Below are 57,209 nucleotides of genomic sequence, written 5' to 3'. Positions count from 1 at the left end.
GCTGTGCCGTGACGGGCTCGTGCTGCTCGCGTCGGCGACCACGGGTGCCGCGGCCTCAGCCTTGCGCGGTCCGCTCGCGGACCTGCGCGGGGCGCGCAGCGGGATCGTCCTCGCGCCGCGCGAACGCGGGAGCGCCGAGGTGTTCGGGCACGGGCTGGAGTGGCTCGCCGAACCCGGCCGGCCCCGACCGGGTCGCGGGGTGCTGGTCCAGGGCGCGCGGCTGGCGCCGCTCCAGGTCGCCCGACCGTGACGGCCGAGTCAGGACCCGGGAGTCAGGCGGCCGGGCGGACGTCGCGCGTGGTCGCCTCGACGACGGGACGCAGCATGAGGAGGACGAGCACCACGACGGCGAGCACGAGCGCCACGACGACCCACGGGGTCACGCCCACCTGGAGCGAGCTCACCGCGACGACCCCCTGGAGGATCTGCCAGGTCGCGACGGGCGACCGCGCCCAGCGCTGCCCGCGCAGCAGCCCGCGCACGCTCGCGGCGAGCACGGCCCCCACGCCCAGGGCGAAGACGACGAGGAAGACGCTCACCCCGAACGACTGCGAACCACCGCGGAGGAGCTCGACGAGGATCAGCACGGCGCCCACCGCGAGCGCGGCGATCTCGATGCCGACCCCGGCGACGAGCGCCGTCAGCGCGGGCGGCCGCGGCCCCCCGTCGGACGACGGTCCCGGGGGCGTCGGGCGGGGCTCGGGCGGGGTTCCGGAGGGCTCGCGGGAGGGCACGATCACCCAGCGTACGCGCCGACCTGCGGCTTCACACCCGTGTGACGAAGGCCTCACGATTCATGCGACGGAAACTTTCTCGTAACCCCTTGTGCTGTGCTTCACGAGGTGTGAACCTGGTTCAAGCATCAATCACCCCCCGCCTCGAGCCCTTGGCCCGGGCAGCCCCCTGCCGGGTCGCCCAGCGACGAGTCATCACCTCGCGACCAGGCTCCCCTCTGCCCGAAGGAGACGACGAACATGGACTGGCGCCACCGCGCAGCCTGCCTCGACGAAGACCCCGAGCTGTTCTTCCCCATCGGGAACACCGGCCCTGCTCTCCTCCAGATCGAGGAGGCGAAGGCCGTCTGCCGCCGCTGCGACGTCGTCGACACGTGCCTCAAGTGGGCCATCGAGTCCGGCCAGGACGCCGGCGTCTGGGGCGGTCTCTCCGAGGACGAGCGCCGCGCCCTCAAGCGCCGCACCGCGCGCGCACGCCGCGCCGGCTGAACACGACACGCTGCTCCGCCTCCGGGCGTCGAGCAGCACGACGGGCCGTCACCCTCCGGGGTGGCGGCCCGTCGTCGTGCGGTGCCTCCGCTCCACGACCCGTGCCGTGCGCGCCTCCGCGCGGCGGCCGCCGTCGTGCCGGCCGGTCAGCCCTGGCGGTTGCCGTCGCGCAGCACGAGCGCGAGCACGACCTGGGTGCCCCCGCCGGGCCGCGGCGACCACTCGATGGTGCCGCCGAGCTCGTTCGTCACGAGGGTCTGCACGATCTGCGACCCCAGGCCGCTCTTGGCGGCCTTGCCCGCCCGGGCGACGTCGCCGTCGGGCATGCCGACCCCGTCGTCCGCCACGACGATCCGCAGGGCCGAGCCCTCGCGCTCGACCGCGACCTCGACCGTGCCGGTCTCCTGCTTCGCGAGGCCGTGCTCGACGGCGTTCGTGACGAGCTCGGTGAGGATGAGCGCGAGGGGGGTCGCGTCCTCCGCGGGCACGAGCCCGAAGCTCCCCGTGCGGACGGTGCGCACGCTCGTGTCGGCGGAGGCGACGTCGGCCGCGAGGCGCAGCGCGCGACCGACCATGTCGTCGAACTCCACCTCCTCGTCGAGCGTCTGCGACAGGCTCTCGTGCACGAGCGCGATCGTCGCGACGCGGCGCATCGCCTCCTCCAGCGCGGCGCGCGCCTCGGGGACGTCCATGCGCCGGGCCTGGAGCCGCAGGAGCGCCGCGACGGTCTGGAGGTTGTTCTTCACGCGGTGGTGGATCTCGCGGATCGTCGCGTCCTTGGTGATGAGCTCGCGCTCCCGGCGGCGCAGCTCCGACACGTCGCGGCACAGCAGGACGGCGCCGATGCGCTGCCCGGACTCGGTGAGCGGGAGCGCGCGCAGCGACAGCGCGACGCGCTGCGCCTCGATCTCGGTGCGCCAGGGCGCGCGGCCCATGACGACGAGCGGGAGCGACTCGTCCACAGGGGTCTGGTGCTCGATGAGGTCGGCCGTCACCTCGGCGAGCGACCGCCCGACGAGCGGACCGATGACCCCCAGGCGGTGGAAGCAGCTCAGCGCGTTGGGGCTCGCGTAGAGGACCTCGCCCTCGGAGTTCAGCCGGATGAGGCCGTCGCCGACGCGCGGCGCGCCGCGACGCGGCCCGGTCGCGGCGTTCGGGAAGGGGAACTCCCCGCGCGAGATCATCGCGATGAGGTCGTCCGCGGCCTCGACGTAGTTGAGCTCGAGGCGGCTGGGCGTGCGCCCGCTCCCGAGGTTGGTCTGCCGCGCGACGACGGCGATCGCCTTCCCGGAGTGCAGCACCGGGATGGCCTCCTCGCGCACGGCGTACGCGCCGAACCAGCGCGGCTCGCGCGAGCGCTGCGACCGCACCTCGGTGAGCGCGCGCTCGAGCTGCGGGCGCTGGCCCTCCGGGGCGAACGACCCGACGATGTCGTCGTAGTGGACGGTCGCGCCCGTCGACGGCCGGCACTGGGAGACGGCGACGAAGTTGCCGTCGCTCGTGGGCAGCCACAGCACGAGGTCGGCGAACGCGAGGTCGGAGATCACCTGCCAGTCGCCCACGAGCAGGTGCAACCACTCGTTGTCCGCCGGGCTGAGGTCGGCGTGGCGGGAGATGAGGTCACTCATGGCAGACACGGACCCCAGCGTAGAGGGGCGCGACCGGTAGAGTCCCCTCAGCGCCCGCGTGCGCGGTCGCCCGAACCGTCAGCCGTCCCGTCGGCCGGCCCGTCACGGGCCGGCGCAGGGCCCGAGGAGGTCCCGTGCACCTGAGCGTCGAGCTCCGCTACCCCGCCCCCGTCCACGCCGTCGGGGCGATGCTCGCGGACGAGGAGTTCGTCCGCTGGCGCGCCGCCCGCTCGGGCGGCGAGGGCGCCCACGTCGAGCAGGTGGACGTCACCGGCGGGCCGGACGAGGGGTTCACCGTCACGGTGCGGCGGACGCTGCCCACGGACCAGATCCCGGCGCACGTCCGCTCGTTCGTCGGGGGTCGTCTCGAGATCCGGCAGGCGGAGGCCTGGGAGCCGGAGCGCGACGGCGAGCGGTCGGGCACGGTGTCGCTCGAGATCACGGGCGCACCGGTGCGCCTCACGGGCACCGTGACGCTCTCCCCGGAGGGGGACGGCACGGTCGAGCGCTACGACGGCGAGGTCAAGGCCAACGTGCCGCTCTTCGGCGGGGCGATCGAGCAGGCCGCGGCCGAGGCCGTGCGGACGGCGCTCGCCGCGGAGGAGTCCGCCGGTCTCGCGTGGCTGTCGCGCTGACCACCGACCGAGCGGCGCCCGGCCGGACCCGATCGGCGACCCGGCGACGCCGGCCCGGCGACCGGTCTCGAACCGGTAACGATTTCCACAGAACCCGACCAAGCGGTAGGTCGCCGTAACGCCCTGACCTGCGGCGATACCTCGGTGGGAGCGCGACCACACCCGTGCGGACCCGACCCAGGCTTGACACGGGTTCGGGCGGGAACGCACGATCAGGCCGTTGTGTGGAAGCGCTACCACATTGGAGGTGGGAGCGCTGCCACGACCCGCCCCACCGACAAGGGAGTCACCGTGCTGAGCAGCACCCGTACGACCCGCCGGCCCCGCAAGGCGATCGCCGCCGTCGCAGGCCTCGCGGCCATCACCCTCACCCTGACCGCGTGCTCGAGCGGCTCCGGCTCGGACGACGACGCGACGGGCTCCGGCGACGGAGACAAGATCACGCTCACCGTCGCGACGTTCAACGACTTCGGCTACACGGACGAGCTCCTCGCCGCGTACACCGAGGAGCACCCGAACGTCACCGTCAAGCAGACGAAGGCCGCCAAGTCCGAGGACGCGCGGACCAACCTCACCACGAAGCTCGCCGCCGGCGGCGAGGGCCTCGCGGACATCGAGGCCATCGAGGTCGACTGGCTCCCGGAGCTCATGCAGTACCCGGACCTCTTCACCGACCTCACCGACTCGTCGCTCGACGGCCGCTGGGTGGACTGGAAGGTCCAGCAGGCGACGACGACCGACGGCAAGCTCATCGGCTACGGCACCGACATCGGCCCGAGCGCGATCTGCTACCGCCAGGACCTCTTCGAGGCCGCGGGCCTCCCGAGCGACCCGGCCGGTGTGGCGGAGCTCCTCGGTGGCGAGGACGCCACGTGGGACGACTACTTCGCCGCGGGCAAGACCTTCGTCGCCGCGAGCGACTCGGCCTGGTACGACTCCGCGATGTCCATCTCGCAGGCGATGGTCAACCAGATCGACAACGCCTACGAGGAGTCCGACGGCACGCCCAAGGACCTCGCGTCCAACCAGCCGATCATCGACATCTACGACACGGTGCTCGAGCAGTCGACGACGAACGAGCTCTCCGCCGGCCTCGAGCAGTGGTCGGGCGACTGGGACGCCGCGTTCCAGAACGACGGCTTCGCGACGATGATCTGCCCCGCGTGGATGACCGGCCCGGTCGAGGAGCGCTCGGGCGGCGTCACCGGCTGGAACGTCGCGGACGTCTTCCCCGGCGGCGGCCTCAACTGGGGCGGCTCGTTCCTCACGGTGCCGGCCTCCGGCCCGAACGCCGAGGCGGCCAAGGAGCTCGCCGCGTGGCTGACCGACCCGGCGCAGCAGACGACGGCCTTCGAGAACGCGGGCACGTTCCCGTCGCAGCTCGAGGCGCAGGAGTCCGACGCCGTGCAGTCCTTCACGAACGACTTCTTCAACGACGCCCCGGTCGGCACGATCTTCGTCAACCGTGCGCTCGCGATCGACAGCGCGCCGTTCAAGGGCGCGAACTACTTCTCGATCCACACGACCGTCCAGGACGGCATCAAGCGCGTGGACGTCGAGAAGACGGACGACGCCGCCTCCTCGTGGCAGAAGACGCTCCAGTCCTTCCAGGACCTGGGCCTGTGACCTGACGGGGCCGGGGGCGGCACGACCTGCCGCCCCCGGCCCCGCGCGCGTCCGCCCGCGGACGACGCCCCGCACCCGCAGCCACCCAGCGCCACCGAGCAGCCCAGGAATCCCACATGGCCGTCCTCACGCCCACCCAGCCCTCGCCGGGGCTCAGCGGGCCGCCGCCGCGCACGCCGCGCCGCGTCGGCTTCTCCCAGCGCCTCAGCCGCTGGGACGTCAAGGTCTCGCCCTACCTCTACATCTCGCCCTTCTTCATCCTGTTCGCGATCACGGGACTCTTCCCGCTCGTGTACACCGCCGTGGTGTCGGTCTACGACTGGAACCTGCTCGGCGGCCAGGGCGACTTCGTCGGTCTCCAGAACTACACGGACGTCCTCGCGCAGCCGACGTTCTGGAAGTCCCTGCGCAACACCGTCTCGATCTTCGTGCTCTCGTCCGTGCCGCAGGTCATCGCCGCGATCGCGATCGCGGCCCTGCTCGACCAGAACCTGCGCGCCGCGACGTTCTGGCGCATGGGCGTCCTGCTGCCGTACGTCGTCGCGCCCGTCGCGGTCTCGATGATCTTCGGCCGCCTGTTCGCCGACCAGTACGGGCTCATCAACGAGCTGCTCGGCCTCGTCGGCGTCGACCCGATCCGCTGGCACGCCGACGCCCTCGCGAGCCACGTCGCCATCGCGTCGATGGTGAACTTCCGCTGGACCGGCTACAACGCGCTGATCTTCCTCGCCGCGATGCAGGCCGTGCCGCGCGAGCTCTACGAGGCCGCGATCATCGACGGCGCCGGGCGCGTGCGCCAGTTCTTCTCCGTGACCGTCCCCCAGATCCGCGCCACGATCATCTTCGTCGTCATCACGTCGACGATCGGCGGCCTGCAGATCTTCGACGAGCCGCGCATGTTCGACGCGCAGGGTCTCGGCGGCGCCGACCGGCAGTGGATGACGACCGTGCTCTACCTCTACGACGTCGCGTGGGGCAACCAGAAGAACTTCGGCCGTGCGGCCGCCGTCGCGTGGCTGCTGTTCCTGCTCATCATCCTCGTGGGCATCGTCAACTTCCTCGTCACCCGGCGGATCGCCACGTCGAACGCGCAGCCGCGCCCGCCACGCTGGGTGCGTCGCCGCCAGGAGGCGCGCAAGCGCCTGCGCGCCGAGGACGCCATGTCCGCGCAGCGTTCCGCCGCGGGGACCGAGGCGTCCGTCCCGACCGCAGCCAGCCCGACCGACCGGAGGAAGCGATGAGCTCCGTCCCCGTCATCGCCCAGACCGCCGGCCCGGGCGCGGCCCGCGCCGCGTCCCGCCGCCGGAGCGCCGGGAAGAACGTCGGCGGCACGCAGCGCCGCCCGCGCTGGGTCACGTACACCATCCTCGGGATCGTCCTGCTGATCTCGGTGTTCCCGCTGTACTTCACGCTGATCCTCGGCTCCTCGACGCCCGAGGAGATCTCGCGCAGCGCGCTGCCCCAGCTCCTGCCCGACGCGAGCCTGTTCGACCGGTTCGCCGACGTCATGAGCTCGGACGCGATCAACTTCTGGAAGGCCGCCTGGAACTCCGTGGTCGTCGCGGTGCTCACGTCCCTCTCGGTCGTGCTGTTCTCGACCCTCGCCGGCTTCTCGTTCGCGAAGCTCCGGTTCCGTGGCCGCGGCCCGCTGCTCGTGTTCGTCATCGCGACGATGGCGGTGCCCACGCAGCTCGGCGTCATCCCGATGTACATCCTCATGTCGGACCTCGGGTGGATCGGCAAGCTCCAGGCCGTCATCGTCCCCGCGCTCGTCACGGCGTTCGGCGTCTTCTGGATGACGCAGTACCTCGGCGAGGCGCTCCCGTACGAGCTCATCGAGGCGGCCCGGGTCGACGGCGCGTCCATGATCCGCACCTTCTGGTCCATCGCGCTGCCGGCGGCCCGCCCGGCCGCCGCCATGCTGGGCCTGTTCACGTTCGTGCAGCAGTGGACGAACTTCTTCTGGCCGTCCATCGTGCTCAACCAGAACAACCCGACGCTGCCGCTCGTGGTGCGGTCCCTGCAGTCGAACTTCTTCGTCGACTACTCGCTTGTCATGGCCGGGATCTTCCTCGTCACGCTGCCGCTCATCGTCATCTTCATCTTCACCGGCCGCCAGCTCGTGGCGGGCATCATGCAGGGCGCCGTCAAGGGCTGACGCCCGGCGCCCCGCGCCGCACGACCCGCCCACCACCCGGTGGGCGCGGTCCGTGCTGCGCGCCGACCGTCGCGCGGGCGGGCCCGACCGGCCCGCCCGCGTGCCATCCCGCGACTTCTCGAAGGACAATCGACCATGACCAGCTTCGTCCCGTCCGCGCCCCTCCCCCCGAACCCGGCGACCGCGACCGGACGCGTCGAGATGCCCCCGGGCTTCCTCTGGGGCGCCGCGACGGCCGCGTTCCAGATCGAGGGCGCGGGGCACACCGACGGGCGCACGGACTCCGTGTGGGACGCGTTCGCCCGCGTGCCGGGCGCCGTCGTGAACGGTGACGACGGCATGATCGCGTGCGACCACTACCACCGGTACCGCGAGGACGTCGCGCTCCTGCGCGACCTCAACCTGGGGACGTACCGGTTCTCGACGTCGTGGGCCCGCGTGCGCCCCGACGGCGGCGCGGTCAACCCCGCCGGGCTCGCGTTCTACGACCGCCTCGTCGACGAGCTGCTCGCCGCGGACGTCCTGCCGTGGCTCACGCTGTACCACTGGGACCTCCCCCAGGCGCTCGAGGAGAAGGGCGGCTGGACGTCGCGCGACACGGCGTACCTCTTCGCCGAGTACGCGGTGACGATGCACGAGGCGCTGGGCGACCGCGTCGGCGTGTGGACGACGCTCAACGAGCCGTGGTGCTCCGCGTTCCTCGGCTACACCGCGGGCGTGCACGCGCCCGGCCGGCAGTCGCGCGAGGACGGCCTCGCGGCCGCGCACCACCTGCTGCTCGGGCACGGCCTCGCGGTCCAGGCGCTGCGCGAGCGCGCGCCGGAGGCGAACCTCGGGCTCACGCTGAACTTCACGGTGTCCGACCCGGTCGACCCCCAGGACCCGGCCGACGTCGACGCCGCGCGCCGGATCGACGGCCAGTTCAACCGGATCTTCCTCGACCCCGTCTTCCACGGCGAGTACCCGGCCGACGTCCTCGAGGACGTCGCGCCCTACGGTCTGCTCGACCACGTCAAGGACGGGGACCTCGAGATCATCTCCACCCCGATCGACACGCTCGGGGTCAACTACTACAACGGCGGGGCGGTCTCGGCCCGCCCGCAGACGACGGCGCCCGGCACCGGGGGCGACGGCGGCGGTGGCACGCGCCCCGAGGGCGTCCGCGACGAGGAGGCCGACGCCGCGCCGGTGCGCCCGACGTCGTCCCCCTACCCCGCCGCGGACGGCGTGCACGCCCACTCGCGCGGCCTGCCGCGCACGGACATGGGCTGGGAGGTCCAGCCCGAGGGGCTGACGCGCCTCCTCACGCGCCTGCAGCGCGACTTCACCGGCCCGCGCGGCGTCGCGATGTACATCACCGAGAACGGCGCCGCCTACCCGGACCAGGTGGGCCCGGACGGCTCGGTCGACGACCAGGACCGGCTCGAGTTCCTCGACGCGCACCTGCGCGCGACGCGCGACGCGATCGACGCGGGGGCGGACGTGCGCGGCTACTTCGCGTGGTCCCTCATGGACAACTTCGAGTGGGCGCTCGGCTACACGAAGCGCTTCGGCATCGTCCGCGTCGACTACGAGACGCAGGAGCGCACCGTCAAGGCGAGCGGCGCCTGGTACGCCCAGGTCGCGCGCGACAACGCGATCCCGGCGCGCGAGACGCCGGCCGCGGACGCCGCCCCGGCCGAGTGACGGCGACGGTGAGGGCACGGTGAGCGGGGCGGTGCGGACCGGGGAGCGCGCGCGCCATACTGTCCCGATGAACAGCCTGCGCTCCGCGCCGACCCTGGACGAGGTGGCCCAGACGGCGGGTGTCTCGCGCTCGACGGCGTCGCGCGCCATCAACGGCGGCCTGCGGGTGTCGCCCGAGGCGCAGGCGGCGGTCGACGCCGCCGTCGCGCAGCTCGGCTACACGCCCAACCGCGCCGCCCGCTCGCTCGTGACGCGCCGCACGGACTCGATCGCCCTCGTGGTCCCCGAGCCCGACGAGCGCATCCTCACCGACCCGTTCCTCGCGGGCACGATGCGCGGCGTGAGCGCCGCGCTCGGCGGCACGGACCTGCAGCTCGTGCTGCTGTTCGCGCGCCCCGACGAGCAGCCGGGCCGCATCGTGCGGTACCTCAGCAGCGGCCACGTCGACGGCGCGATCGTCGCGTCGCACCACCGCGACGACGACCTCGAGGAAGCGCTCCTCGCGGCGCGCCTGCCCGCCGTGTTCGTGGGGCGGCCGTTCCACCCGACGCCGGACCTCCTGTACGTCGACGTGGACAACGTCGAGGGCGGCCGCCTCGCGGCGCGGCGTCTCGTCGAGGCGGGCCGGCGCCGTATCGCGACGATCGCCGGCCCGCAGGACATGACGGCGGGCGTGGACCGGCTCACGGGGTTCCGCGAGGTGCTGCGCGACGCCGGCCTGCCGGACGACGCGGTCGAGATCGGCGACTTCGCCGTCGCGGGCGGCGCGGCGGCCATGGAGCGCCTCCTCGCCGCGCACCCGGACCTCGACGGCCTGTTCGTCGCGTCCGACCTCATGGCCGAGGGCGCGCTGCGCGTGCTCGCGGCCCACGGCCGCGACGTGCCGCGCGACGTGTCCGTCGTCGGCTTCGACAACCTCGCCACCGCCGCCACGACGTCGCCCCCGCTCACCACGGTCCAGAACCCCATGGTCGAGATGGTGCGCGGCGCGACCGACCTTCTGCTCGACCTCGTGGGGGGCCGCGGCGACGAGATCGCGTCGCAGGTCCTCGCGCCGGAGCTCGTCGAGCGCGACTCCGTCTGACCCCGCGCCGTCCGCGGCGCCGCGCGGCACCCGAGGCGTGGGGGGCCGAGACGCTGTGGGCGGTCGCTCGTAACCTGGCGTCGTGCACCCGTCCACGGAACCGGTGGCCACGCTCTCGCGGGCCGACGTCCTCGCCGCGCGCTGGCACGCCCACGAGCTCGACCGGGCGCCGGGCGCGGCGGCCGCGGTGACGGACGTCGCCGTCCTCGACCTGGGCGTCCAGGACACGGGGTCCGACGGCGCCGCGTGGGCGCTCGCCGTCCGGGGCGCCCCGCCCGTCGCGCCCGGCACCCTGCCGCCCGACCTCGCGCTCGCGTGGACGCTGCGCGGCGCCCCGCACGTCTACCGCCGCGCGGACCTCGCCGACGTCGCGACCGCGACGGCGCCGTTCTCCGAGGCCGACGCCGCCAAGCGGGTCTACGACGCGAGCCGACCGCTCCGCGCGGCGGGTGTCGCCGTGCTCGACGCCCTGCGCACCGAGGCGCGGCTCGAGCGCGACCTCGTCGAGTCGCCGACCGTCAAGGGCGACCTCTCGACGCGTCTCACCGCGCGGCTCCCGGAGCCGCACCTGCGCTGGTGCGGGCCGTGCGGCGCCACCCACAGCTACGAGCAGACGTTCCGCCTCGCGGCCCTGCAGGCCGGGCTCGAGCTGGAGCCGGGCTCGTCCCCGCCCGTGCTCCGGCGCGTCCCCGGCCTCGAGCCGCCGCTCTACGGGCGCCTCGGCGGGGACGCCCCGCCGCGCCTGGACGTCGTGCGCGGCTACCTGCGCTTCTTCCCCGCCGCCGGCGTCCAGGACGTCGCCGCGTTCCTCGACGCCCCGGTCAAGGACGTCCGGAGCCGGTGGCCCGACGACGCGGTCCGCGTCGAGGTCGCCGACGTCGAGCCGGGTCCGCGGCCGACCGAGCGCTGGGTGCTCGCCGAGGACCTCGGTCGCGTCACGGGCGCCGCCGCGCGCGAGCGCGACGCGCGACCCGCGCCCGGTGCCCCGGCCGTGCGCCTCGTAAGCCCCTACGACCTGTTCCTGCAGCTGCGCGACCGCGCGACGCTCGTCCCGGACGGCGCGCGCGCCAAGGACCTGTGGCGGGTCCTCGGCCGACCCGGGGCCGTGCTCGCGGGCGGCGAGGTCGTGGGCACGTGGCGGCCCCGCGCGTCGGGCCGTCGCCTCACGGTCCTGACCGACCCCTGGGTCCCGTGGGACGCCGGGCTCGCCGACGCCGTCGCCGAGCAGGCGGAGCGCCTGCGCGCGCACCGCGACGCGGCGTCCGTGACCGTCTCGCCGGTGCCGGACGCGCGGTAGCGACCGGGGTGCGGCGCGGTCGTCGTGGGAGGTGCCCGGCGGTGGCCGAGCCCCTCCCGCGCGCCGGGAGCGGTCAGCGCTTCACGTGGCCGTACCGGTGCGTCGTGCGGCTGACGGCCTGCTCGTGGAGCACGGCGAGCAGCTCGCGGCGCCCGCTCGCGACGACGGGGTGGTCGAGCACCGTGACCTCGCCGACGCGCTCGGCCGCGGCCTCGTGCAGCCCCGGCGCGGAGCCGACGACGCGGACCCGACCCCGGACGGCGCCCGACGCGACGCGGCGCGCGAGCTCCTCGTCGCTCACCGCGGCGTCGCCCGCGCTCGGCACGACGACGGCCGGCACGCCCGCGGTGCGCGCGGCGTGCAGGACCCGCTCGACCTCGACGGGGAGCGCGTCCGCGCCGACGCGCACGGTGAGCACGTCGACCGGGCGGTAGCGGAAGACGTTCGCCTCGACGTGCAGGCCCGAGGGGTCGTGGCCCACCGAGAACTCCCGCTCCCACCAGCGCATGTCGTCGGCCTTCGCCCACGCGAGCCACGCCTCGGGCGCGGTCTCGCGCGCGGGCGGCGCCGCGTCGTGCGTGCTGTCGGTGCCCGACGCCGACGCGCTCGTCGAGGTGCCGGGCGCGTCGCTCCAGCGCCCGAGCTGCGCGACGTAGTTCGGCCCGCCCGCCTTGGCGCCCGGCCCGACGGCCGACTGCTTCCAGCCGCCGAACGACTGCCGCTGCACGATCGCGCCGGTGATGTGCCGGTTGACGTAGGCGTTGCCCACCTGGACGGCGTCGAGCCAGCGCTCGACCTCGGCGTCGTCGAGGCTGTGGATGCCGCCGGTGAGGCCGAACGGGACCGCGTTCTGCAGCGCGATCGCCTCGTCGAGGGTCGCGGCCGTCATGATCCCGAGGACCGGCCCGAAGTACTCGGTGAGGTGGAACGGCGACCCGGGCGCGACGCCCTCCTTGAGACCCGGCGTCCAGAGGCGGCCCTCCAGCTCCGGCCCGCCGTCCAGCAGCCGCGGCCGCACGAGCCAGGTCTCCCCCGGCTCGAGCGTCGTCAGGGCGTGCAGCAGCTTGCCCGACGCGGGCTCGGTGAGCGGGCCCATGGTCGTCGCGACGTCGGTCGCCGGACCGACGGCGAGCGAGCGCACCGCGTCCACGAGCTGGCGCCGCACCCGGCGGCCCGTCTCCGTCCGCGGGTCGCCCGCCGAGCCGACGAGGATCGCGAGCGACGCGGCCGAGCACTTCTGCCCCGCGTGCCCGAACGCCGACCGCACGAGGTCCGCGACCGCGAGGTCGAGGTCCGCCGACGGCGTGACGACGAGCGCGTTCTTGCCCGACGTCTCGGCGAGCACCGGGCGCGACGGCTTCCACCGCGCGAAGAGCTGCGCGGTCTCGATCGAGCCCGTGAGCACGACGCGCGCGACGTCGTCGTGCGTGACGAGGCGGGTGCCGAGCTCGTCGTCGGGCACGCGGACGTACTGCACGACGTCGGTCACCGAGCCCGCGTCCAGCCCCGGGAAGTCACCGGGCGCCGCGGCCACCGCGTCGCGCAGGCCCGCGTGGACCGCCTCGACGGCGACCTCGAGGCAGCGCGGCGTCGGCGGCGCGGGCTTGGCGAGCACGGCCGACCCGGCCGCGAGCGCCGCGAGCGCCCCGCCCACGGGGATCGCGACGGGGAAGTTCCACGGCGGCGTGACGAGCGTGACGCCGTCGGGCGCGAACCGGGCGCCGGGCACGTGGTCCAGCTCCTCGGCGGAGCGCGCGTAGTAGCGCGCGAAGTCGACGGCCTCGCTCACCTCGGGGTCGGCCTCGGCGACGGTCTTGCCGGGCTCGTGCACCATCGCGGCGACGAGGTCGGTGCGCGCCTCCTCCAGGCGCCGGGCAACGGCGCGCAGCGCGGCGGCGCGGGCCGCCGGGGCGACCTGCGACCACGCGGCGGTCGCGCGCACGGCGGTCGCGACGGCGTCGTCCACCCGGGCGGTCGTCGTGAGCTCCGGTGTGCGGACGGGGACGAACCCGGAACCGGTCCCGGTGACGTGGCGGGCCCAGTCGCGCGAGGCGGCGACGGCCGGGTCGGTGTCGGGGGCGTTCGCGAACCCGGCGTCGGTCCCGGCGCCGACGGCGGGCCGGGGCGTGCGGCGCGGCGCGACGTCGGTCTCGGCGTAGTGCACCCCGTGGCGCACCGACGCGCGGAACGCGGCCTCCTGGCGCTCCATGGGGCTGCCCGCGGGCGACCCGTCGGGCGCGAACATGGCGTGCAGGAAGTTCTGCTCGGCGGCGTTCTCCTCGAGGCGGCGCACGAGGTAGGAGATCGCGACGTCGAAGTCCTCGTCGCGCACGGCGGGCGTGTACAGCACGACGCGCCCGCCGCGCCCGGCGTGCGGGCCGCTCTCGACGCGGTCGGCCGCGACCTCGTCGCGCACGGCACGCGCCTCGCCGGGGGCCATGCCCTGGAGCATCTCGACGTCGAGCGCATGGCTCACGCCGCGGGCCCGGCCGAGGAGCACGGCGAGCGCGACGTGGAAGAGGTTGTGGCTCGCGACGCCGATGCGCACGGCGTCGGTCCGCGGCGCGCGCAGGGCGTGGTCGAGGAGGCGGACGTAGTTGGCGTCGACGTCGGGCTTCGTGGGGTAGGGCGCCTGCGGCCAGCCGTGCAGCTCGGCCTCGACGGCCTCCATCGCGAGGTTCGCGCCCTTGACGAGGCGCACCTTGATCGGCGCTCCCCCGGCGGCGACGCGCTCGGTCGCGAAGCGGGTGAGCCCGTCGAGAGCGCCGAGCGCGTCGGGCAGGTACGCCTGGAGCACGATCCCGGCCTCGAGGTCGTGCAGGTCGTCGTGCGCGAGGATCTCGCGGAAGACCGCGGTCGTGAGCGCGAGGTCCTTGTACTCCTCCATGTCGAGGTTGAGGAAGACGCCGTGGTCGCGCGCCGCCTGGTACAGCGGCAGCAGCCGCTCGACGACGCGGGCGCACGACCCGTCGAGGTCCCACGTGACGAGCTGCGACGCGACGGACGACACCTTGACCGACACGTAGTCGACGTCGGGGCGCCGCACGAGCGCGAGCGTGCGCTCGAGGCGCGCGTCCGCCTCGGCCTCGCCGAGCACGGCCTCGCCGAGGAGGTTGACGTTGAGCGCGTAGCCCTCCGCGCGGGTCCGGGCGAGGTGCGGGCCGAGGCCGCGGCCGGCGTCGGCCACGAGGTGGCCCACGAGCTGGCGCAGGCGCACGCGCGCGGCCGGCACGACGACGCGCGGCAGCACCGGCGCGACGCCCGCCCCGACGCGCAGGAGGGACCGGTCGACCGGCCCGAGGAACGACCCCGCGCTGCCCGCGAGCTCGCCGAGGCGGCCGAGCGCCCGCGCGGCGACGTGCACGTCCTGGGGGCGCGCGACGTCGTCGACGAACCGGACCGCGAGCTCGAGGCCCGCGGGGTCGGAGACGAGCGCACCGAGCCGCTCGGCGGTCTTGCGGGCGCGCGCGTCGCCCGCTCCCTCGCTGGCGGCGAGCCAGCGCCGGGCCAGAGCGACGGCCTCCTCGACGAGGTCGTCCGGGGAGGTGAGGCTCGTGTCGCCGACGGCTCCGGGGGTGGGGAGCGGCCGGGCGGGCGCGTCGTTGCTCATCCCTCCAGGGTGCCTCGGGTCGCGGTGGCTCGTCTTGTACGATCCGGGGCGACATGGCACCCGTCCGCGACAACCTGTGGCCCGAGGGCATGGCGCTCCTCGCCGCCCTCAGCCCCGCCATGGTCGCGCTCATGGACGAGCTGCCGGACACCATGTTCTGCGCGAAGGACGTCACGGGCCGGTACGTCGCGGTCAACCCGGTGTTCGTCGCGCGGACGAACGAGCGCTCGCGCCGCGCCGTGCTGGGCCGACGCGCGCGCGACCTGTTCGTCGCACAGCTCGCCGAGCGCTACGAGCAGCAGGACGCCGAGGTGCTGCGCGGGCGCGCGCTGCGCGGCGAGCTCGAGCGCATCCGGCGGCTCGGCGGCACGTCGGGCTGGTTCCTCACCTCCAAGCTCCCCGTGCACGACGACGCCGGTCACCTCGTGGGGATCGTCTCGGTCTCGCACGACCTGCGGGCGGGCGCGGCGGACGACGCGACGATGGACTCCCTCGCCGCGCTCGTCGCCGCGGTCGAGGCGGACCTCGGGGCGCGCTGGACGACGGCGCGGCTCGCCGAGGCGGCGGGGTGCACGCCCGCGGTCCTCGACCGGCGCGTGCGGCGCGTGTACGGCGTGACGCCGCGCCAGCTCGTGCTGCGCACCCGGGTCGACCACGCGACACGCCTGCTCGCGGGGAGCGCCGTGTCGATCGGCGACGTCGCGGCGGCGAGCGGGTTCTACGACCAGCCGTCGTTCACGCGCACGTTCGCGCGCCTCGCGGGCGAGACCCCGGCCCAGTACCGGCGCCGCACGCGGCGCTGACCGTTCCCGCCCGCGCGACGGCGGGCGGGCCCGCGGTGCCGAGCGCGCCCGCGGTGGCGAGGGACGGCGTCGGGCACGGAGACTGACGGCATGACCTCCGCAGACCCCGCCCCCGTCCCCGCGGTCGAGCTGCCCGGCGGCACGATGCCCCTGCTCGGCCTCGGCACCTGGCAGTCCGAGGGCGACGACGCCTACCGCGCCGTGCGCCACGCGCTCGACGTGGGCTACCGGCACGTCGACACCGCGACGGGCTACGGCAACGAGGCGCAGGTGGGGCGCGCGCTCGCCGACTCGTCCGTCGACCGCGCCGACGTGTTCGTCACGACCAAGCTCCCGCCGGACGCCGCGGGCCGCGAGCGCGAGACGCTCGAGGCGTCGCTGCGCGACCTCGGCACGGACCACGTCGACCTGTGGCTCGTCCACTGGCCGCCGGCGGGCGAGGCGTCGCCGTGGGTGTGGGAGCGGTTCGTCGAGCTGCGCGACGAGGGCAAGGTGCGTTCGATCGGGGTGAGCAACTACTCCGTCGAGCAGGTCGACGTGCTGTCCGAGCAGGTCGGCGAGACGCCCGCCGTCGACCAGATCCCGTGGAGCCCGGCCGACTACGACCACCGGGTCGTGCACGAGCTCGCGCAGCGCGGCGTCGTGCTCGAGGGGTACAGCCCGTTCAAGCGCACCGACCTCGACGCGCCGGTCCTCGCCGAGGTCGCGGCCGCGCACGGCGTCACCCCCGCGCAGGTCGTGCTGCGCTGGCACCTCGACCACGGGTTCGTCGTCATCCCGAAGTCCGTGACGCCGGAGCGGATCGAGGCGAACTTCCGGGTGACCGGGTTCTCCCTCACCGCCGACGAGCTCGCGGCGGTCGACGCCCTCGGGCACCGCCGGGGCGTGTGAGGGGCGAGCGACCGCGCCGGGGGTAGCGTGACCCTCGGTGCCGCACACCCCCGCGGCACCGAGGAGAACCTCGAACCGGAGGAACCGTGACGACGACGTCCGTGCCGCCCGCCACCACGAGCGACGGCCCCACCCCCACCGACAGCACCGATCTCCCCCGCGGCACGCGCCGCTCCCCCGACGCCGGCGCCCCGGCGTCCGCGCTCGACACCGCGCACGCGCAGCTCGCCGGCGCGGTCCGCTTCCTCGGCTACGACGACGGCCTGCACGAGATGCTCGCGACCCCGCGCCGCGAGGTGAACGTGGCCGTGCCGCTGCGGCGCGACGACGGCCGCACCGTCCTGTTCCACGGCTACCGCGTGCAGCACAACGTCTCGCGTGGTCCGGGCAAGGGCGGCCTGCGGTACGCGCCGAGCGTCGACATCGACGAGGTCCGCGCGCTCGCCATGTGGATGACGTGGAAGTGCGCCCTCGTGGACCTGCCGTACGGCGGCGCGAAGGGCGGCGTCGCGATCGACCCGCGCTCCTACTCCGACGCGGAGCTCGAGCGCGTCACGCGCCGCTACACGTCGGAGATCATGCCGGTCATCGGGCCCGAGCGGGACATCATGGCGCCCGACATGGGCACGAGCGAGCGGACCATGGCCTGGGTCATGGACACCTACTCCGTCAACCAGGGCTACACGATCCCGGCGGTCGTGACGGGCAAGCCCATCACCGTGGGCGGGTCGCTCGGTCGCACGACGGCGACGAGCGCCGGGGTCGTGCACGTCACCGCCGCGGCGCTCGAGGAGGCGGGCGTGCCGCTGTCCGACGTGCGCGTCGCCGTCCAGGGCTTCGGCAAGGTCGGGTCGCACGCGGCCGCGATCTTCGCCGCCCGCGGCGCGCGCGTCGTGGCGGTCTCCGACCAGTACGGCGGGGTGCACGCCCCGGACGGGCTCGACGTGCGGGCGCTGGTCGAGCACGTCGCCGCGACGGGGAGCGTCGTGGGCTTCGACCGGGCCGACCCGGTGGACAACGACGCGCTGCTCGCGCTCGACGTCGACGTGCTCGTCCCGGCCGCGGTCGAGGGCGTGCTCGACGGCGACACCGCCCGCACCGTGCGCGCGCGCTGGGTCGTCGAGGGCGCCAACGGACCGACGACCGCCGAGGGCGACCGCGTGCTCGCGAAGAACGGCGTGACCGTGGTGCCGGACGTGCTCGCGAACGCGGGCGGCGTCGTCGTCTCCTACTTCGAGTGGGTCCAGGCGAACCAGGCGTACTGGTGGACCGCGGACGAGATCGGCGACAAGCTCGAGCACCGCATGCTCCACGCCTACGAGGAGGTCGCGGGTCTCGCGCGCCGCGAGGACCTCAGCCTGCGCGACGCGGCGCTCGTCATCGGCGTCCAGCGCGTAGCAGAGGCCCACCAGATCCGAGGCCTCTACCCCTGAGGCACCAGACTCGGCCCCGCCGAGCACGGGGTCCGCGACCGTCCTGGGCTCGATCCGGTCGCGGAGCCCGTGCTCGGCGGGTGATCAGGGGCGTGGCCGGCGGGTTGTCGCCAGGAGCGCCGACAGGAGGGCGATCGCGGATGCTGCGACGGCGGCCCAGGCGACGGTGTGGTTGACCAGCTCGCCCTGGAACCGGCCGACGGCGATCCACGCGAGGCCCCACGACATCGCGAGGCCGATGCCGAGCACGACCGCGCGACGCCCGGCGGCGAACACGGCCCACGCGACCGAGAGGGCGGCGGCCGCCGCGACGAGCACGACCGACCAGCCCGTCGCGCCGAGGCCGAGCTCGCCGACACCCCCGTCGGTGAGGGCCGCGGCGACGTTGGCGAGCGTCGCGACGCTCACCCAGCCGGTGTACAGGCCCATCGTCCCGTCGAGCACGACGGCCTGCGCCGTCGACTCGGGCCGACGGCGCACGAGCCGCACGACGACCACCGCGTTGACGGCGAGCAGCGCCGCGATGACGACGACGCTCAGCGGCACCCACCCGGCCTGCACGACACCGATCCACGCGGCGTTGAGGACCATGGACACCAGGACCCACCACGCGGTCGCGCGCAGGCGCGGGCTCGTCGCGTGCCGCGGCAGCACCTGGTAGACGGCGAACGCGAAGAGGCCGAGGTAGATCACCGACCAGATGCGGAACGCCGGGTTGTCGGGCGCGACGGGCGTCGCGGTCGAGGACAGCGCTCCCCCGGCGGTCTGCTCGACGGACGTGCCGCCGAAGGCGCCCGCGCCGTACGCGGCGGCCCCGGCCGCGACGAGCGACCCGACGAGGACGACGACCTGGCGGACCCGGTCGGAGGGAGCGGGGGCGCGGACGCTTCCCGCGGGGACGGCGGCTGCGGTGGTCATGCCTCCAGCCTGACATCACTCAGCATGCTGAGCATGTCGGGGCGCCACCGATCCCCGCGGAGAAGGTGGCCGCTCCCCCGCCGAGAACGACCCTGCTCCCCGCCGAGAGCGACTCTGGTGTCGGTATCGCGGGGATACCGACACCAGAGTCGTTCTCGGCCGCAGACCCGGGCTTGCCGGGCGGGCGGGAGCGAGGGTGGGGGGTCAGGCCAGGGGCTGGCGGTCCGCCCAGTCGGCGAGCGTCGTGCGCGGGCCCGTGAAGAACGGGACCTCCTCGCGCACGTGGCGGCGCGCCTCGGTCGCGCGCAGCTCGCGCATGAGGTCGACGATGCGGTGCAGCTCGTCGGCCTCGAACGCGAGGATCCACTCGTAGTCGCCGAGCGCGAACGACGCCACCGTGTTGGCCCGCACGTCCGGGTAGTCCTTCGCCGCGAGGCCGTGGTCGCGCAGCATGGTGCGGCGCTCGGCGTCGGGCAGGAGGTACCAGTCGTACGAGCGCACGAACGGGTAGACCGACAGGTAGTCGCGCGGCTCCTCGCCCGCGAGGAACGCGGGCACGTGCCCCCGGTTGAACTCCGCCGGGCGGTGCAGCGCCACGTTCGACCACACGGGCTCGAGGTGCGCGCCCAGGCCGCTCGCGCGCAGGTGCTGGTAGGCGCGCTGCACCGACTCGACCGTCGGGCCGTGCCACCACACCATGAGGTCGGCGTCCGAGCGCAGGCCCGCGACGTCGTACCAGCCGCGCACGACGAGGTCGCCGTCCGTCGCGGACGGGTTGTCACCGCCGCCGACGGCGGCCAGCGCGTCCGCCACGAGGCCCGCGCGCTCGTCCGCGTCGGCGGGCAGGGGCGCCGCCGTCGCGAAGACGGACCACATCGCGTAACGGATGGTGGTGTTGATCTGCTCGTGGTCCGCGGGCACGCGCGCGGCGTCGTTCATCGGGGTTCCTCTCGGGTCCGTGCGGGGGTGTCCGCCGGGGTTCAGCTGTGGATGTCCGTGCTGCACAGCGCCGGGACGCCGCTCGGCTCGCCGTCGCGGCGCAGGCAGCAGCCCGGCGCGCACACCGAGCGGAACGCGGGCAGCGCACCGACCGTGGCCTGCTCGACGTCCTCGCCGCGCGCGAGCGCCGCGCGCTCGACGAGCAGGTCCACGAGGCCGCGCACGAACGGCTCGCGCGTGCTCACGGTGCCCGCGCGGACCGCGGTCATCCCGAGCTCCGTCGCCGTCTCCATCGCCTCGGTGTCGAGGTCGTACGCGACCTCCATGTGGTCGGAGACGAAGCCGATCGGCGACAGCACAACGTCGCGGACGCCGTCCTGCGCGAGAGCCTCCAGGTGGTCGTTCACGTCGGGCTCGAGCCACGGCTGGCTCGGCGGGCCGGACCGCGAGCAGTACGCGAGGTCCCACGCGACGTCGTGGCCCAGGCGCGCCGACACCTCCGCGGCGATGACGCGCGCGAGGTCGAGGTGCTGCTCGGAGTACGTCGCGAACGAGACGCGCGACGCCGCCTCCATCGTGTCCGGGATGGAGTGCGTGACGAACACGAGCCGCGCGGCAGCGCCGTCGCCGCCCTTGTCCGCGAGCGCCGCGTAGCCGTCGAGCACCGCGTCGACGTTCGCCTGCGCGAAGCCCGGGTGGTTGAAGTAGGAGCGCACCTTGTCGAACTGCACGCCCGTGGAGCCGTCGGGGCCGAGCTGGCCGCGCCCGTCGAGCACGACCGCGAGGTCCTCGCGGTACTGGCGGCAGCCCGAGTACGACGAGTACGCGGACGTCACGAGCGCGACGGCGTTCTTCGCGCCCAGCGCCTCGAGCTCGTCGATCGCGTCGGTCGTGTACGGCTCCCAGTTGCGGTTGCCCCACACGACGGGCAGCTCGGCGCCGCGGCGCGCGAGCTCGGCCTCGATCGCCGCCTTGAGCGCGAGGTTCTGCTCGTTGATGGGGCTCTTGCCGCCGAAGCCGTAGTAGTGCTCGCCGACCTCCTCGAGGCGCGAGTCCGGGATGCCCTTGCCCGCGGTGACGTTGCGCAGGAACGGCACGACGTCCTCGGGCTTGTTGGGCCCGCCGAACGAGTACAGCAGCAGCGCGTCGTACGGGCGCAGGTCGGGCGCAGGACCGGGGTCGACGGCGCTCGCGGGGGTGGCGGCGGGCTCGACGGGCTCAGCGGCCCGGCCCGTGTCGGCAGTGACGTCCTGGGGGGAGAACGGGGGCATGCTCCCGATCATGGCACCCGCTCCTGAGCCCGCTCGTCCGGAAGCGGGCACCTCGGACGTGACATTGACGGGACAGAGTGTCACCTCGTCCCCGCGAGGCCGGTCGCACCCTAGACTCGGGCCGCTCGTCCCTCGGGCCGCGCCGCGAGCACCGACGCCCGCGCACGAGCCGCCCGAGCCGACCACGTGGAGGTGGAGCCGTGCCGCTCCCGGAGATCACCGAGCGCGTGCCGCTCACGCGCCCCGACGGCCGCCTCGACCGCCGGGCCGTCGGCTGGGCCCGCCGGCCCCTCGTCGACACCGACGCGATCGGGCGGCGCGGCGCGGGCGGCCCGCGCCGGTTCGGCCGGAACAAGCGCTGGGAGTACTGGGGCGTGACCACCCCGACGCACGTCCTCGCCCTCACCGTCTCCTCGATCGACTACGCCGCGGTGCACGAGGTGTGGGTCCTGGACCGGGAGTCGGGCCGGACGTGGGGTGCCGGCGCGACCGTGGTGCCGGCGCGCGGCGTCGAGCTTCCCGGCACGCTGGGCGCCGGCCCGGCGCGCGCCCGGGCGAGGAACCTCGCGATCGACCTCGACGAGGTCGACGGCGGCACGCGCCTGCGGGCACGCACGCGCGACGTCTCGTTCGACGTCGTCGCCACGCTGCCGCCGGGTCACGAGCGGCTCGCGGTGGTGGTCCCGTGGAGCGACACGCGGTTCCAGTACACGGTCAAGGACGTGGCCCGCCCGGCGCACGGGACGCTGTGGGTCGACGGCCGGACGGTCGACGTGCCCGCCGGCTCGTCGTGGGCCGTGCTCGACCACGGGCGCGGGCGCTGGCCCTACGACGTCCGGTGGAACTGGGGCGCGGGCTCGGGCGAGAGCCACGGCCGGGTCGTCGGGATCCAGGTGGGCGGCCGCTGGACGGTCGGCACGGGATCGACCGAGAACGCGGTCCTCGTCGACGGGCGTCTCCACCATCTCCCCGACGAGCTCGTCTGGGACTACGACCTCGCCGGCCCGGACCGGCCGTGGCGCGTCAGCGGCGGCGGCCTCGACGCGACGTTCGTGCCCTTCCACACGAAGGTCACGCGCACGCACCTCGGGGTCGTCTCGTCGTCGACCGACCAGTGCTTCGGGCACTGGACGGGCACGTTCACGCCGCCGGCCGCGCCGGGTGCGGGCGGCACCCCGCCCGCGCCGGTGCGGTTCGACGGGCTCGTCGGCTGGGCCGAGGAGGTCCACAACCGCTGGTGACCGCCCCGCACCCCGGCCCGGCTTGCCAGTCCCCCGCCTCTGCCTAGCGTGGGGAGCGTCCCGGCGGCACCGACGCCGTCGGGCGTGCCCCGCGACGACGGCGACCCGTCCGCGGCGGCCGTGCCGGCACCGGAGCCGGCGCCGGTGGGAAAGGGGAGTCTCATGCAGGCACGACGAGGACGGTTCAGCGCGGGGACGACGGGGGTCGCGGCCGCCGCGGCGCTCGTGATGCTCCTGCCGCTCGGCGGCGGAGGCGAGCGCGGCGACGACCGGGGCGGCGACCGCGGCGGCGGCCAGGGCCACGGGAACGACCGCGCCCGCAACGTCATCTTCATCCAGGGCGACGGGCTCGGGCTCTCGCACCGCGAGCTGATCCGGCTCGCGACGGTGGGCAAGGACGGGCAGCTCGCGATGGACTCGCTCGAGCACGCCGGGTGGACCACGACGGACTCGGCCGACCCCGAGGAGGCCGTCACGGACTCCGCGGCGGGCGCCACGGCGTTCGCGTCCGGGGTCCGGACGTACAACGGGGCGGTGGGCGTCGACGTCGACGGCAACCCGGTCCCGACGCTCCTCGAGGCGGCCCGGGGCGCGGGCAAGGCCACCGGGCTCGTCACGACGGCGCAGGTCACCGACGCGACGCCCGCGGCGTTCGGCGCGCACGTGCCCGACCGCGGCGACCAGAGCGAGATCGCGCGCCAGCTCCTGGAGAGCTCGCGGCCCGACGTCGTCCTCGGCGGCGGCGAGGACTGGTGGTACCCGGCGGGCGACCCCGGCGCGTGGGAGGACAACCCCGCCAAGGACCCGACCGAGCAGAGCAAGGGGACGAAGGGGAACCTGGTCGAGCGCGCGCAGGACCTCGGCTACACGTACGTGAGCGACGCCGAGGGCCTCGCGGACGCGCGCGGGCGCAAGCTGCTCGGCCTGTTCGCGAACGAGGAGATGTTCGAGCAGCGCAACGAGGGCGAGGGCGACCTGTACGAGCCGGAGGTGCCGCTCGTCGACATGACGGCCAAGGCGCTCGACGTGCTGTCGCGCGACCGCGACGGGTTCTTCCTGCTCGTCGAGGAGGAGGGCGTGGACGAGTTCGCGCACCGCTCCAACGCGACGCGCACGATCCAGGCCGGGCAGGCGCTCGACGAGACCGTCGCGCTGGCGCTGGAGTTCCAGAAGCGGAACCGGGACACGCTCGTGCTCGTCGTGGGCGACCACGCGACGGGCGGGCTCGCGATCGAGAACGTCGACCCCGAGGACGAGGGCGGCGAGGGCGCGACCGCCGAGGACGGCCCGTTCGACCTCGCGGGCTCCGACCTGCAGTTCACGGTCGACTGGACGACGGGCGGCCACACGGGCGAGGCGACGCCCATCACCGCACAGGGCCCGGGCGCCGCACGCCTCGCGGGCGCGCAGCGCAACACCGACGTCCACGACGCCGTCCTGCGCGCGATGCAGCCCCGCGGCCGCGGCTGAGCCCCGGGGAGCCGCCCGGCCCCGCGCCGCCGACCACGGGCCTGGCGCCGCCGAGCACGGCCCTGGCGCCGCCGACCACGGCCCTGGCGCCGCCGACCACGGGGTCGGCGACCGGATCGAGACGATTCCGGTCGCCGACCCCGTGTTCGACGGAGAGGTGGGGGCGGAGAAGGGGGTGCGGGGCGGGGGCCGGGGGGCCGAGCGCTGGGGTCAGCCCTTGACCGCTCCTCCGAGGCCGGCGCCCTGGAGGAACATGCGCTGGAAGACGAGGAACAGGCCGACGGGGATGAGGGTCGAGATCGCGAGCGCGGCGAGGAAGACGCCAAGGTCGGTCGACGCCTCGATGGACGGCAGGCGCACGGACAGCGGCTGGATCGCCGGGTCCTTGAGGACGAGCAGCGGCCAGAGGAAGTCCTTCCAGGCCGCGATGACCGCGAACACCGAGACGACGCCGACGATCGGGCGCGACATCGGCAGCACGACCGACCAGAACAGCCGGTAGGGCCCGGCGCCGTCCATGCGCGCGGCCTCGAACACCTCGCGCGGGAGGCTGTCGAAGAACCGCTGGACGAGCAGCACGTTGAACGCGCTCGCGCCCGCGGGCAGCCACACGGCCCAGAAGCTGTTGATGAGCGAGCGCCCCAGCAGGGGCGGGTCGAGGATCGTCAGATACAGCGGGACGAGCAGGACGATCGCGGGCACGAACATCGTCGAGAGCACGAGCGCCTGCACGACCTTCCCGTACCGCGGCCGCAGCACCGAGAGCGCGTAGCCGCCCGTCGTCGCGACGAGGATCTGCGACGCCCACGACCCGACCGCGAGCCAGATCGTGTTGAGGAAGTACCGGCTGACCTGGACGTCGTTCCACGCCTTGTCGAGGTTGTCCCACGCGATGCCGTTCGGGAAGACGGCCATCGGCGTGCGCAGGATGTCCTGCGTCGGCGTGACGGCGTACTTCGCGAGCAGCAGCATGGGGCCGAGGCCCGCGACGACGAGGATCACGAGCAGCAGGACGTGGGTCGTGCCCATCCCCCACCGCACGGACGGGCGGCGCCAGTCCGCCTCGGAGAGCGCGCCGCGCTCCTCGACGCCGTCGAGCGCCTTGCGGCGGCGCGCGCGCAGCCGTCGGCGGTCCGCCTCACGACGGGTGCGGCTCGCCTCCGCGGCGCGGCGAGCGGTGCCCGCCGGGTCGTCGGCGGCGTCCGTCGCCGCCGCGGAGTCCTGCGAGACGACGCCGATCTCGCTCGGGTTGTCGGTGGGCGAGAGGGTCATGACGTGCTCCAGGACCGGGTGAGCCGGAAGTAGAGGACCGAGAAGACGGCGAGGACGGCGGCGAGCATGATCGACAGCGCGGTCGCGGCCCCGTAGTCGCCGCCCAGGCTGTTCTGGAAGGCGTAGCGGTAGATGAGCAGCAGGATCGTCAGGGTCGCGTTGTTCGGCCCGCCGCCGGTGAAGAGGTAGGGCTCGAGGAAGACCTGCGCCGTGCCGATCACCTGGAGGATCAGGGTGATGAACAGGACGCCGCGCAGCGCGGGCAGCGTGACGTGCCAGATCTTGCGCCACAGCCCGGCGCCGTCGACCTCGGACGCGTCGTAGAGCTCGGGCGGCACGCTCGTGAGCGCCGCGAGGTAGATGATGATCGTCCCGCCCGCGCCGGCCCACGTGGCGGCGAGCACGAGCGAGGGCATCGCCGTCGAGGCGTCCTGGAGCCACGGGTACGGGCCGAGCCCGACCCAGCCGAGGATCGTGTTGAACACGCCTGTCGGGCTGCCGTTGTAGAAGAACTTCCACAGCAGCACCGCGACGACCGGCGGCACGACGACCGGCAGGTACGCGAGCGCGGAGTACAGCCCGCGCGCCCGGCGGACCTCGCGCATGAGCACCGCGGCGACGAGCGGGATCGGGTAGCCGAACAGCAGCGCGAGGAACGCGAAGTAGAGCGTGTTCTTCACGGCCTTGCCCAGGAGCGGGTCGCTGAGCACCTGGCGGAAGTTGTCGAGCCCGACGAACGTCGGGTCGCTCACGAGGTTCGTCTCCTGGAAGCTCATGATCACCGCGCGCACGATCGGGAACCACGAGAAGACGCCGAAGACGAGGATCAGCGGGAGCAGGAACACGAGGTTGCTCAGGCCGCCGCCGCGGAACCACGTCACGGGGCTGCGGCGTCGGCCGCCGCGGTCGGCCCGCGCGTGCGAGGCGGGTCCCCGTCGCGGCGGGGCGGTGGTGGCGGTCACGGGCGGACGTCCTTCGGTGCGGTGGGAGGTGCCCGACGACGCGAGGTGCGTCGCGCCGTCGGGCACCGGCGGGGTACGGGTCGGCCGGCAGGGGGCGCCGCCGGCCGACCCGGGTCTGCGGGCCGGGACGCGCGGACGGTGCCCGCGCGCCCCGACGGGCGTCAGCCCTGGTCGAGCAGGGCCTGCGCCTCGGTGTTCGCCTGCTCCAGCAGCGCGTCCACGTCGGCGTTCTCGTCGGTGAGGACGGCCTGGACGACGGGGTCGAGCAGGGCGTAGATCTCCTGCGTCTTCTGCGACGGCTCACCCACGAGCGGCAGGTCGAACATCGTGTCCGTGTAGCTCGTCATCTGGTCGAGCGGGACGTTGATGTAGTCCTTGATCCACTCCTGGTTCTGCTGGTACTGCTCCGGGGAGAACATCGGCAGGACCGGGGTGCCGACGGGCTGGTCGTTCGCGACGAGCGTCTCGGCGTCGGCGACGGCACGCTTCTCGTCGACGAGCTTGCCGAGGTAGAAGAAGTCGATCCACTTGATCGCGGCCTCCTTCTTCGCCTCGTCCACGTCCGCCGGCATCGCGGCGAGCGTGCCGCCGGTGAGGACGCCCGCGTCGTCGCCCTCGAGCGGGAGCGCCGCGAGGCCGTAGGTGGCGGGGTCGATCGCGTTCGTCTGGACGAGCGACGTGAAGACGTCCGAGCCCGACGTGTACATGGCGACCTGGCCCGCGGCGAACGCCTGGTTCATGGTCCCCCAGTCGAGGAGGAAGTTGCTCCCGAGGGAGTTGTCCTCCCAGCGCATGGCCTGGAGCCACTCGAGCGCTTCCTTGGTGCCGTCGTTCGTGAGCGTCGACGTGGCGGTGCCGTCGTCGGCGACCTCCTGCGTCCGACCGCCGCGCGCGAACGTGTTGACCGTGAGCTGCCAGCCGCCCGTGTTGTTCTGCGACATCTGCATGTAGCCCGCGACGCCCGGGTTGGCGTCCGCGATCTTCTTCGCGTCCTCGCGGACCTCGTCCCACGTGGTCGGCGGCTGGTCGGGGTCGAGCCCGGCGGACTCGAACAGCTCCCGGTTGTAGTGCAGGCCCACGCCGTACACGTTCTTCGCGGGGATCGCGTAGACGTGGCCGTCGGAGCCCGTCCCGGCCTCGAGGATCGCCGGGTTGAACTTGTCGGCGTACGGCAGGGTCCGGAACTGCTCGTCGAGATCGGCGAGCTGACCGTTCTCGACGAGCGTCTTGGCGTCGGTGAAGGGGATCTCGAAGACGTCGGGCAGCGTGCCGCCGGCGAGCTGCGGGGCGAACGTCGTCGCCTTCCACTCGTACTCCTCCGGCTGCACGTCGATGTCCGGGTTCGCGGCCTCGAACTCCTCGACCTGCGCGTTGAAGGCGTCGATCGCCTCCTGCTCGGAGCCCGGCAGGAGGGACACCACCTTGAGGGTGACCTTCCCGTCGCCGCCCGAGCCGCTGCTCTCGTCGTCGCTGCCCGAGCCGCCGCTCGAGCACGCGGCGAGCGTGCTGAACGCGAGCGCCCCCGCGAGGGTGAGGGCGGTCGCCTGACGTGTGGACTTCATCGTCGCTCCTGGGTTCCGGTGGTGCTGGGTGGGTTACGGGGTGCTGGGTAGCGGGTGCGGGTCGGGGGGCCGGGGCCCCGCGGCCCGGGTTCTCGTGGCGGTCGCCGCGGTCAGGCCCGGAGCCAGACGGCGGTGTCGGTGGGCAGGCGCGCCGCGCCCGGCGCGTCGCTCGCGCGGGACACGCTCCCGGGCGCGTCGCTGCGCAGGAGGACCTCGGCGTCCGCGGGGAGCGGGACGTCGTCGGGCCCGAGGTTGACGACGCACGCGACCGCGCGTCCGTCGCCGTCACCGTCGCCGGGAGCCTCGCGGGCGAAGGCGAGCACGTCGTCGCCGAGCACGACCCCGCCGAGGGAGTCGAGCCAGCGGAACCCGCCGGCCCGGAGCGCGGGCTCGGCCCGGCGGGTCGCGAGGACGCGCCGGTAGAGCGTGAGCACCGAGGTCTCGTCGCCGGTCTGCGCCTCGACGGAGAGCTCGCCCCAGCCGTGCGGCTGGGGCAGCCAGGGCGCCGCCCCGCCGTCGGGCCCGAAGCCGTGGCTCGTGCCGCCGCGCGTCCACGGGAGCGGGACGCGGCAGCCGTCGCGGCCCGGGTCGACGCCGCCGGACCGCGCGTGCATCGGGTCCTGGATCGCGTCGAGCGGGAGGTCCTCCACCTCGGGCAGCCCGAGCTCGTCCCCCTGGTAGAGGTACAGCGAGCCCGGCAGCGCGGCGGAGAGCAGCGCGGCCGCGCGGGCCCGACGCCGCCCGGTCGCCAGGTCCGTCGGCGTGCCGAACCGCTTGGTGGCGAACGCGAACGAGCTGTCCTCGCGCCCGTAGCGCGTCACGGGTCGGGTCACGTCGTGGTTGGACAGGACCCAGGTCGCGGGGGCGGCGACCGGCCCGTGCGCGTCGAGCGTGGTCTGGACCGACTCGCGCAGCGCCTTCGCGTCCCACGGGCGGGCCATGAAGTCGAAGTTGAACGCCGTGTGCATCTCGTCCGGGCGCAGGTACCGGGCGAACCGCTCCCGGTCCGCGAGCCAGACCTCGCCCACGAGCACGCGCGGCTCGTCGTACGCGTCGGCGACCGCGCGCCAGCCGCGATAGATGTCGTGGAGCTCGTCGCGGTCGACGTGCGGGTGCTCGCCGGGGCCGGGGTGGTCCGGGACCTCGGGCAGGGCCGGGTCCTTGACCAGCTGCGCCGCCGAGTCGATGCGGATGCCCGCGGCGCCGCGGTCGAACCAGAACCGCAGGATGTCCTCGTGCTCGCGGCGCACGTCGGGGTGGTCCCAGTTGAGGTCGGGCTGCTCGGGCGCGAACACGTGGAGGTACCACTCGCCGGGCGTGCCGTCGGGGTTCGTCGTGCGCGTCCACGTGCCGCCCTGGAACTCCGAGACCCAGTGCGTCGGGACCTGCGACCCGTCCTCGCCCCGGCCCGGGTGGAACCAGAAGCGCTCGCGCTCGGGCGACCCGGGGCCGGCCGCGAGGGCCGCGCGGAACCACTCGTGCTCGGACGAGACGTGGTTCGGGACGACGTCGACGATCGTGCGGATGCCGAGCGCGCGGGCCTCCGCGATGAGCTGCTCGGCCTCGGCGAGCGTGCCGAACTGCGGGTCGATCGCGCGGTAGTCGGCGACGTCGTAGCCGCCGTCCGCGAGCGGGGACACGTACCAGGGGGTGAACCAGATCGCGTCGACGCCGAGGTCGCGCAGGTAGCCGAGGCGCTGGCGCACGCCCGCGAGGTCGCCCGTCCCGTCGCCGTTCCCGTCCGCGAAGCTGCGCACGTACACCTGGTAGATCACGGCGCTGCGCCACCAGTCGGGCGACGAGGCCGCCGGCCGTGCCGCCGCCGTGGGGGCCGCGTCGGGGATGGGCGCGCCGTCGGCGGCTCGGGGGTGGTCGTTGCTCACCGCGTCCTCTTCCGTGAGTGCGTGGCCGGGTGGTCGGGTGGTCGCCCCGTCAGGTCGGCGCACGGCGTTCGATGCAGTCCGGGTTGGTCCCGGGATGGTCCCGGGATGGTCCCGGGACGGCCGTCGTGCACCGGGTGCCGACCGCGCCGTCGGGCATGACAGTAACTAGTCGACATCATCTGCGCAAGAACCGGACAGTGGCGTTATCGGAACGCTATCTCGGCGTGTCCAGACCGCGACGCCTTCGGCCGGAGGTGGGAGCGGCTCCCGCCGCAGGGCAGACGACGAGGACCCCAGCCCGGCGCGCACGAGGCGGCCGGGCCGGGGCCCAGGAGGAAGAGGGTGCGGTCAGGCGACCGTCGCGTCACGACCCGTCGTGCGCGCGGCGGCCGTCGAGCCGCGCACGACGAGCTCCGGCTCGAAGAGCAGCTCGTCGCGGGAGACGTCGGCGCCCGCGATCATGCCGGCGAGCAGGTCGACGGCCGCGCGGCCCATCGGCTCGATCGGCTGGCGCACGGTCGTCAGCGCGGGGTCCGTCGAGTTCATGAGGTTCGAGTCGTCGTAGCCGACGACGGAGACGTCGGCGGGCACGTCGAGCCCCGCGCGGCGGACGGCGCGGACCGCGCCGAGCGCGAGGGGGTCGCTCGCGCACACGATCGCCGTCGCGCCGGCCTCGAGGAGCCGGTTCGCGGCGGCCTGACCGCTCTCGAGCGAGTACTGGCTGTGCACGACGAGCGCCGGGTCCAGCGCGTGGCCGTGCCGCTCGGCGAAGGCCTGCGCGGCGGCGAGCTTGCGCTCGGAGGGCACATGGTCGGCCGGGCCGAGGAGCAGGCCGACCCGCTGGTGGCCGAGGGACAGCACGTGGCCGAGCGCCTGGTTCATGGCGACGAGGTCGTCGCACGAGACGCGGGGGAAGTCGAGGTCCTCGACGGACGCGTTCATCAGCACGACGGGCAGGCCGAGCTTCTCGAGCCGGCGGAAGTGCGCGTGGTCGGCCTGGCGCTCGGCGTAGAAGCCGCCCGCGAAGATCACGCCCGACACGTGCTGCCCCAGGAGCAGGTCGATGTACTCGGCCTCCGTCACGCCGCCCGCCGTGCGGGTGCACAGCACCGGGGTGAACCCCTGCTGCGCGAGCGCGCCCCCGATGACCTCGGCGAACGCCGGGAAGATGGGGTTGACGAGCTCCGGGAGCACGAGCCCCACGAGGCGGCCGCGCTCCCCGCGCAGCTTGGTCGGCCGCTCGTAGCCGAGCACGTCGAGCGCCGTGAGCACCGCGTCTCGCGTGGCCTGCGAGACGCCGGGCTTCCCGTTGAGCACGCGGCTCACGGTGGCCTCGCTGACACCGACCTTGGTGGCGACCTCCGCCAGACGTCTCGACATGCCGTCGACTATACGTCCGGCTGCAAGCGGCTTGCGTGATCCTCCCTGCGGTCAACGCACGTTTGCGGCAGCGCTGTCCGTCCGTCCACAGCCGGGTAGGACCACACGGCGCGGGCCCGATAGGCTCGTTCGGTGTCCTTCCAAAAGGTGCCCACCTCGTCCACGGCGGACCCCGCCGGGATCCTCCCCGCCCCGGTGACGCTCGAGCCCGGCGCCGGGACGACCGTCGTCGCGGACGGGACGTCCGTCGTCGCGGACCCCGCCCTGCGCCCCGCGGCGCGCTGGTGGCGGCGCGTCACCGAGGACGCGTTCGGCCTCGACCTCGTGCCCGCCCCGGCGGGCGCCGCGCCCGCCGACGGCACCCCGTCCGTGGTCTTCGCGGTCGACGACGACCTCCCGCCGTCGGGCTACCGCCTCGTCGTCGGCGACGACGGCGTCCGGGTCGGTGCGTCCGACCTCGACGGCGCGCACGCCGCGGCCCAGACCCTGCGCCAGCTCGCCGGCCCCGCCGCGTTCCGTCGTGCTCCCGCCGTGACGGGCGCGGGCGGTCGCTCCACGCTCGCGCTCCCCCACGTCGCGATCACCGACCACCCGCGGTTCGCGTGGCGCGGCGTGCTGCTCGACGTCGCGCGCCACTTCCTGCCGAAGGCCGACGTCCTGCGGTTCGTGGACCTCGCCGCGGCGCACCGGCTCAACGTGCTCCAGCTCCACCTCACGGACGACCAGGGATGGCGCGTCGAGATCGCGCGCTACCCCCGGCTCACCGAGGTGGGTGCGTGGCGGAGCGAGTCCGGGCTCGGCACCTGGCGCGCCGGCGTCGCCGACGGCCGTCCGCACGGCGGCTTCTACACGCAGGACGACCTGCGCGAGATCGTCGCGTACGCGCGCGAGCGCGGCGTCACCGTGGTCCCGGAGATCGACGCGCCGGGGCACGTGGAGGCCGCCGTCGCCGCATACCCGGAGCTCGGCACGCGCAAGCGACCGCACGAGGTCCGCACGACGTGGGGCGTGAGCACCGAGGTGCTCGACCCGTCGGAGGAGTCGCTGACGTTCTTCCGGCACGTGCTCGACGAGGTGCTGGAGATCTTCGACGCGCCGTTCGTCGCGATCGGCGGTGACGAGGTGCCCACGACGCTGTGGCGCGAGAACCCCGCGATCGTCGCGCGCGCGCAGGCGCTCGGGCTCGACGACGTCGGCGGGCTGCACGGCTGGTTCCTCGCGCGGCTCGCCGAGCACGTCGCGTCCCGCGGTCGGCGGGCGGTCGTGTGGGACGAGGCGTTCGGCCCCGCGCTCCCGCGCGACGTCGTCGTGACGTCGTGGCGCGGCTGGGCCGTGGGCGCGGACGCGCTCGCGGCGGGCCACGACGTCGTCATGGCGCCCGAGCAGGTCGTGTACCTCGACCACCGCGGCGGCGACACCCCGGACGAGCCCGTGCCGGTCGGGTTCCTCACCACGCTCGACGACGTGTACGCGTTCGAGCCCCTGCCGGCCGAGCTCGCGGGTGCCGCGGACGGCACGGCGGCCGGTCCCGCCACCGCTCCCGCGCCGGGCGCGCTGCTCGGCGGGCAGGCGGAGCTCTGGTCCGAGCACCTCGACTCCGCGCGCCGCGTCGACTACGCCGCGTTCCCGCGCCTCGCAGCGTTCGCCGAGGTCATGTGGTCGCCCGAGGCCGACCGCTCCCCCGGGTCCCCCGCGGCCCGCGCGTTCCACGAGCGCCTCGTCGCGCACCACCTGCCGCGCCTCGACGCGGCCGGCGTGGAGTATCGGCCGCTCGACGGGCCGCACCCGTGGCAGACCCGGCCCGGGGTCGCGGGCTGGCCGCGCGACCGCGCCGAGGAGCTCGCCGCGGGCGGCCTGCGCGGCGTCGGCGGCTGGGTCGAGGGTCGCGACGAGGACGCGGGCGGCCCGGCATGAGCGCCCTCGTGGTGCGCGGGGCGCGCCTCGTCGAGCCCGACGGCGGCCCCTCCGCCCCCGTCGACGTCACCGTGCGCGCGGGCCGGGTCGAGGGCGTCGCGCCCGCGGCCGCGACCGCTCCGGCGGGCGCCGACGTGCTGGACGCGGACGGCCGCCTCCTGCTGCCCGGGTTCGTCGACGCGCACGTGCACGGAGAGGCCGCCGTGCTCGACGACGACGTGCAGCTCGCGATGCTGCGCCAGGGCGTGACGAGCGTCGTCGTCGGGCAGGACGGGGTGTCCTACGCACCCTCGCCGCGCCCGGACGCCGACGGCGGGCCCGCGACGTCGGGCCTGCACGACGCCGCCGCCTGGGCGAGCGGGTACTTCGCGGCGATCAACGGCGAGCACCCGACGTTCCGCGGCGGGTCCGTCGCCGACCTCCTCGCCACGTACGACGGCACGACGCGCGTCAACGTGGGCTACCTCGCCCCGCACGGCACGCTCCGCTACGCGGTGCTCGGCGCCGCCGCGCGCCCCGCGACGCCCGCCGAGACCGACCGCATGCTCGCGCTGCTCGCGTCTGCGCTCGACGACGGCGCGCTCGGCCTGTCGACCGGCCTGGAGTACGTCCCCGCGACGTACGCCGACGAGACCGAGCTCGTCGCGCTCGCGCGCGTGCTCGCGGCGCGAGGACTTCCTCACGTGTCGCACATGCGCGGCTACGAGGACCGGGCCGGGCCGGCCTTCGCGGAGCTCGTGCGCGTCGCACGCACGTCCGGGGTCGCGACCCACGTCTCGCACTACCACGGCCCGGCCGCGGAGCTGCTGGGGTACGTCGACGACGCGCACGCCGCGGGCCTGGACGTCACGTTCGACTCGTACCCGTACCTGCGCGGCTGCTCGATCCTGTCCATGGTGTCGCTGCCGACGTGGCTCCCCATCGCGGACGTCGACGCGACCGTCGCGGCGCTCGCCGACCCGGCGGTGCTCGAGCGCCTGCACCGCGAGCACTTCCCGCACCTGGCCGACCTGTGGCCGCGCGTGACGATGGCCGCGGTCCCGACCGGCCCCGCCGCCGGGGCCGCGGCGGGCCCGGCCGAGGACCTGTCGTGGACCGAGGGCATGACGTTGCCCGACGTCGCCGCGCGCCTGGGGCTGTCCCCCGCCGAGACCGCGGTGCGGCTGCTCGTCGCGACGCGGCTGCGCGCGTCGTGCGTGTTCGCCCAGCCGCCCACGAACTCCCCCGAGTCCGTCCGCGCCCTGCTGCGCCACCGGGCGCACGTGGGCGGGTCCGACGCGATCTACGCGCCGGTCGGGGGCGGCGGCCGCCCGCACCCGCGCGGCTGGGGCGCGTTCGCGCGCTTCCTCGCCGAGCACGTGCGTACGCTCGGGGACTGGACGTGGCACGACGCCGTCACGCACCTGTCCGCGCGGCCTGCCGCGCGCTTCGGGCTCGCCGGGCGCGGCACGGTCGTCCCGGGGGCGGTCGCGGACCTCGCGCTCGTCGACCCCGACCGCGTACGCGACGAGGCGACGTACGAGGACCCGCGCCGCCCGGCGTCGGGCGTGGACGACGTGCTGGTCGCGGGCGTGCGCGTCCTGCGCGACGGCGCGCTCACCGACGCGCTCCCGGGCCGCCCGCTGCGTCCGGGCGCACCGGCGGCGTGACCCGCGCCCTGCCCCCGTCCACGAGAGCCCCGTCCCCGAGGAGGACCCCATGACCGGCACGACGCACGACGCCGCGCGGCCCGCACCCGACCGCCCCTGGGCGGGCGACGTCGTCGGGCCCCGGACCAAGGGGCTGCGGCTCCCGGCCGGGACCACCGTCGCGGACGTGCTCGCGGGCTCGCCGCGCGTCACCGACACCGCGTTCTCCTGGCCGCTGCTCACGCTCGACGACGCGGCGCTCGACCACAACGTCGGCACCGTCGCGCGCGTGTGCGCCGAGCGCGGGGTCGAGCACGCGCCGCACGTGAAGACGACGATGTCCCGCGCGCTCTACGCGCGCCAGGCTACGGCCGGGGCGTGGGGCGCGACGGTCGCGACGCCGTCCCAGCTGCGCACGGTGCGCGACTGGGGCGTGCCACGCGTGCTGCTCGCCAACGAGCTGCTCGACCCGCGCGAGATCGCGTGGCTGCGCGACGACCTGGCGCGCGCCGAAGCCGCGGGAGGCGACGACGAGGTGTGGCTGTGCGTCGACTCGCCGCACGGGGTCGACCTGCTCGCCCGCGGGTTCGCCGACGCCCCGGCCGCCGTCCGCGCGCGCCTCGGCGTGCTCGTCGAGCTCGGTGTCCCCGGCGGGCGCACCGGCGTCCGCAGCACCGCCGCGGCGCTCGACCTCGCGCGCGCTCTCCGCGCGTCGGGCCTGCGCCTGCTCGGCGCGACGGGGTACGAGGGCTCGGTCGCGGGCGGCACGACCGCCGACGAGCTCGGCGCCGTCGCCGCCTGGTGCGAGGACCTGCGCACGCTCGGCACCGCGTTCGTGCGCGAGGGTCTCGCGGGCGTGGACGAGCCGCTCGTGCTGTCGGCGGGCGGCAGCTCGTTCCTCGACGTCGTGCTCGCCGGGCTGCCCGGCCCGGTCCCCGGCGCGGACGGGCGCGAGGTCGAGGTCCGCGTCGTCGTGCGCTCGGGCGCGTACGTGACGCACGACCACGGCTTCTACTCGCGCACCGACCCGTGGAGCCGCATCCCCGGCGCCGAGCCGCTGCGCGCCGCCGCGACCGTCTGGGGCCAGGTGCTCTCCGTCCCGGAGCCCGGGCTCGCGGTCTGCGGCATCGGCCGGCGCGACGTCTCGTTCGACATCGACCTGCCCGTCGCGCTCTGGCTGCGCTCGCAGTCCGACGACGGCTGGCTCGCCCCGCGCGAGCTCGCCGGCACCCGTGTCACCGCGCTCAACGACCAGCACCTCTACCTCGCGCTGGACGCGGACGGGGCCGGGGCCGGGCAGGTCGGCGGCCCCGCCACCGCCCAGGTCCGCCCGGGCGACGTCGTCGGCTTCGGCATCTCCCACCCCTGCACGACCTTCGACCGGTGGCGCGTCGCCGCCGTCGTGCGGGGCGACGAGGTCGTGGACCTCGCGACGATCGACCTCTGACCGACCCACACCGCTGACCCACTCCGACCCCGCACGACACCCGGACACCCGGACACCCCGAGAGGACCCCGCATGACCACCGAGAAGACCGCGATCTCCACCCCCGACGCCCCGGCCCCCGCGCACACGTTCCACCAGGGCGTGCGCAAGGGACCGTTCGTCCAGGTCTCGGGCCAGGGGCCCGTCGACCCGGCGACGAACGAGTACCTCTACCCCGGCGACGTCGCCGCGCAGACCACGCGCACGCTCGAGAACGTGCGCGCCATCGTCGAGGCGTCCGGCGCCACGTTCGACGACGTCGTCATGCTCCGCGTGTACCTCACGAAGCGCGAGGACTTCCCGATCATGAACGACGCCTACGGCGCGTTCGTCGCGCAGCACACCACGAAGGGCGTGCTCCCCAGCCGCACCACGGTCTTCACGGGTCTGCCGCGCGAGGAGATGCTCGTCGAGATCGACGCGTTCGCGATCACCGACTGACGCGCCACACAGCCCGCCTCGCCACGCTCCGCGCCGGGTCCCGCGCCGCCGCGTGGGACCCGGCGCGTAGCGTGCCGGGCGGGAGGTGACCGATGCTCGCGACGATCGCGGTGGAGGGCTACCGCTCGCTGCGGAGCCTCGTGCTGCCGCTCGGGCGGCTCACGGTCGTGACCGGGGCGAACGGGACGGGCAAGTCGAGCCTGTACCGCGCGCTGCGCCTGCTGTCCGGGTGCGCGCTCGGGGGCGCCGTCGGCGCGGTGGCCCGCGAGGGCGGGCTGCGGTCGACGCTCTGGGCCGGGCCCGAGCAGGGCGGTCGGGCGGCGCGCGCGGGGGGCCCGGTCCAGGGCACGCGCCGAACGGCACCCGTCGCGCTGCGCCTCGGGTTCGCGGGGGCCACGCCGGACGACCTGGGCTACGCGGTGGACCTCGGCCTGCCGCAGCACCCGGGGTCGGCGTTCGCCCTCGACCCGGAGATCAAGGTCGAGACCGTCTGGTCGGGGCCCGTCCCGCGGCCCGCGACGCTCCAGGTCGAGCGGCGCGGACCGGCCGTCCGCGTGCGCGACGACGCGGGCCGCTGGCAGTCCTCACCCGCGCGCCTGCGGCCCTTCGACAGCGTGCTCACCGAGCTCGTCGACCCGGTGGGCGCGCCGGAGGTCGTCGCGGTGCGCGAGCGCCTGCGGTCGTGGCGCTTCTACGACCAGCTGCGCACCGACGCCGACGCCCCGGCGCGCTCGCCGCAGCTCGGCACCCGCACGCCCGTCCTCGCGCACGACGGCGCGGACCTCGCCGCAGCGCTGGAGACCGTGCGCGACCTGGGGCGCGGCGACGAGCTGGACGACGCCGTCGCCCGCGCCTTCCCCGGCAGCCGGCTCGCGGTGCACGCCGACGACGGCCGGTTCGAGGTCGCCTTCCACCAGGACGGCCTGCTCCGGCCGCTCACCGGCGCCGAGCTCAGCGACGGGACGCTGCGCTATCTCTTCCTCGTCGCCGCGCTGCTCTCGCCGCGACCGCCCGAGCTCCTCGTGCTCAACGAGCCGGAGACGAGTCTGCACCCCGACCTCCTGCCCGCGCTCGGCGCGCTCGTGCACGCGGCGGGCCGCGAGACGCAGGTCGTGGTCGTCACGCACGCGCCGCCGCTCGTCGAGGCGCTGCGCGACGCCGCCGCGTCGGGCCCGGCGGACCTGCCCGGCGCGGACGAGCTCGTGGAGGTCGAGCTCGTGCGGTCACCGTTCGGCGAGACGACGGTCGCCGGGCGCGAGGGGCTCCTCGACCAGCCCGCGTGGAGCTGGCCGAAGCGCTGACGGCGGCGCCGTCCCCCGGGAGCCGGCCGGGGGACGCGCCGGTCAGCGCCGCGACGCGACGTGCAGGCTCGTGACGGTCGCCGCGAGGTCGACGAGGCGGGACGCCGTGCGGTCGAGCAGCTCGTCGAGCGCGATGGGCCCGGGCGCGATGCTGAACGCCGCGGCGATCCCGGCCTCACGCGCCTGGTGGGCGGGCAGCAGCACCCGGCCCGCGAGCACGACGACCGGAGGCCGGTGCGGCGCCTCCGCCGCGAGGGCGCCCATCGCGTCCGCGACCTTCCCGTTCACGGACTGCGAGTCGAACGACCCCTCGCCCGTGACGACGAGGTCGGCAGCGCGGATGGCAGCGGGCAGCCCGACCGCCTCGGCGACGAGGCGCGCGCCCGGCTCGAGCTCCGCGCCGAGGACGCCGACCATGCCCGCGGGAACGCCGCCCGCGGCGCCCGCACCCGCGAGCTCCGCCACGTCGACGCCGGTCTCCTGCACGAGGACTCCCGCCCAGCGCCGCAGCGCGTCGTCGAGGAACGCCACGTCCGCCGGCTGGGCGCCCTTCTGCGGTCCGAACACGTGCGCCGCGCCCCGCTCGCCGTGCAGGGGGTTGGTGACGTCGACCGCGAGGCGCCAGCGGACCTCGCGCGCCCGCGGGTGCAGGCCGGACAGGTCGAGCCGCGCGACCCGCGCGAGGCCCTCCCCGCCGTCGGGCACAGTCGTCCCGTCGGCGTCGAGGAGCCGCGCGCCGAGGCCCGTGAGGATGCCCGCGCCGCCGTCGGTGGACGCCGACCCGCCGAGGCACACGATCACCTCGTCGACGCCCGCGTCGAGCACGGCGGCCGCCGCGGCGCCCGTGCCGCGGGTGTGCGCGTGCAGGGGCTGCAGCGCGACGTCGCTCACCTGGGGCAGCCCGCTCGCCTCGGCGAGCTCGACCACGCCGAGGCGGCCGTCGGCCGAGACCCCGTAGCGCGCGGTGCGGGGACGGCCGATCGCGTCGACCGTGGAGACCTCCCGGGCCGGGACGCCCCACACGGCGAGCAGGGCCTCGAGCGTGCCCTCGCCGCCGTCGGCCATGGGGAGCTCGACGACCTCCGCGTCAGGGACGACGCTGCGCACGCCCGTCGCGACGGCGTGCGCGACGTCGGCGGCGCTCAGGCTGCCCTTGAACGAGTCGGGGGCGACGACGACGCGCAGCGGGCCGTCGGCACGGGGCCCGGGGACGGGGTTCGGGGTGGTGCTCGGCGTTGAGGACACGCTCGCATCCTAGGCAGGCCGACGCGCGACGGCCCGTAGCGGAAGGGACGGACCGGACGTGTTCCGCGCCACAGCGCCGAGACCGCGAGGCCGGTACCGAGGCGGCCGGAGTGACCGCGTCGTCCGTGGGCGCGCGCTCAGACGCCCGGGGCGCCCGCCGCGCGTCCCGGCGCGGCGTCCGGGATGTCCGACTGCGCGGCACGCAGCCGCTCGAGCAGCTCGCCGAGCGTCGCGAGGTCGGCGTCGTCGAGGGCGCCGCCCACGTACGTCGCGATGGCCCGGGCGTGCGCGCGGCCGGTCGTGCGCTGGAGCTCGCGGCCCGCCGGGGTGAGCCGGACGAGCGTGCCCCGCGCGTCGTCCGGCGGGGTCGCCCGGTCGACGAGGCCGCGCGCCGCGAGCCGGTCCACCATGCGGCTCAGCGAGGGCTGGCTGAGCAGGATGTACGCGTTGAGGTCGCGCAGCCGCATCCCGTCCTCGGGGCCCTTCGTCAGCGAGAACAGCACGTCGTACTCGCGCAGGGTCAGGCCGTCCCAGACCGGGTCGGACTGCAGCCGCCGCATGATCGCGACCTGGGCCCGGAAGAGGGACTCCCACGTCTCGACGGCGAGGCGCGCGCTCCCGGGGCCCGGCTCGGGACCCGCGTCGTCGGCGTGCTGCTGCGTCATGTCGCCCCCGGACGGCTCGGTCGATGCGTTCGCATCGACCCTACCCGCCGGGTGGCCGGTCAGCGGCCCAGGCGGCGTTCGCGCTGCGAGTACGCGCGCAGCGCGCGCAGGTAGTCGACGCGACGGAAGTCGGGCCAGTACGCCTCGCAGAAGTAGAACTCCGAGTGCGCGCTCTGCCAGAGCAGGAAGCCGCCGAGGCGCTGCTCGCCCGACGTGCGGATGACGAGCTCCGGGTCCGGCTGGCCCTTGGTGTAGAGGTGCTCCTCGATGTGCTCGACGTCGAGGTTCTCCGCGAGGTCCTGCAGGCGCGCCCCCGCGGCGGCCTGCTCGCGCAGGTACGACCGCACGGCGTCGGCGATCTCGTGGCGCCCGCCGTAGCCGATCGCGACGTTGACCTGGAGCCCGTCGACGGCGGCCGTGCGCTGCTGGGCGTCGCGCAGCGCCGCCGTGAGCCGCTCGGGCAGCAGGTCGAGCCGGCCCATGACCCGCAGGCGCCAGCGGCCCGTCTCGGCGAGGTCGCGCACGGCGTCCTCGATGATGTCGAGCAGCGCCGACAGCTCCTCCTGCGACCGCGACAGGTTGTCGGTCGAGAGCATCCACAGCGTGACGACCTCGACGCCGAGGTCCTCGCTCCAGCCCAGGAACTCCGTGATCTTGTCGGCGCCCCGGCGGTGCCCGGTCGCCGTGGACTCCCCGAACGAGCGCGCCCACCGCCGGTTGCCGTCGAGGATGACCCCCACGTGGCGCGGGACGCTCTCGCGCGAGAGGGTCGCCGCGAGGCGACGCTCGTAGAGTCCGTAGACGGGGCGGGGCAGGCGCACGCTGGTTCCTCGGCGATGGGCGGACGGGGACGCCCGGCGGGCGCGCCCCGGTGGGGGCGCTCGGGCCGAACCCGCACACGCTACCGCTCGCCCGAGCCCGGTCCGGCGGGCCGGGACCGCTCCGCACGCCCCTGCCCAGGATCTTCACACCGCGGGGCGGGGACGGGTCGCAAACCTACGTTGGCGTAACTTACGATGGCGTAGGTTGGTGTGGGAGCCCCGCGCCGGCCTCTTCCGTGCCCGGACACACACCACCGAGGAGACGTCGTGGACCGACCGACCGACCGCGACCGCACCCCGAGCGCGCCGCCCGCCGACCCGGGCCCCGCGCATGCATCCGGCACCGACGCGCTCGAGTCCGTCCGCGAGAACGTGGGCGACGCCGTCGCGAAGGTCGCCGAGGTCGTCAAGCCGCGCCTGCGGGGCTGGATCCACGCGGGGACGTTCCCCGTCGCCCTCGTCGCGAGCATCGTGCTCGTGCTCGTCGCGCCGCCCGTGGCGGGCAAGGTCGCGTGCGCCGTCTTCGGCCTCAGCGCGTGCCTGCTGTTCGGCACGAGCGCGGTCTACCACCGCGGCACGTGGTCCCCGCGCGTCGCCGGCGTGCTGCGACGCGCCGACCACTCGAACATCTTCCTCATCATCGCGGGCACCTACACGCCCCTCGCCGTGCTCCTGCTCCCCCAGCGGACCGCGACGATCCTGCTCGCGATCGTCTGGAGCGGGGCCCTGCTCGGCCTCCTCGCCCGGATCCTGTGGCTCGACGCCCCGCGGTGGGTGTACGTGCCCATCTACGTCGCGCTCGGGTGGGTCGCGGTGGGCTACATGCCCCAGTTCTGGACGACGACGAACGGCCCGGCGATCGTCTGGCTCGTCGCCGTCGGCGGCCTCGCCTACACGCTGGGCGCCGTCGTCTACGGCATCAAGAAGCCCAACCCCAGCCCGCGCTGGTTCGGCTTCCACGAGACCTTCCACGTGCTCACCGTCGTCGGCTACGGGTGCCACTACACCGCGATCCTCATCGCGGCGCTCGCCGCGCGCTGAGCCCCCGCTTCGATGAGGAGTGCCCACCCGGGCGCCCCGCGCCGGCTCAGTCCTTCGGGACGACGACGTAGCGCCGGTTCGCGAGCGACGGGTTGCGCTCGCGCACCGCGGCCAGCGCGGCCGGGTCGAGGTCCGCGCTGCGCAGCTCCGCGCGCTCGCCGAGCTCCAGCCCCACCTGGCCGTCGGGGCCGACGAGCAGGGAGCGCCCGGTCACGCCCCGGCCCGCCTGGCCGACGGCGAGCACGACGGCGGTGTTCTCGATCGCGCGGGCCCGCGCGAGGGTGCGCCACTGGTCCGCCTTGAGCTCGCCCGCCGCCCACGCGGCCGGCACCACCAGCACGTCGGCGCCCGCGTCCACGAGGCGCCGCGCGCTCTCCGGGAAGCGCAGGTCGTAGCAGGTCATCACGCCGAACGTCAGGTCGCCGACGCGGAGCACGAGCGGGGGCGCGGCCGGGTCCCCCGCGTCGAGCCGGTCCGACTCGCGGTGACCGAAGGCGTCGTAGAGGTGCACCTTGCGGTACGTGCCCACGAGGTCGCCCGCGGCGTCGACCGCCACGACGACGTTGACCGCCCGGCCGGGCGCGCTGCCCGGCACGAGGGTCCCCGCCACGACCGCGACACCGTGCTCGCGCGCGAGCCGGCGCAACGTGCCGACGAACGGCCCGTCCAGCGGCTCCGCGTGCTCCGCGCCGGTGCCGCGCGGGTCGAACGCCGCGGCGTACTCCGGCAGCACGAGCAGGTCGGCGCGCACGCGCGCCGCCTCCCGGAACGCCGCGCCGACCGTCACGAGGTTCGCGGCGTGGTCGGCCGAGACCTCGAGCTGCCCGATCGTGACGCGAGCGCCGGTCGCCACGGTCAGCCCTGCCGCTCCGGGCCGCTCTCGTCCGGGCCGCGCGCGTCGCGGGTGCCGCCGGACGTGGAGCCGTCCGGCGCGGCGCCGTCGGACGCGGAGCCGTCCGGTCCGGAGCCGGCGGTCGCGGAGCCGGCGGGGGTCTCCGGGGCGGTCGCGTCGACCGGGCCGTCCGGGCCGATCCCCTGGGTCTCGGCGTTGTGCCGCATGCGTCGGAGCTGGCGCGAGAGCCCGAAGAACAGGGCGACGGTCGCGACCGCCACCGCGAAGATCGCGAGGAAACCGGCGAGACCGGGCGACACGTCGTTCGGGTCCAGGTCCTCGCGCAGCGGGTCGTCCGACGGGCTCGGCGTCGCGGTCTCCGCGACGACGTCCGCCGCCCAGCCCGGGCCGCCCGCGAGCGTCGGCACGTCGAGGAAGGGTGCCGCGCTCACGAGGCCACCTCCTCGCCCGCGACGAGCTCCCGCACGCCGGCGAACAGGTCGTCCTCCGGCAGGTCCGTCGGGACGCGCGACTCCGCGAGCTCGAACTCCTCGAACGGCCACACGTCGACCTCGAGGTCGCGCGGGATCGCGAAGAAGAAGCCCTCCGGGTCGATCTGCGACGCGTGCGCGATGAGCGCCGCGTCACGCTGGGCGTAGTAGCGCGCCACGTGGACGCGCGTCGTGACCTCGCGCTCGGGGATCTCCCGCGCGGACCGCGACTCGACCCAGTCGCCGAACGGCGACTCCAGGCCCGCGCCCTGCATCGCCTCGTGGAGCGTGCGGATGCGGTTCATCGAGAAGTCGTGGTTGTAGTACAGCTTGAGCGGCGACCAGGGCGCCGCACCGCCCTCCCGGCGGTAGCGCTCCGGGTCGCCCGCGGCGTGGAACGCCTCGAACGCGACGCGGTGGCACATGACGTGGTCCGGGTGCGGGTAGCCGCCCGACGGGTCGTACGTCGTGACGACGTGCGGACGGAACTCGCGCACGAGCTCGACCAGCGGCGCGGCCGCCTCCTCGAGCGGCACGAGACCGAACGAGCCCTCGGGCAGCGGCGGCAGCGGGTCCCCCTCGGGCAGCCCCGAGTCGACGAACCCGAGCCACTGCTGCCGGACGCCGAGCGCGCGCGCCGCGGCGGCCATCTCGACGCGACGCAGGGCACGCATGCCCTCGATGTCCGCCGGGCCCTCGCCGAAGCTCGGGTTGAGGATGTCGCCACGCTCGCCCCCGGTGCACGTGGCGACGAGCACGTCCACGCCCTCGGCCGCGTAGCGCGCCGTCGTCGCGGCGCCCTTGCTCGACTCGTCGTCGGGATGCGCGTGCACGGCCAGGAGACGGAGCGTCTCCGGCTGCTCGCGGTGGGTGGTCGATCCGGCCGCGGGTTCGGCCACTGGTCCTCCCGGGTGCGTCGTACGTCTCCTCGCGCGGCCCGGGACGCGGCACAGGACGCCGTGGGTGCACGACGAGGGCCGGGGCTCTGCGAAGATGGGTCGAGGACATGATCCACCACCGCGCCCACACCTGACGAACCGCCGACCACCGCCGGCACCCGCCGGGCCCGCGACCGGGGCGCGGCGGCACCGACCACGGGACCGCACCATGACGAACGAGACCACCGCCCCGCAGCCGAGCCCGAGCACGCCCCTGCGCCCTCCGGCGGGCCGGTACGGGCCCGAGCCCACCGAGCGGCGTCGGCGCCTGGCGGTCGTCGGGATCGTGCTCGTCGCGGTCGTCGGGCTCGCGATCACGTTCGTCATCGGGCTGCGCTACGCGAACGAGCCGGTGCGCTTCAAGGACTTCGGGTACACCGTCGTCAGCCCGGAGCGCGTGGACGTCACGTTCGAGGTGTACATGGATCCCGGCACGACGGCGACGTGCACCCTCGACGCGCTCGCCGAGAGCTACGCGCAGGTCGGCACGGTCGACGTGACGGTCGGCCCCGTCGAGGTCACGGAGTCCCGCTACACCGTGAGCGTCGCGACGTCGGAGCTCGCCACGACGGGGATCGTCCAGTCCTGCCGCCCGGCTCCTTGAGCCGCCCGGCCGTCGTGCCGCCCGGCCGCGACCGTCGCGCGAACCTGCCGCCGGGTCGTCGAGTCCCCGGACCGTCGTGACGTCCGGCTCCCGGACTCCACCGTCGGACTCCGGCCCTCGCGACGCGGCGTGCCTCGGCCCCGGGCCGCGCCGTGGCCGCCCCGCCCCGCGCCGTCGGCACCTCGTGCTTTGCTATCCTGAGGGATTCCCGCACCCGACCGCGTGCGGCCCGCGGCCGGTGCTCGTGACAGGCGACCGACCACCGGGCGACCCGGCGGTCCGGCGGGAACCAGTCCTCCGCGCTGCCACCCGGGCAGCGTCACCGACCCGGGCAGGCAGGCGCTCGCGTGAGCACGCGCCCCGGCTGCCCGACTCTGCACGGCCGTGCCCGGCGCGACCGTCGAACCATGGAAAGGAAGGAGCGAACCGTGACCGACACCACCGTCACCTGGCTGACCCAGGAGGCGCACGACAGGCTGCAGGCCGAGCTCGCCCACCTGTCCGGCGAGGGCCGCACCGAGATCGCGGAGCGCATCGCCGCCGCCCGTGACGAGGGCGACCTCAAGGAGAACGGCGGCTACCACGCCGCCCGCGAGGAGCAGGCCAAGAACGAGGCCCGCATCCGCGAGCTCACCGAGAAGCTGCGCAACGTGCGCATCGGCACGCCGCCGGACGACGGCAAGGTCGAGGCCGGCATGGTCGTCACGGCCGTCGTCGCGGGCGACGAGATGACGTTCCTCCTCGGCTCGCGCGAGATCGCCGGCACGACGGACCTCGACGTGTACTCGCCGACGTCCCCGCTCGGTGCCGCGATCGACGGCAAGACCGTCGGCGACGAGACCAGCTACACCGCTCCGAACGGCAACGAGATCGCCGTGAAGATCACCGCCGCGAAGCCCTTCGAGGGCTGACGCGCCCCCGGCGGCCGCACTCCGCCGGGCGAGACGTGAGAAGTGGCCCCTCCGACACGTGTCGGAGGGGCCACTTCTCGCTTCTCAGGTCTCGTCAGACCCGCGGCGACCCGCCGTCGCTGCGCTCGACGCGGTAGCCCGCGGAACGCAGGTGCGCGACGAGCTCGTCACAGTGCTCGGGGCCCTTGGTCTCGACCTGCATGCGCACCCACGCCTCGCCGATCGCGAGGCCCACGTCCGTGCGGTCGTGGTCGATGTGCATGATGTTGCCGCGCCTCGCCGCGACCGCCTCGAGCATGCGCGCGAGGGCGCCGGGGCGGTCGTCGAGCAGCACCTGGAGCTGGATGTACCGGCCCGCGGCGGCGAGGCCGTGCCGCACGACCCGCAGCAGCACGAGCGGGTCGACGTTGCCCCCGGACAGCACGACGACGACCGGTCCCTCGACCGGGTCCGCCGCGCCCGCGTCGACCGCGGCCGTCCCGGACAGGAGCGCCGCGACGCCCGTAGCGGCGGCGGGCTCCACGAGCAGCTTCGCGCGCTCGGCGACCATGAGGAGGGACCGGGAGATCTCCTCCTCGGTCACGGTGCGCACCCCGACGCCGTGGTGCGCGACGATCCCGAACGGCACCGCTCCCGGGGTCCCGACGGCGATGCCGTCGGCCATCGTCCCGGCGAGCCGGGCCGTCGTCGGCTCTCCTGCGGCGAGCGAGCCCGGGTAGGCGGCGGCGCGCTCCGCCTGCACCCCGATGACGCGCACGTGCGGCGCGGCCTGGGCGAACGCCGCGGCGAGCCCGGCGACGAGCCCGCCGCCGCCGAGCGGGGCGACGACGGTCCGGACGTCGGGCACCTGCTCGAGGATCTCGAGCGCGATGGTCGCCTGGCCCGCGACGACGTCGGGGTGGTCGAACGGGTGGATGAAGACGGCACCCGTGCGGTCGGCCTCGGCGCGCGCGGCGGCGAGCGTCTCGTCCACGTCGGCGCCCACGAGCCGGACCTCGGCACCGTACTGGCGCGTCGCCGCGACCTTCGGGAGCGCGGCGTCGACCGGCATGTACACGACGGCCCGGATGCCGAGCAGTCCCGCGGCGAACGCGACGCCCTGCGCGTGGTTGCCCGCGCTCGCCGCGACGACGCCGCGCGCCTTCTCGTCGGCGCTCAGGCGCGCCATGCGCACGTAGGCGCCGCGGACCTTGAACGACCCCGCGCGCTGGAGGTTCTCGCACTTGAGCAGGACCCGGACTCCCGCCGCCTCGCTGATAGCCCGGGTGGTGTGGACCGGCGTGCGGTACGCGACGCCGTCGAGCAGGCGGGCGGCGTCGCGGACGTCGTCGAGCGGGACGGGCACGGGACCCGAGGTCACCGCGCCTCTCCCGGCGTGCCCTCGCCCGGTGCGTCGGCGACGCCGGCGTCCTGCGTCTCGACGACCGCCGAGCCGCCGGCGTCGTGCGCCCGGCGACCGGGGCGGCGGGCGCCCGTGTCGTCGAGGTCGGACTCGGCGCGCGCGATGACGGGCGGCTGCGGGCTGCCGCGCACGACGACGCGGTCGTCGGTGCCGAGCTCGGGGAACTTGTCGTGGCCGTGCAGGTAGAGCACCACCGTGTTGAGCACCGCGGCGATCGGGACCGCGAACAGCGCGCCGACGATGCCCGCGGCGAAGCTGCCCGCCGCGACGACGAGCAGGACGGCGACGGGGTGCAGCGAGACCGCGTGCCCCATGAGGAAGGGCTGGAGGATGTGGCCCTCGATCTGCTGGACGAGCAGCACGATGCCGAGCATGACGAGCGCCTGCACCCAGCCCTGCGCGACGAGCACGACGAGCACCGCGATGGACCCGGTGACGATGGCACCGACGATCGGGATGAACGACCCGACGAAGACGAGGATGCCGAGCGGCAGCGCGAGCGACGGCACGAAGAACGCGGCACCGACGCCGATGCCGACCGCGTCGACGGCGGCGACGAGGATCTGGGTGCGCGTGTACGCGGCGAGCGTCACGATGCCGCGGCGGCCGGCCTGGTGCACGCGGTCGCGGGCGCGCAGCGGGAGCAGCCCCACGACCCACGACCAGATCGAGCGGCCGTCGAGCAGGAAGAAGAACGTGCAGAACAGGGCGATGAGGGCCCCGGCGAGCACGTGGCCGATGGTCGTCGCCGCGCCCAGCGCGCCCGAGACGATCGAGTCCTGGTTCTCGGAGACCGCGGTCCCCGCCTGGTCGAGCCAGTGCGAGAGCGTGGTGGAGTCGAGGCCGAGGGGGCCGTCGGCGAGCCAGTTCGTGAACTGCTCGAAGCCCTCGACGGCCTGGTCGCGCAGGTCCTGGAAGCCGCTGACGATCTGCTGCCCCGCGATGGCGATGAGCCCCGCGACCACGACGATGAGCGCGATGAGCGCGGCGCCCGACGCGAGGCCGCGCGACATGCGCAGGTGCCGCCGGAAGAACCGCTGGACCGGCGTGAGGAGCACGGTGAGCAGCAGCGCCACCGCGATCGGCACGACGATCACCTTGAGCTGCGTCACGACCCACAGCCCGGCCGCGATCGCCGCGCCGATGAGCAGCAGGCGCCACGACCACGCGGCGGCCGAGCGCACGGCGTCGGGCACGGCCGCTGCGCCGGGACGCGCGGGAGGAAGCGGGTCGGGGGTGCGGTGCTGGTCCGTCTGCGCGCTCACAGCGCAACCCTAGGGGAGCGGCCCCCGCCGCGCGCCCCTGCGCACGGCGAGCCCGCGCGGTGTGCGCAGGATCTCCCCGTCAGGCGAGCGCCTGCCCGAGGTCGGCGAGGAGGTCCTCGACGTCCTCGATGCCGACGGAGAGCCGGACGAGGTCGTCGGGGACCTCGAGCGCCGTGCCGGCGACGGAACCGTGCGTCATGCGTCCGGGGTGCTCAACGAGCGACTCGACCCCGCCGAGCGACTCCGCGAGAGTGAACACCCGCGTGCGCGCGCACACGTCGAGCGCCTTCGCCTCGCTGCCCACGCGGAACGAGACCATGCCGCCGAAACCGGACATCTGACGCGCGGCGAGCTCGTGGCCCGGGTGCGACGCGAGGCCCGGGTAGATCACCTCGGTCACGGCCGGGTGCGCGTCGAGGAACTCCGCGACCGCGGCCGCGTTCGCCTGGTGGCGGTCCATGCGCACCGCAAGCGTCTTGAGCCCGCGCAGCGTGAGCCACGCGTCGAACGGCCCGGCGACGGCGCCCGACGCGTTCTGGTGGAAGCCCACCGCCCCCGCGACGTCCGTGCCGCCCGCGGGCGACGCGAGCCCGCCGGGGAGCTGCGCGCCCGTCGCCACGACGAGCGCTCCCCCGACGACGTCGCTGTGGCCCCCGACGTACTTCGTGGTCGAGTGCACGACGACGTCCGCACCCAGCGCGAGCGGCTGCTGGAGGTAGGGGGTCGCGAAGGTGTTGTCGACGACGAGCAGCGCCCCGGCGTCGTGCGCGACGCCCGCGAGCGCCGCGACGTCGCTCACGCCGAGCAGCGGGTTCGTGGGGGTCTCGACCCAGACGACGCGCGTCTCGGGGCGCACGGCCGCGCGCACGGCCTCGACGTCCGTGAGGTCGACGGGCGTGTGCTCGACGCCCCACGGCCCGAACACGCGGGCGATGAGGCGGTAGGTGCCGCCGTACGCGTCGTCGGGCACGATCACGTGGTCCCCGGGGCGCACGACGGCCCGCAGCAGCGTGTCCTCGGCGGCGAGGCCGGACGCGAAGGCGAACCCGCGCGCGGCGGGCGAGCCGTCCGCCGTCGGGCGCAGGCCCCCGGACTCCGCGGCCGCGAGCGCCTCCTCGAGGGCGGTGCGCGTCGGGTTCGCGGAGCGCGAGTACTCGTAGCCGCCGCGCAGCCCGCCGACGCCGTCCTGCTTGTACGTCGAGACCTGGTGGATCGGCGGCACGACGGCGCCGGTCGTCGCGTCCGGGTCCTGGCCCGCGTGGATCGCACGCGTGGAGAAGCCGGTGGTGGTCCAGTCGGGGTGCTCGCTCGAGGTGGTCACCCGACCAGCCTAGGCGCACCCCCTGCGCCGAGCAGGCGGTCCTGGTCCGTCCCGCTACCCGGACGAGCCAGGACCACCTGCTCGACGGCGGCCATGGCGGGGGGCGGCGGGGCGGTGGCGGCCGCGACCGCCGCGGGGCACGGTAGGGAGGCGGGCGGCGACCGTCGTCCGACGACCCGGAAGGAGCCCGCGCATGAGGATCGACCTGGACGGCAGGAGGGCGCTCGTCACCGGCTCGGCGCAGGGCATCGGGCTCGCGATCGCGCGCACGCTCGCGGCGTGCGGCGCGGCGGTCGTCGTCAACGGGCGCTCCGAGGAGACGGCGCAGCGGGCCGCCGCGGACGTGCGCGAGCACGTGCCCGGGGCGGACGTGCTGGGCGTGGCCGCGGACCTCGCGACCGACGAGGGGACGGCGACCGTGCTCGACGCCGTGCCGCACGTCGACGTGCTGGTGAACAACCTCGGCATCTTCTCGAGCGCGGACCCGCTCGCGATCGACGACGCCACGTGGCGCCGCTACTTCGAGGTGAACGTCCTCGCGGGCGTGCGGCTCACGCGCGCGTACCTGCCGGGGATGACGGAGCGCGGCTGGGGCCGGGTGCAGTTCGTCGGGAGCGACTCGGCGGTCGTGATCCCGGCCGAGATGATCCACTACGGCGTGACGAAGACGGCGCTGCTCGGCGTCTCGCGCGGGTTCGCCAAGGCCGCGGCGGGCACGGGCGTCACGGTGAACAGCGTGCTCGCCGGGCCGACGCACACGGGCGGGGTGGAGGCGTTCGCGCGCGAGCTCGTCGGCGACGACCTGCCGTGGGACGAGGCGCAGCGCGTGTTCATGCGCGAGCACCGTCCGCAGTCGCTGCTCCAGCGCCTCATCGAGCCGGAGGAGATCGCCCACATGGTCGCCTACCTCGCGTCGCCGCTCGCGTCGGCGACGACCGGCGCCGCGGTGCGCGTCGACGGCGGGTACATCGACTCGATCGTCCCGTGAGAGGCTCGGGCCGGACGCGCTCCCGGCCCCCCGGGTCGCGGTGCGTCCGCGGAACACCGACCGCCCCCGCCGCGTTCTACCCCGTGCCAGGACGATGCGTCGTGGGCCAGCGCCCCGGTCGTCCGGGCACCTCAGGAGGTAAGCGATGAACTCGATCTTCGACGCGATCTTCGGCTCGTCCGGCAAGACGACGATGATCGCCCCCGAGGACGCGCTGCCCGGGCGCCAGTCGCCCGTGCTGCAGGCGCCGCGTCCCCACACCGTGCTCGGCACCTCGATCACCGGCCCGTGGCCCGAGGGCACGCGCGTGCTCTACCTGGCGATGGGCTGCTTCTGGGGCGCCGAGGAGATCTTCTGGCAGGTCCCCGGGGTGGTGAGCACCGCCGTCGGCTACATGGGCGGCACGACGCCGAACCCCACCTACGAGGAGGCGTGCACCGCGCGCACCGGCCACACCGAGACGGCGCTCGTCGCGTACGACCCGACGAAGGTCTCCGAGGAGGAGCTGCTCAAGATCTTCTGGGAGCGCCACGACCCGACGCAGGGCTACCGCCAGGGCAACGACGTCGGCACCCAGTACCGGTCCGCCGTGTACTGGACGACGCCCGAGCAGGAGCAGGCCGTCCGCGAGACGGCGGCGCGCTACTCCGCGGTGCTCGAGGCCAAGGGCTACGACCCCGTGACGACCGAGATGCGCCCCGCGGCCGAGGCCGGGCCGTTCTACTACGCCGAGGACTACCACCAGCAGTACCTCGACAAGAACCCGAACGGCTACCGCTGCCACGCGACCACGGGGGTCCCGTTCCCGAGCGCCGCGTAGCCGTCCGGCCGCGTGCCGCGGTCCGGCCCTCGTGGTCCGGGCTGCGGCACGCGTCCTCAGGTACCGAGGCGACGACCTCTGCCCCAGGCAGATCGGCAAATGCTCCACGCCCTGGTGGTGTCGGTACCCGAGGGTGGTCCGTGTCGACGTCGACAGGCGGCCGCGACCGTCCCTGGAGAGACGGTCGTCCAGGCAGGGGTAAGCCCCAGGCGCTTGCGTCAGAGGCGGCACTGGGGCGTTCGTCGTCGACGCTATCATCCCGGCATGACTCAGGGCGAGGGGGCGCACGAGAGCGATGGGGGCACAGGTACGAGCCAGGGAGCGCCTACGTCACTGGTGGTCTGGGAGCTCCTGTCCGAACCGCGCATGGCGCCCTACCTGCGGGTCGCGGACGACGACCGGGCTCGAGCGCTCGATCTCTACGAGTGGAGCTGTCGCACGGCCTCCGCGGCGTTCGAGATCGTCGGCCATCTCGAGGTCCTGATGCGCAACGCCCTCGACCGTGCGCTCGCAGAGCACTTCCGCGAACGCGCCGTGGGCATCCCGTGGTTCCTGCTGCCGGCGCCCGGCGGGGAGTCCGTCGCGGAGCAGGTCGAGACGGTGCGATCTCGCTTGCGCCCACGGGGCCAGGAGAGTCGGCACCAGATCGTCGCGGGACTGAGCTTCGGGTTCTGGTCCGGTCTGCTGGGGTCACGCTACGAAGAGCTGTGGCGAGATGCCGTCCGCCACGCGTTCCCCTACAGCGACGGGCGGAGGAAGCAGGTCTCGTCGGCCGTGGAACGAGTCCGGAAGTTCCGGAACCGGCTCGCCCATCACGACTCCATGGTGAACGTCGACGTCCCGTTCGAGATCAGGCAGGTCGTCGAGCTCGCGGGATTCATCGATCCCGCCGCTGCGCGGTGGCTGGAGCAGTGCTCACGCGCGATGGACGTCTACCGTGAACGACCGGTCACCATCGAGGACACCGTCGTCGTGCCTGCTCCCGACGCGTGGCCCCTGTACGAAGGACATCGCGCGTACGTCTGTCAGGCTGCGCGCGCCTTCCGCCCCGTCGAGAGGATGGCTTTCTACGCGGACCGGCAGATCATGTCGGACGTGCCCAGGATCCAGCACCGCCGGGACGACGTGGCGTGGACGGACGAGGAGGCGGCACGCCTCGAACGGTCGTCGGACCGCTTCGACCGCCGGATAGCCCGCCTGATCCCTGCTGCCCGCCAGGCAGGCTGGACCGGCGGTCGGTACCAGGTGTTCCTCCTCTCCGCGCCAGGCGACCCTCGACACCGGTCGCTACGACAGCCGATCCCGCACCTCGCGACCGGACGCGGATCTGCGTTCGTCCAGCGCCAGCGGTACGTCTCTCTGCACGCGCTCGAGACGGCCGACACCACCGCAGACCTCGATCGACGTGGATGAGGGTCGGGAGCGCCGGAGGGAGCCCCGTTCTCGGGTACCGCTCAGGCGTCGGGCGCGGCAGTCCTCGTGGGGCACGCTGAAGTGCCGAGCCGCGGGCCCTCGGAGGGACGCGTGAGCCGAGCGAGCGAGCGACCGGGCGCGCACCGTGCGTAGATGGAGGGCATGACCTCGATCCCCACCCTCGCGGCGCAGGACGGCACGACGATCCCCGCGATCGGCCTCGGCACCTACCGGCTCCAGGGCGAGGAGGGTGCGGACGCCGTCGCGCGCGCGATCGACGCGGGGTACCGGTTGATCGACTCCGCGTTCAGCTACGAGAACGAGGGCGCCGTGGGTGCGGCGGTGCGCCGCGCGGGCGTCGCACGCGAGGACGTGCTCGTGACGTCGAAGCTCCCCGGGCGCCACCACGCGCACGACGACGCCGTCCGGACGGTCGAGGAGTCGGTGCTGCGCACGGGCCTGGACCAGATCGACCTGTACCTCGTGCACTGGCCCAACCCGCGCGTGGGCCGGTACGTCGAGGCGTACGAGGCGCTCGTGGAGTGCCGCGACTGGGGCCTGGTCCGGCACGTCGGCGTCTCGAACTTCCTGCCGGAGCACCTGGACGCGGTGATCGCGGCGACGGGCGTGACGCCGGTCGTGAACCAGGTCGAGCTGCACCCGTACTTCCCGCAGCCGCTCCAGCGCGCGGCCGACGCGGAGCGCGGCGTCGTCACGGAGGCGTGGAGCCCGATCGGTCGCGCGAACGACCTGCTCCGGGACCCGGTCGTCACGCAGGTCGCGGCCGCGCACGGCGTCTCCCCCGTGCAGGCGATCCTGCGCTGGCACGTGCAGCTCGGCGTCGTGCCGCTGCCGAAGGCGTCGTCGCCGGAGCGTCAGCGCGAGAACCTCGACGTGTTCTCGTTCGAGCTGACCACGCACGAGATGAACGCCCTGACGGGGCTGGCCCGGGCGGACGGGCGCACGAACGACCAGGACCCGGCGGTGTACGAGGAGCTGTAGCGTCGCGGACCGCGCGGCCCGGTCGCGGCCCGGTCCCGGCGCGGCGGCGCGCGCCCGGGCCCGCGGGTCGTGGCACCGTGTGCGCGTGACCTCCGCCGCGCTCAGCCCGCTTCCCGACGCCGCCCGCCCGCCCTGGGCGGTCGGGTCGCCCCTGCGCCTGCTCGCCGCGGTCCTCGTGTCCGGCTCCGCGGTGCTGCTCTTCGCGGTCCACGCGCGCCCGCTCGGGTACGTCCCGCTCGTCCTCGGGGTCGCGCTCGGGCTGCTCGTGGACCGGCGCCTCGGCCGCGACCTCGCGCTGGTCGGCGTCGGGATGGGGATCATCTCGACGATCCCGCTGAAGGCCGACCTGTCCGACGCCGGCATGGTGCGCTTCGCCGTCGTGCTCTCCCTCGCGGTGCTCGTCCCGTGGGCGCTGTCCCGCTTCGTCTTCCGCGAGGACGCCGTCACGTTCCCCGTCGCGACGGGGCGCCGCTGGACGCGGGGGCAGGTCGTGTACCTGGTCGTGGTCGTCGTGGCGGGCTACCTGATCCTGCCGTTCTACTTCATCGGGTCGGGCGCGTACCTCAACTGGCCGCCGATCACGGGCGGCGCGGAGATCGCGCGCCTGTTCGTCGGCGTCAACGCGGTGGGCATCTGGGACGAGCTGTTCTTCGTGTGCGTGGTCTTCGCGCTGTACCGCGAGCACTTCGGGGTGTGGACGGCGAACCTGCTCCAGGCGACGGTCTTCGTGTCGTTCCTCTGGGAGCTCGGCTACCGCGAGTGGGGCCCGCTGCTCACCGTGCCGTTCGCGCTCGTCCAGGGCTGGATCTTCTCCTGGAGCAAGTCCCTCACCTACGTCGTGGCCGTCCACCTGCTGTTCGACGTCGTGGTGTTCGCCGTGCTCGTGCACGCCCACCACCCGGAGCTGTTCGACGTCTTCGTCACCGCGCCGCGCTGACGGCGCGGCCCGCGGGCGGGTCAGGACGGTCGGGCGAGCAGCACGCGGCGCACCCCGTCGACGCGGCACGCCGCCGCGACGGCCGTCGTGGCGGGACCGGCGAGCACCGTCACCGCCGCCACGACCACGGCGACGCCCACGGCCGCGCCGGCCACGACGTCGTGCGGGAAGTGCACGCCCTGGGCGACGCGGGCCGCCGCGACCGCCACGGCCAGCAGGGCCGGCACGACGACCCACACCGCCAGGTCGCGCGTGCGGGAGCGGGTCGCGTGCCGCGCCGGCACGGCGCCGGGGACCCGCACGGCCGGCGCGCCGACGAGGACGACGGCGGTCGCGAGGGCGAACGCGATCGCGGTGTGGTTGCTCGGGAACGACCAGTCGCCCGCCGCGGGGCAGTGCGCGACCTCGACCAGCTCCCAGCAGCCGCGCGGCTGCCGCACGAGCGACTTCACGGCCTCGCTCGCGGCGTAGGCGACGACGGCGCCCACGCCGGCGACGAGCGTCGTCGCGACCGCGGGCGGGCCGCCCCGGCGCGAGCGCCAGGCCACGAGCACGCACCAGGCCACGAGCACGAGCACGCCGCCCTCGGCGACGAGCTCCGTCCCGGGGAGCTCGGCCGTGCGCGCCGTGACGGCGAGGTAGAGGGACTCGCTCGGCCCGCGCAGCATCCGGGCGACGAGGACGACGAGCGCCGCCCCGACGAGCCACGACAGCGCCACGAGCGCCTGCCCCGCCAGCCCGGACGACGGCTCGGGGGCCGTGGGTCCGGCCGGCGCGCCGTCGCTCTCGTCACGCGTCGGGACGGGGTCGGGCAGGGTCGTGGTGCGGGACGAATCGGGCGAAGTCATCGGACGAGGGTATGCCGGGTGAACCACGGGTGAACATCCGCCCCGCGGCGGACGTCCGCCGCGGGGCGTCCCCCCAGGGCGGTACCTCGCGGGACCGCCGGTGCGACCCGCGACCGGCGACCGCGGGGGCGGCCCTACCGGGTGCCCGAGCCGTCCTCGGCGGGGACGTCGTCCGCAGGGACGTAGAACGCCGTCGTGGCGGCGACGCGGGCGGCGACGTCGTCCGCGTCGAGCCCGTCGGCCGCGGCGAGCGCCGCTCCCCACGCCTCGCTGCTCGCGACGTTGAACGCGCGCAGCTCGGGGCTCGCGAGGACGGCCTCGGGGTCGAGCGTCGCCCCGCCGTCGAGGTGCAGCCCGAGGCCCAGCAGGGCGCCGTCCCACCCGACGCCGACCGCCCCCGGGCCGAACTGGTCCCACATCTCCGGCGGCACGACGGCGGTGTGCTCGAGCGTGAGGGTCGTGCCGCCGTCCGGCGCGGGCGCGAGCCGGACCTCGACGACGGACGAGTCCTCCGGCGTCGGCGGACCCATGACCCACGTGAGCCGCAGGAGCCGCGGGGCCTCGCACGCGCGGATCTCCCCGCCGGCGTTGCCCTCGACCTGGTAGGTGCCGCCGACCCGGAGGTCGCCCGTCACGGGCAGGAACCAGCGCGGGATGCGCTCGGGGTCGGTGACGGCGTCCCACACGTCCTCGACGTCGGCCGGGTAGGTGCGCTCGATGGTGACGACCCGTGCCGCACCGGCGGGCAGGTCTCCCGTCCCGACGGTGCGCCGCGCGGCCTCGAGCTCGGCGATGAAGTCCTTCATGCTGTCCTCCTCGTGGTGTCGGCGGGGCGCTCGTCGTCCTCGTCGGCGCCGGGCGCCGTCGCCCGACGGCGCTCGCGGGCACCCCGGGCGAGCTCGGTCCCGAGCGCGTCCAGCCGCTGCTCCCAGAACCGGCGCAGGCCCGCGGTCCAGTCCTCGACCTCGTCGAGGGCCGCCGGGTCGAGCGCGTAGAGGCGCCGGGTCCCGTCCGGGCGGACCGACGCGAACCCGCTGGTCCGCAGCACGCGCAGGTGCTGCGACACCGCGGGCTGGCTGATGCCGAACTCCTCCCCCACGCGCGCCGCGATCTCGCCGGCGGGCTGCTCGCCGTGCGCGAGGTGCTCGAGGATCCGGCGACGCACCGGGTCGCCGAGGACGTCGAACGCTTCCATGACTCCCATCTTTCAGACTGTGCTTATATACGTCAAGGCCTATGTTGCGAGCGCGCGCGCCATGACCCGCTGCGGCCCGGCGCTGCCCCCGAGGTATGCGCCGCGGTCGTGCAGCCCCGCGCGGGCGTACGCGCGCCGCCCCGCCGCGTTGCGGTCGTTGACCGTGAGGACGAGCGCCCCGTACGGCGTCGTCCGCCCCCGCAGCGCCGCGAGCGCCGCGACCGCGCCGGGAAGGTCCCGCACGACGCGCGACCCGACGCCGCCGCCCTGCGCCGCGACGTCGACGAGGAAGCCGCGGAACAGCACGACGTCGTCCGGGGCGACGCCGTCGAGCAGCGCCGCGACCTCGGCCGGGGCACCGCCGGGGTGCAGCACGCCGAGCGCGACGGGGTCGCCGTCCGGCGGGCGGGCGACCAGCAGGTGCCGGCCCGGGTCCGCGTGGGCCGCGGCGACGACGTCGGCCGCGGGCGGCACGAACTCCTCCTGCCCGGGTCCCAGCCGGAGCCGGAGCGCGGCGGCGAGCAGCCGGCCGCGCTCGTCCGGGGGCACCGCGTCGAGCAGCACGAGCTCGACCGGGCCACCCGGAGCCTGCGGCGCGGGCGGCGGAGCCGTCACCGCCGCTTCCCGCCCCGACCGCGGGCGCCCCGGCCCTTCGGCGTGCCGCGGCCCTGCGCGCCGCCCCCGCCGCGCCCGCCGCCCGCTCCCGCACGACCGGCGCCCGCTCCCCC

The 57,209-nt window shown here is 75.0% G+C and carries 51 protein-coding genes (1 of these 51 running past the window's edge); 27 read left to right on the top strand and 24 right to left on the bottom strand.

Going from position 1 to position 57,209, the window contains the following annotated elements:
* Positions 1-250, top strand: partial view of an FtsK/SpoIIIE domain-containing protein gene (locus MT994_RS16560; RefSeq protein ID WP_354807124.1) — the 3' end only. The gene continues 4,100 nt to the left of window position 1, outside the view; 250 of the gene's 4,350 nt are visible here — the last part of the coding sequence; its start codon lies off the left edge, out of view; its stop codon occupies positions 248-250.
* A gap of 22 nt (positions 251-272) precedes the next feature.
* On the opposite strand, the gene MT994_RS16555 is transcribed toward MT994_RS16560, so the two are convergent.
* On the bottom strand, positions 273-734 hold the full coding sequence (locus MT994_RS16555; RefSeq protein ID WP_354807123.1) for a hypothetical protein: 462 nt from the start codon (positions 732-734) through the stop codon (positions 273-275).
* Between the two features lie 240 nt (positions 735-974).
* Between MT994_RS16555 and MT994_RS16550 the strand changes: the two genes are divergently transcribed.
* On the top strand, positions 975-1,223 hold the full coding sequence (locus MT994_RS16550) for a WhiB family transcriptional regulator (RefSeq protein ID WP_021481972.1): 249 nt from the start codon (positions 975-977) through the stop codon (positions 1,221-1,223).
* Between the two features lie 146 nt (positions 1,224-1,369).
* Here MT994_RS16550 and MT994_RS16545 read toward each other — a convergent pair whose 3' ends face one another.
* Complete coding sequence (locus MT994_RS16545; RefSeq protein WP_043653374.1) at positions 1,370-2,851, bottom strand: PAS domain-containing sensor histidine kinase; 1,482 nt, start codon at positions 2,849-2,851, stop codon at positions 1,370-1,372.
* A gap of 134 nt (positions 2,852-2,985) precedes the next feature.
* On the opposite strand from MT994_RS16545, the gene MT994_RS16540 reads away from it, so the two are divergent.
* The 7 genes from MT994_RS16540 to MT994_RS16510 all read left to right on the top strand — a co-directional run bounded on the left by MT994_RS16540 (position 2,986) and on the right by MT994_RS16510 (position 11,337).
* Positions 2,986-3,486: a DUF2505 domain-containing protein gene (locus MT994_RS16540; RefSeq protein ID WP_021481970.1), complete on the top strand. Its 501-nt coding sequence runs from the start codon at positions 2,986-2,988 to the stop codon at positions 3,484-3,486.
* Between the two features lie 291 nt (positions 3,487-3,777).
* On the top strand, positions 3,778-5,112 hold the full coding sequence (locus MT994_RS16535; protein ID WP_031315704.1) for an ABC transporter substrate-binding protein: 1,335 nt from the start codon (positions 3,778-3,780) through the stop codon (positions 5,110-5,112).
* Between the two features lie 116 nt (positions 5,113-5,228).
* Positions 5,229-6,353: a sugar ABC transporter permease gene (locus MT994_RS16530; RefSeq protein ID WP_051027891.1), complete on the top strand. Its 1,125-nt coding sequence runs from the start codon at positions 5,229-5,231 to the stop codon at positions 6,351-6,353.
* The gene (locus MT994_RS16525) at positions 6,350-7,270 is read left to right on the top strand and encodes a carbohydrate ABC transporter permease (protein ID WP_034651858.1); all 921 of its coding nucleotides are present in this window, start codon (positions 6,350-6,352) and stop codon (positions 7,268-7,270) included. The genes MT994_RS16530 and MT994_RS16525 overlap by 4 nt, the downstream gene beginning before the upstream one ends.
* Positions 7,271-7,405: 135 nt before the next feature.
* Positions 7,406-8,956, top strand: a complete 1,551-nt coding sequence (locus MT994_RS16520) for a family 1 glycosylhydrolase (protein ID WP_354807119.1) — start codon at positions 7,406-7,408, stop codon at positions 8,954-8,956.
* 67 nt (positions 8,957-9,023) lie between these two features.
* Entirely contained in the window at positions 9,024-10,040 is a 1,017-nt protein-coding gene (locus MT994_RS16515; RefSeq protein WP_061267473.1) for a LacI family DNA-binding transcriptional regulator, read from the top strand.
* A gap of 82 nt (positions 10,041-10,122) precedes the next feature.
* Positions 10,123-11,337 carry a crosslink repair DNA glycosylase YcaQ family protein gene (locus MT994_RS16510; RefSeq protein ID WP_354807118.1) on the top strand — a complete coding sequence of 405 codons (1,215 nt, stop codon included), beginning with the start codon at positions 10,123-10,125 and terminating at the stop codon, positions 11,335-11,337.
* Positions 11,338-11,410: 73 nt separating this feature from the next.
* Here the strand turns inward: MT994_RS16510 and MT994_RS16505 are convergent, their stop codons facing one another.
* The gene (locus tag MT994_RS16505) at positions 11,411-14,947 is read right to left on the bottom strand and encodes a bifunctional proline dehydrogenase/L-glutamate gamma-semialdehyde dehydrogenase (RefSeq protein ID WP_354807117.1); all 3,537 of its coding nucleotides are present in this window, start codon (positions 14,945-14,947) and stop codon (positions 11,411-11,413) included.
* A 53-nt stretch (positions 14,948-15,000) separates the two neighbouring features.
* Between MT994_RS16505 and MT994_RS16500 the strand changes: the two genes are divergently transcribed.
* From MT994_RS16500 to MT994_RS16490, 3 genes are all read left to right on the top strand, one after another.
* Complete coding sequence (locus MT994_RS16500; RefSeq protein ID WP_076405902.1) at positions 15,001-15,750, top strand: helix-turn-helix domain-containing protein; 750 nt, start codon at positions 15,001-15,003, stop codon at positions 15,748-15,750.
* Between the two features lie 90 nt (positions 15,751-15,840).
* Complete coding sequence (locus tag MT994_RS16495; RefSeq protein WP_354807116.1) at positions 15,841-16,641, top strand: aldo/keto reductase; 801 nt, start codon at positions 15,841-15,843, stop codon at positions 16,639-16,641.
* An 86-nt stretch (positions 16,642-16,727) separates the two neighbouring features.
* Entirely contained in the window at positions 16,728-18,074 is a 1,347-nt protein-coding gene (locus MT994_RS16490; RefSeq protein WP_354807115.1) for a Glu/Leu/Phe/Val dehydrogenase, read from the top strand.
* Between the two features lie 84 nt (positions 18,075-18,158).
* Here MT994_RS16490 and MT994_RS16485 read toward each other — a convergent pair whose 3' ends face one another.
* The 3 genes from MT994_RS16485 to MT994_RS16475 form a co-directional block, all read right to left on the bottom strand.
* Complete coding sequence (locus MT994_RS16485; RefSeq protein WP_168945104.1) at positions 18,159-18,992, bottom strand: tryptophan-rich sensory protein; 834 nt, start codon at positions 18,990-18,992, stop codon at positions 18,159-18,161.
* 204 nt (positions 18,993-19,196) lie between these two features.
* On the bottom strand, positions 19,197-19,931 hold the full coding sequence (gene hemQ, locus MT994_RS16480; RefSeq protein WP_354807114.1) for a hydrogen peroxide-dependent heme synthase: 735 nt from the start codon (positions 19,929-19,931) through the stop codon (positions 19,197-19,199).
* 41 nt (positions 19,932-19,972) lie between these two features.
* Positions 19,973-21,202, bottom strand: a complete 1,230-nt coding sequence (locus tag MT994_RS16475) for a ferrochelatase (RefSeq protein ID WP_354807113.1) — start codon at positions 21,200-21,202, stop codon at positions 19,973-19,975.
* 200 nt (positions 21,203-21,402) lie between these two features.
* On the opposite strand from MT994_RS16475, the gene MT994_RS16470 reads away from it, so the two are divergent.
* Both MT994_RS16470 and MT994_RS16465 read left to right on the top strand, forming a co-directional pair.
* Complete coding sequence (locus tag MT994_RS16470) at positions 21,403-22,443, top strand: DUF2804 domain-containing protein (RefSeq protein WP_354807112.1); 1,041 nt, start codon at positions 21,403-21,405, stop codon at positions 22,441-22,443.
* A gap of 162 nt (positions 22,444-22,605) precedes the next feature.
* On the top strand, positions 22,606-23,913 hold the full coding sequence (locus MT994_RS16465; RefSeq protein WP_354807111.1) for an alkaline phosphatase: 1,308 nt from the start codon (positions 22,606-22,608) through the stop codon (positions 23,911-23,913).
* Between the two features lie 210 nt (positions 23,914-24,123).
* Here the strand turns inward: MT994_RS16465 and MT994_RS16460 are convergent, their stop codons facing one another.
* The 5 genes from MT994_RS16460 to MT994_RS16440 form a co-directional block, all read right to left on the bottom strand.
* Entirely contained in the window at positions 24,124-25,185 is a 1,062-nt protein-coding gene (locus MT994_RS16460) for a carbohydrate ABC transporter permease (protein ID WP_354807109.1), read from the bottom strand.
* Complete coding sequence (locus MT994_RS16455; RefSeq protein WP_076406070.1) at positions 25,182-26,066, bottom strand: sugar ABC transporter permease; 885 nt, start codon at positions 26,064-26,066, stop codon at positions 25,182-25,184. The genes MT994_RS16460 and MT994_RS16455 overlap by 4 nt, the downstream gene beginning before the upstream one ends.
* Before the next feature lie 242 nt (positions 26,067-26,308).
* A complete protein-coding gene (locus tag MT994_RS16450) occupies positions 26,309-27,709 on the bottom strand; it encodes an extracellular solute-binding protein (RefSeq protein ID WP_021483402.1) in 1,401 nt (466 codons plus the stop codon).
* A gap of 110 nt (positions 27,710-27,819) precedes the next feature.
* The gene (locus tag MT994_RS16445; RefSeq protein ID WP_354807230.1) at positions 27,820-29,553 is read right to left on the bottom strand and encodes a glycoside hydrolase family 13 protein; all 1,734 of its coding nucleotides are present in this window, start codon (positions 29,551-29,553) and stop codon (positions 27,820-27,822) included.
* Between the two features lie 387 nt (positions 29,554-29,940).
* Entirely contained in the window at positions 29,941-30,972 is a 1,032-nt protein-coding gene (locus MT994_RS16440) for a LacI family DNA-binding transcriptional regulator (protein ID WP_354807108.1), read from the bottom strand.
* A gap of 132 nt (positions 30,973-31,104) precedes the next feature.
* Between MT994_RS16440 and MT994_RS16435 the strand changes: the two genes are divergently transcribed.
* From MT994_RS16435 to MT994_RS16415, 5 genes are all read left to right on the top strand, one after another.
* Positions 31,105-32,886 carry a beta-N-acetylhexosaminidase gene (locus MT994_RS16435; RefSeq protein WP_354807106.1) on the top strand — a complete coding sequence of 594 codons (1,782 nt, stop codon included), beginning with the start codon at positions 31,105-31,107 and terminating at the stop codon, positions 32,884-32,886.
* Positions 32,883-34,535 (top strand): amidohydrolase family protein, encoded by a 1,653-nt coding sequence (locus MT994_RS16430; RefSeq protein WP_354807105.1) that lies wholly within the window; start codon positions 32,883-32,885, stop codon positions 34,533-34,535. Before MT994_RS16435 ends, MT994_RS16430 begins: the two co-directional genes overlap by 4 nt.
* 49 nt (positions 34,536-34,584) lie before the next feature.
* The gene (locus tag MT994_RS16425; RefSeq protein ID WP_354807104.1) at positions 34,585-35,961 is read left to right on the top strand and encodes an alanine racemase; all 1,377 of its coding nucleotides are present in this window, start codon (positions 34,585-34,587) and stop codon (positions 35,959-35,961) included.
* A gap of 72 nt (positions 35,962-36,033) precedes the next feature.
* Complete coding sequence (locus tag MT994_RS16420; RefSeq protein WP_021483739.1) at positions 36,034-36,441, top strand: RidA family protein; 408 nt, start codon at positions 36,034-36,036, stop codon at positions 36,439-36,441.
* A 92-nt stretch (positions 36,442-36,533) separates the two neighbouring features.
* Entirely contained in the window at positions 36,534-37,742 is a 1,209-nt protein-coding gene (locus MT994_RS16415) for an AAA family ATPase (protein WP_194521100.1), read from the top strand.
* A 42-nt stretch (positions 37,743-37,784) separates the two neighbouring features.
* Here the strand turns inward: MT994_RS16415 and MT994_RS16410 are convergent, their stop codons facing one another.
* The 3 genes from MT994_RS16410 to MT994_RS16400 form a co-directional block, all read right to left on the bottom strand.
* Positions 37,785-38,987, bottom strand: coding sequence for a glycerate kinase (locus MT994_RS16410; protein ID WP_354807102.1), 1,203 nt, complete (start codon positions 38,985-38,987; stop codon positions 37,785-37,787).
* A 137-nt stretch (positions 38,988-39,124) separates the two neighbouring features.
* On the bottom strand, positions 39,125-39,652 hold the full coding sequence (locus MT994_RS16405; protein ID WP_354807101.1) for a MarR family winged helix-turn-helix transcriptional regulator: 528 nt from the start codon (positions 39,650-39,652) through the stop codon (positions 39,125-39,127).
* 59 nt (positions 39,653-39,711) lie between these two features.
* Positions 39,712-40,473: an isoprenyl transferase gene (locus MT994_RS16400; protein WP_043655243.1), complete on the bottom strand. Its 762-nt coding sequence runs from the start codon at positions 40,471-40,473 to the stop codon at positions 39,712-39,714.
* Positions 40,474-40,845: 372 nt separating this feature from the next.
* Between MT994_RS16400 and MT994_RS16395 the strand changes: the two genes are divergently transcribed.
* Positions 40,846-41,514, top strand: a complete 669-nt coding sequence (locus tag MT994_RS16395; RefSeq protein ID WP_354807228.1) for a hemolysin III family protein — start codon at positions 40,846-40,848, stop codon at positions 41,512-41,514.
* A 46-nt stretch (positions 41,515-41,560) separates the two neighbouring features.
* On the opposite strand, the gene MT994_RS16390 is transcribed toward MT994_RS16395, so the two are convergent.
* Genes MT994_RS16390 through mca form a run of 3 tightly spaced genes read right to left on the bottom strand, consistent with a single transcriptional unit; the run spans position 41,561 to position 43,736 of the window.
* Positions 41,561-42,367, bottom strand: a complete 807-nt coding sequence (locus MT994_RS16390; protein ID WP_241005843.1) for a carbon-nitrogen hydrolase family protein — start codon at positions 42,365-42,367, stop codon at positions 41,561-41,563.
* A 2-nt stretch (positions 42,368-42,369) separates the two neighbouring features.
* Positions 42,370-42,798, bottom strand: a complete 429-nt coding sequence (locus MT994_RS16385) for a hypothetical protein (RefSeq protein ID WP_083711928.1) — start codon at positions 42,796-42,798, stop codon at positions 42,370-42,372.
* Positions 42,795-43,736 (bottom strand): mycothiol conjugate amidase Mca, encoded by a 942-nt coding sequence (gene mca, locus MT994_RS16380; protein ID WP_051028194.1) that lies wholly within the window; start codon positions 43,734-43,736, stop codon positions 42,795-42,797. The genes MT994_RS16385 and mca overlap by 4 nt, the downstream gene beginning before the upstream one ends.
* A 208-nt stretch (positions 43,737-43,944) precedes the next feature.
* Between mca and MT994_RS16375 the strand changes: the two genes are divergently transcribed.
* Together MT994_RS16375 and greA are read left to right on the top strand one after the other, a co-directional pair.
* The gene (locus tag MT994_RS16375) at positions 43,945-44,379 is read left to right on the top strand and encodes a DUF4307 domain-containing protein (protein WP_061267455.1); all 435 of its coding nucleotides are present in this window, start codon (positions 43,945-43,947) and stop codon (positions 44,377-44,379) included.
* Between the two features lie 428 nt (positions 44,380-44,807).
* The gene (gene greA, locus MT994_RS16370) at positions 44,808-45,290 is read left to right on the top strand and encodes a transcription elongation factor GreA (RefSeq protein ID WP_021483866.1); all 483 of its coding nucleotides are present in this window, start codon (positions 44,808-44,810) and stop codon (positions 45,288-45,290) included.
* A gap of 94 nt (positions 45,291-45,384) precedes the next feature.
* On the opposite strand, the gene ilvA is transcribed toward greA, so the two are convergent.
* The 3 genes from ilvA to MT994_RS16355 all read right to left on the bottom strand — a co-directional run bounded on the left by ilvA (position 45,385) and on the right by MT994_RS16355 (position 49,278).
* A complete protein-coding gene (ilvA, locus tag MT994_RS16365; RefSeq protein WP_354807097.1) occupies positions 45,385-46,650 on the bottom strand; it encodes a threonine ammonia-lyase in 1,266 nt (421 codons plus the stop codon).
* Positions 46,647-47,957 (bottom strand): AI-2E family transporter, encoded by a 1,311-nt coding sequence (locus MT994_RS16360; protein ID WP_081600043.1) that lies wholly within the window; start codon positions 47,955-47,957, stop codon positions 46,647-46,649. Before MT994_RS16360 ends, ilvA begins: the two co-directional genes overlap by 4 nt.
* A gap of 79 nt (positions 47,958-48,036) precedes the next feature.
* Positions 48,037-49,278, bottom strand: a complete 1,242-nt coding sequence (locus tag MT994_RS16355; protein ID WP_086150864.1) for a cystathionine gamma-synthase — start codon at positions 49,276-49,278, stop codon at positions 48,037-48,039.
* Positions 49,279-49,471: 193 nt separating this feature from the next.
* Here MT994_RS16355 and MT994_RS16350 point away from each other — a divergent pair, with 193 nt between their 5' ends.
* The 5 genes from MT994_RS16350 to MT994_RS16330 all read left to right on the top strand — a co-directional run bounded on the left by MT994_RS16350 (position 49,472) and on the right by MT994_RS16330 (position 54,438).
* Entirely contained in the window at positions 49,472-50,266 is a 795-nt protein-coding gene (locus tag MT994_RS16350) for an SDR family oxidoreductase (RefSeq protein ID WP_354807095.1), read from the top strand.
* Positions 50,267-50,411: 145 nt separating this feature from the next.
* Positions 50,412-51,086, top strand: a complete 675-nt coding sequence (gene msrA, locus MT994_RS16345) for a peptide-methionine (S)-S-oxide reductase MsrA (RefSeq protein ID WP_021479764.1) — start codon at positions 50,412-50,414, stop codon at positions 51,084-51,086.
* Between the two features lie 264 nt (positions 51,087-51,350).
* Positions 51,351-52,499 (top strand): hypothetical protein, encoded by a 1,149-nt coding sequence (locus MT994_RS16340; RefSeq protein ID WP_021479763.1) that lies wholly within the window; start codon positions 51,351-51,353, stop codon positions 52,497-52,499.
* A 162-nt stretch (positions 52,500-52,661) separates the two neighbouring features.
* Complete coding sequence (locus tag MT994_RS16335) at positions 52,662-53,501, top strand: aldo/keto reductase (protein ID WP_354807093.1); 840 nt, start codon at positions 52,662-52,664, stop codon at positions 53,499-53,501.
* Positions 53,502-53,652: 151 nt separating this feature from the next.
* Positions 53,653-54,438, top strand: a complete 786-nt coding sequence (locus MT994_RS16330; protein ID WP_354807227.1) for a CPBP family intramembrane glutamic endopeptidase — start codon at positions 53,653-53,655, stop codon at positions 54,436-54,438.
* A gap of 20 nt (positions 54,439-54,458) precedes the next feature.
* On the opposite strand, the gene MT994_RS16325 is transcribed toward MT994_RS16330, so the two are convergent.
* From MT994_RS16325 to MT994_RS16310, 4 genes are all read right to left on the bottom strand, one after another.
* Positions 54,459-55,286: a phosphatase PAP2 family protein gene (locus tag MT994_RS16325; RefSeq protein ID WP_354807092.1), complete on the bottom strand. Its 828-nt coding sequence runs from the start codon at positions 55,284-55,286 to the stop codon at positions 54,459-54,461.
* Positions 55,287-55,420: 134 nt separating this feature from the next.
* On the bottom strand, positions 55,421-56,092 hold the full coding sequence (locus tag MT994_RS16320; RefSeq protein WP_354807091.1) for an SRPBCC family protein: 672 nt from the start codon (positions 56,090-56,092) through the stop codon (positions 55,421-55,423).
* Positions 56,089-56,481, bottom strand: coding sequence for a metalloregulator ArsR/SmtB family transcription factor (locus MT994_RS16315; RefSeq protein WP_354807225.1), 393 nt, complete (start codon positions 56,479-56,481; stop codon positions 56,089-56,091). The genes MT994_RS16320 and MT994_RS16315 overlap by 4 nt, the downstream gene beginning before the upstream one ends.
* A 39-nt stretch (positions 56,482-56,520) precedes the next feature.
* Positions 56,521-57,096 (bottom strand): GNAT family N-acetyltransferase, encoded by a 576-nt coding sequence (locus tag MT994_RS16310; RefSeq protein ID WP_354807089.1) that lies wholly within the window; start codon positions 57,094-57,096, stop codon positions 56,521-56,523.
* Between the last annotated feature and the right edge of the window lie 113 nt (positions 57,097-57,209).

It is taken from the genome of Cellulosimicrobium sp. MI9406, from assembly GCF_040595865.1.
Classification (GTDB): domain Bacteria; phylum Actinomycetota; class Actinomycetes; order Actinomycetales; family Cellulomonadaceae; genus Cellulosimicrobium; species Cellulosimicrobium funkei.
This window is presented reverse-complemented; position numbering and strand designations above follow the sequence as displayed.

Excerpts from the sequence above, each read along its gene's own strand:
- MT994_RS16550 (WP_021481972.1), top strand. The coding sequence starts at position 975 with ATGGACTGGCGCCACCGCGCAGCCTGCCTCGACGAAGACCCCGAGCTG.
- MT994_RS16545 (WP_043653374.1), bottom strand. The coding sequence starts at position 2,851 with ATGAGTGACCTCATCTCCCGCCACGCCGACCTCAGCCCGGCGGACAAC.
- MT994_RS16530 (WP_051027891.1), top strand. The coding sequence starts at position 5,229 with ATGGCCGTCCTCACGCCCACCCAGCCCTCGCCGGGGCTCAGCGGGCCG.
- MT994_RS16525 (WP_034651858.1), top strand. The coding sequence starts at position 6,350 with ATGAGCTCCGTCCCCGTCATCGCCCAGACCGCCGGCCCGGGCGCGGCC.
- MT994_RS16520 (WP_354807119.1), top strand. The coding sequence starts at position 7,406 with ATGACCAGCTTCGTCCCGTCCGCGCCCCTCCCCCCGAACCCGGCGACC.
- MT994_RS16515 (WP_061267473.1), top strand. The coding sequence starts at position 9,024 with ATGAACAGCCTGCGCTCCGCGCCGACCCTGGACGAGGTGGCCCAGACG.
- MT994_RS16505 (WP_354807117.1), bottom strand. The coding sequence starts at position 14,947 with ATGAGCAACGACGCGCCCGCCCGGCCGCTCCCCACCCCCGGAGCCGTC.
- MT994_RS16500 (WP_076405902.1), top strand. The coding sequence starts at position 15,001 with ATGGCACCCGTCCGCGACAACCTGTGGCCCGAGGGCATGGCGCTCCTC.
- MT994_RS16495 (WP_354807116.1), top strand. The coding sequence starts at position 15,841 with ATGACCTCCGCAGACCCCGCCCCCGTCCCCGCGGTCGAGCTGCCCGGC.
- MT994_RS16485 (WP_168945104.1), bottom strand. The coding sequence starts at position 18,992 with ATGACCACCGCAGCCGCCGTCCCCGCGGGAAGCGTCCGCGCCCCCGCT.
- hemQ (WP_354807114.1), bottom strand. The coding sequence starts at position 19,931 with ATGAACGACGCCGCGCGCGTGCCCGCGGACCACGAGCAGATCAACACC.
- MT994_RS16475 (WP_354807113.1), bottom strand. The coding sequence starts at position 21,202 with ATGCCCCCGTTCTCCCCCCAGGACGTCACTGCCGACACGGGCCGGGCC.
- MT994_RS16465 (WP_354807111.1), top strand. The coding sequence starts at position 22,606 with ATGCAGGCACGACGAGGACGGTTCAGCGCGGGGACGACGGGGGTCGCG.
- MT994_RS16460 (WP_354807109.1), bottom strand. The coding sequence starts at position 25,185 with ATGACCCTCTCGCCCACCGACAACCCGAGCGAGATCGGCGTCGTCTCG.
- MT994_RS16450 (WP_021483402.1), bottom strand. The coding sequence starts at position 27,709 with ATGAAGTCCACACGTCAGGCGACCGCCCTCACCCTCGCGGGGGCGCTC.
- MT994_RS16440 (WP_354807108.1), bottom strand. The coding sequence starts at position 30,972 with ATGTCGAGACGTCTGGCGGAGGTCGCCACCAAGGTCGGTGTCAGCGAG.
- MT994_RS16430 (WP_354807105.1), top strand. The coding sequence starts at position 32,883 with ATGAGCGCCCTCGTGGTGCGCGGGGCGCGCCTCGTCGAGCCCGACGGC.
- MT994_RS16425 (WP_354807104.1), top strand. The coding sequence starts at position 34,585 with ATGACCGGCACGACGCACGACGCCGCGCGGCCCGCACCCGACCGCCCC.
- MT994_RS16420 (WP_021483739.1), top strand. The coding sequence starts at position 36,034 with ATGACCACCGAGAAGACCGCGATCTCCACCCCCGACGCCCCGGCCCCC.
- MT994_RS16415 (WP_194521100.1), top strand. The coding sequence starts at position 36,534 with ATGCTCGCGACGATCGCGGTGGAGGGCTACCGCTCGCTGCGGAGCCTC.
- MT994_RS16405 (WP_354807101.1), bottom strand. The coding sequence starts at position 39,652 with ATGACGCAGCAGCACGCCGACGACGCGGGTCCCGAGCCGGGCCCCGGG.
- MT994_RS16375 (WP_061267455.1), top strand. The coding sequence starts at position 43,945 with ATGACGAACGAGACCACCGCCCCGCAGCCGAGCCCGAGCACGCCCCTG.
- MT994_RS16350 (WP_354807095.1), top strand. The coding sequence starts at position 49,472 with ATGAGGATCGACCTGGACGGCAGGAGGGCGCTCGTCACCGGCTCGGCG.
- msrA (WP_021479764.1), top strand. The coding sequence starts at position 50,412 with ATGAACTCGATCTTCGACGCGATCTTCGGCTCGTCCGGCAAGACGACG.
- MT994_RS16340 (WP_021479763.1), top strand. The coding sequence starts at position 51,351 with ATGACTCAGGGCGAGGGGGCGCACGAGAGCGATGGGGGCACAGGTACG.
- MT994_RS16335 (WP_354807093.1), top strand. The coding sequence starts at position 52,662 with ATGACCTCGATCCCCACCCTCGCGGCGCAGGACGGCACGACGATCCCC.
- MT994_RS16325 (WP_354807092.1), bottom strand. The coding sequence starts at position 55,286 with ATGACTTCGCCCGATTCGTCCCGCACCACGACCCTGCCCGACCCCGTC.
- MT994_RS16320 (WP_354807091.1), bottom strand. The coding sequence starts at position 56,092 with ATGAAGGACTTCATCGCCGAGCTCGAGGCCGCGCGGCGCACCGTCGGG.
- MT994_RS16315 (WP_354807225.1), bottom strand. The coding sequence starts at position 56,481 with ATGGAAGCGTTCGACGTCCTCGGCGACCCGGTGCGTCGCCGGATCCTC.